The organism is Pseudoalteromonas sp. MMG007, from assembly GCF_018100985.1.
Taxonomy (GTDB): Bacteria; Pseudomonadota; Gammaproteobacteria; order Enterobacterales; family Alteromonadaceae; genus Pseudoalteromonas.
Genome location: NZ_JAGJEI010000002.1, coordinates 1 through 57,671 on the forward strand (window position 1 = coordinate 1; position 57,671 = coordinate 57,671).

A 57,671-nucleotide genomic window follows, 5' to 3' on the forward strand; every position below is an offset into this window, starting at 1 on the left:
TGTTTCGAGGAGGAATCAATAAACTCTTATGTTGTATATACTTGGCGGTCTGCCCGCGACAGGCAAAACTGAACTTTCAAAGTATTTATCTTCCTCATTGGGTGCAGTCCATATCCGCATCGACACTATCGAACAAGAATTGAAAAACTGTGGATTTAACAAGTTATATGACGAGGGTTATAAGATTGCTTTTGCTCTCGCGCTAGAGAACCTAAAAAACGGCCTTTCTGTAGTGGCAGACTCAACCAATCCAGTTTTAGAATCTCGTGAAGCGTGGATAAGCGTTGCAAATAAAGCCTCATCGCCCTTCACAGAAATCGAAGTTATCTGCTCTAATGAAAATGAACACAGAGAGCGCGTCGAAAAAAGGCAAACGGATATTCCTAACCTTTTACTTCCGTCGTGGGAAAGTGTGACTTCAAGGGATTATCATTTGTGGAAAACAGTACGTATTGTCATCGATACAGCGGGAAAAACGCCGGAACAAAGTAAAAAAGAGCTGAGTGAGTTTCTTCGTAGAAGCAATGAAACATAACAACTCAATAAACTCACTTACTTCGTTCGCTGGGACACATACACGCAGGGCGGCTTTGCCATTATGCCCTACGTGCCTGCGCCCGTTATTGAAAAGTTATGCGTACAAGGAGTGTTATGAAGCGTTCAGTTGAAATTACGGACAATAGTTTTTTTTCAATATTTTCCGATGCTGTTTTACTTTATGATCTTGCTTCATCGGAAAGTAATGAGCATGTTCGTAGAACTTTATCTACATCTTCCATTTTGTCTGTAAATTATGGGAAGTCCACTGCTGCAAATTCTTTTCTAAAATCTATTGATATAAACTCCAAAATTAGTGCTCAAGTGGATAGATTTTCAACACTAGATAAATTTGATTTTATTCTTCAGTGGCACAAAGGTATTTCTTTGCCGCGAGGTGATAGTGAAACACAAATAGTAAAAAAGTTAATTGAGCAACGTAATCAATTAGTACACCCAAAAGTAAAAGTAATAAAACAAGATGTAGTAACCTCGCCAGGTGATGATGCTGTCGCTTATTACCATAAAGCAGATGACTCTGATTCTACTGAAAAGTGTAAGATTACAAAAATGTCGCTGAACTCATCGAATTACTGCCCAGAAGATTCTCTAATTGCATTAAAGTCTCTTGTTAATTTTTTAAATAAACTCGTAGAGAATTGGTGGGGAATAGATGTTCCAACTTCGGAAATTTTGTTAATGAGATCTTGGACTGGCTCTATTCAAGCAAATCCTATTATGTATGATCAAAATGAACTCAAAGTCGTATTAAAACACAACGATACTTTGAATATTAGGTTTGCAGGTTTATATGGCATACTCGAAGAGTACGCATAACAAGAGAATTAAGCAGGATTAAATACAGCGGGCTGTCCGCTTCGCTCCATTTTAGCCCACTATATTTAGCCTCTTATTTAGGCGTTGGTATGACTCCCACTATCAAGTTAAGCACACTGATCCTTGCTTCACTTTTTAAGCCATAATTACTTTGGCTCGAATTAGAGCGAGTTAATACATAGGATGAAGCAAGTAATGTCGTCGGTTATCTTACTGATATGACTACAGGCGTCCTGCCTTTCGTGAATCAGCTACGCTGTTCAAAATTGTTCCTGACAATTTTGTCGTTGGTTATTACTATTTCTAGTAACAGAGCAGACCTTACTTAGTTCGCCCCGTGGCGGTCACCCATGGCACCTGTCTTCAGTCTATGTTCGTGGTTCAATGAAGCGTTAGCTGCATTGCCATCCTAACGCCGTCGGTGGTTGTGCCACTCCCGATGCTTGATCCTATGCATTAACTCTAATTCGTTTGTCATGCAGGTACTCTTGCCAATCTAAGTTTTGTATTTACTGGCGTTAGTACCACTTCTTTTGCAATTGCCCATATGTATGCAATCATTTCTCGGGCAATGGCGGTGACAACCAGGTTGTAATGTTTCCCTTTGGCTATCATTTTTTTATAGCGCTTGCAGAGCCTAAGTTGTGCTTTCCACGCAATATCAATAATGTCCTTTGGTAAACCTTCTTGTCGTTTTTGCATATCTGTCGATATATTTGCTGCATAGTGATAAGTGTGTGTGTCTTCAACTAGAAGGCGCCTCGCTAGGCCGTTTCCGAATTTTGTGATGGCGCCAATATGGCGTTTGCCACCACTCGAGTGCTTACTAGGTACAAGTCCAAGATAACTCATTAATTTGCGGGGGGGTCGAAGCGCGATAAATCGCCAAGCTCAGCAACAACGCCGGTGGCGACCAACAAACGAACGCCACGCATAGCTTGTATTGCTTTTACTACAGGATAATAACGCCACTGGTGAACATGGTGTGTTAGTTCATTGTCTAGCCGTTCAAGTCGGCTTATTCGTTCATTAATTGAGTGTAAAAACTCTTGTAAGACGATGTGCTGCGCGGGATGTGGCAACATAAGCTCAGTGAGCCAACGTAAATGTTTTGTGACCAATTTGCAGTGCCTCTGTAATTAATATTATTGCGAAGCAGCAGTGCCCTTTAATTGATATTTAGCATCTTTTAAATCCTTCATTGCCACTTCGCGTGCGCGAGATAAATCACGTACGGCTTCATCTTCAGGCTCGGGAACATAAATAGGTGTTAAATCTTCAGATTTAAGTAATTTAGCGAGCTTAAGTGCATCACGTTTATCGGTTTTAATCTTCTTACCTGGCTTTTTGGGAATCAGAGAGGGTGCAACCACATAACAGCAATGGCCGAGACTGGTAATTAATCTGTAAATCCAATAACCACATGGGCCAGCTTCATGAACAAAATGAAGTGTTGCGCCAGGGTATTTGGATTCACACTGAGGAACAAGCTTTTAAACGGCCACTTTGGAAGACGATACTCGGCCAAGATGAACGGGTTTCGCACCTCTATGTTCTTCAATATAGGCGACTTCATTGAATTCTTATGTGTATCAAGACCGATAAAAAGTATGCTATGTTTATTCATTTTAGCCTCTGCTGTTTAGCTAATTGACAAACTAAGTATGGCTCTGGCTTAGAATTAAGCTAACCCACGAAAAGCGGAGGCTAACACCGTGTGGGAGTCATTATGTCTAAATGGCCTCAATCAGTCCCAATTTGAGCTGAATACGTGTCGAAAATATTCAATACTAGGCTTAAGACATAAGCTATCTTTGCTCCAATAACTATTGAGGAGATAAGATATGACTTTACGTGCAAACTACTTGGATCTCGCATCCAAAGCAATGCAGATTCTCATGAATCAGGAAAGCTATTTACGTGAGCAATTTAGCGTTTCAGAAACAGTGACAACTCAGGTTTGGGAATTGGTTAAAGTGAGAGTGTCCCAGATCAACCAGTGTGCTTTCTGTATCGATATGCACAGCAAAGATGCGCTGAGTCAGGGTGAAACTCTGGAACGTATACTTGGCTTAAGCGCATGGCGTGATATGCCCCTGTACTCAGAGATAGAACTCGTAGCACTAGATTGGGCAGAGTATTTGACCGCAGGTAAACCTGCGGACGATGAAAACTATAAGAAAGTGGTACAGGTATTAGGTGAACAAACCGTTGTTGATTTAACCATTGCAATTAATGCAATCAACAGCTGGAACCGAATTGCCAAAACATTTAAACCAGAGGTGGGCAGCTATAAATCACAATAAATCACTTAAACAAGCATTCAACTTTCTGCTGTCTCAACCATCGGGACAACTGTCTGCGTTTGTACAAGGAATATGGTCAGCATCTGTACTTAAATCGGATTCGGTAATGAGGCCACTGTATTCTGATGCGGGCAGTGGCATTATTTTTAATCTTGTTGGTGACGTGAAGATTGGGAATGAAGTGCTGCCGGAAGGTGTCATCATGCTTCCGATAAATAAACAGACGGAAAACATTGTTCTGGCTTCTGGGGCGCAACTTGCAGGCATCCGCTTCCATCCGGCAATGGGTTATGGTGTATTGGGGCAGCACTATGATAAGCCAACGTTATTAATTCCAGAACAAGATCAACTGTATAGCCTCTACCAGATTTATTCTGACCTTCGGATGCAAAAAAACAAGGAAGGGCAGGTTGAAGCTCTGTATATGTGGGCAGAAACTAATCTGGGTTTTACCAATGTGATCCCAGACTCTCTGGAAAAAGCATTGGATTGTATAGCGCAAGACGAAGCACCGGGGCAACTCAGCGAAAGTATTGAGTTGAGCCAGCGACAAATCGAGCGAATTTTTAAACATTGGCTGGGAATGACACCCAAACATTATCAGCGCATTTTAAGGGTTAAAAATGCAATCCGTTTTTTAAGGTTGCATACAAACGTAAATCTGGCGGATGTTTCTCAACAATTCGGATTCAGTGATCAAGCTCATATGACACGAGAGTTTCGTACTATTGCATGTATAACACCAGGGGAAGTATAAGAATCACTGGCTTTCGGATATTAGTTCAATCGATAAACGTTCTGTAGTTAGCCTAATAAACTTAAGCCCGAGCCAAGGCTCATTTAACAAGTCAAAGCACTCTGACGCAGAAAAGCTGCGCCGGTGTTTGAGGCGTTGAGGCTGTAGAGTTACTTTTTAGGTACTTATCCAACTATTTTTTAGTTGATTGCTTTTTAACCTTGAACCCATTCGTTCGCTCGGTAAACTGTCGTAGTACTTTCTTTGGGTGAGAAGTCAAGCCTGACTTATCCGGTCAAAATAAATTAATTCCTATTAATTTCGCTGAGCAAATTTTGCCGGGAACATTTGAGTACGCCCTTTGTTATATCGGCGAAAATAAACTCGATTTATCGGGATTTGACGCGTGGTATAATAACGACAAAACGGGCGCTGCTGCGTATCCGCCCTCGGTAATGTTAAAGATTATTTTACTGGGTTATGCGCATGGGTTTATCAGTAGCCGTCGGATTGCAAAAGCTTGCGAGCATAATATTTTATTTATGAGTGTGTCGGGTAATATCCAGCCGCATTACACATCAATAGCGGGCTTCGTGGCTAAATTGCATGAACAGATTGAGCCGCTTTTTACGCAAGTGCTGATGATATGTGATGAAGAAGGCTTGATAGGCCGCAATATGTTTGCCATTGATGGGTGTAAATTAAAATCCAATGCGAGTAAAGAGTGGAGCGGCACATTCGATGAGTTAGGCCGTAAAAAAGCAAAACTAGAACGTGCAAGTAAACGCATTATTGCACGCCACCAATCACACGATAGCCTGAGCAAAGAGCTTATAACACAGGATTTAAGACAAAAAGAAAAGCTGGGAAGTCCAAGCTCGATAAAAGGCAGATAAAATCACCGTATTCTTAGCAACGCCGTGATGGTAATCACACCCATTCAGTGCTGTACATAGATGATAAAATAGTAAACAGGCTTAATGATATAGTGATAGTTATTATCTGGCACATACTCTGTACAAGGTGAGAAGTTAAGGAAAGTTGAAATCATCTTCCTCAATCAATACCGTGAAAGCTTGTTCGATTTCAATTCGTTTAATATTTTAATAAAGTGTTAGTTGTAGCTTAAAACAGCTTCGCCTCAATACCGATGAAGTATCGCTATTGAGGCAAGAAATCCCTATGCTATATTTTACAGTGCATCACGCCATGTTAAAACGGCTTTTTGAGATTTAACATCCACCCACACATCAACATATTCATAGGAACGAGTAAATATATAATTGTTTTTTACGGGCGCTCCTAAAGGCTCTCCAAGAGGTCGGTTAAATTCAGGAATGTAACTTGTGTCCCATATATTTTGCGCTGCAGGAGTGGCATTAACACCAAGCTGATAACTAAAGAAGGCATTTTCTTCTGCAATAATCAAGAAGATAGCTAATGGGAAATCTACATGTTTTGCCATATATTTTTGCTTTTCTTCATAAGTGTCAGGTACTGGTTCATCGGTATCTGGGTTGGTTTGGAAATTAATAATCTTTCCTTGTGCCAATGCTTCACGCATTAGTTGCATGGATAAACTAATAGCGTCTGCGGTGGTTTGCGACGGGAAGTCATAGTCTAGTGTATAGTCCCAGCGCTCTAAATACGAGCCATCGAGAATTTCCATAAAAGCTCGGCTTGCATTATGACGTTCACCACGCAAGTTATTGCCAATTAATATTTTGTCTTCAGGCAAACTTTCCCAAAGTTGACTGATCATACGCACATAATCACTTACTGGCTCTTTGTTTACAAACAGTGTATCCACAGCTGCTTTTGGCATTTTATCAATAAAAACACCATCAATGTTGTCATCTGAAGCAACTTCAACAGGAAAATTAACCCACCAATCTCTTAGCTCTTTATTGTTTTCGTCATACCAATAATAGAGATCTTTAAATAGGTAAAGCTCACTATTTTCTAATAATTTACTCCAAGATAGTTTATTTTCTTCATAGTTATTATCACTACTATAACCAGTGTAATGAATTTGAGTGTTCCAATAAAATAAGGTTTTGATATTAGGATTAAGTTGCTTTAAGCGTGCGGCTGTATCTTTTATGCCTTCGTCAACACTATTAAATCCTGCCTTATTTGCTTTTTCTAACATGACTAGTTGGTAATGATCGGCAATCGATGCAATTTGTTCATCGGTATAAGGCGCATGATTACGTACAGCTAACCAACGCGGTACGGTGTCCCACGAGAAATTAGGGAATAATGCTTGTCGGGATTTTTTTTCAGCGGGATAAACTTCACTGTATGTAGGCCCAGTCCCATGCAAAGATAAATCTGACGCTTCCCATACCGGAGTACTTGTAGGGTTATTGATAGAAAGTGAAAATTGCATTTCTGCAACACCCCAGGAGCGGCTATCGAATGCATCGCCTGCACCGGTGATAACAAACTCGTCAACGGTATCAAAATGAATATCTGATGTAGGCGTATTAAAAGATTGCGGATTGAGCCCAGTGCCTTTTCCTAGAATATATTGGTGGGCGTAACCACCATTTGTTTCTAAAAGCTGTACAAAGTTAAAACCATTAAAATGTGCTTGGTAGTCATCTACCTTTACTTCGAGATTACTAATTGTAACTCGCAAACTTTGGCCTTCACCTTGTCCTTCGCTGCTATCATTGGCGATATCCCATACGCTTTGCTCTGTATTATCAGGATTAATCCAAACATTAACTTCATCGGAAGTACCTAAACGCGTCATCGACGCTTCACCATTAGTACTACTGTTAGTAAAGGTACTGTCACTAAACCCTTCAACATTCACATTAAACGATAACGTGTCATTTATGCCGTCATGGTCGAAGTCATCGCCTGTCCATTGAATGCTATAGACGAGTGTGTGATCAATGCGAGTAATAGAGCAACTAAGCTCACTCATACTTTGATTAGCTATAATACTGCCGTTATTAATCTTTAATGCTTGGTGATTACCACCATGACAAGCTTGTGCACTAAAAGAAAACCATGCTTCACTTTGATAGCTGTTGTTATTTTCTTTGTTTGGCGTTATGGCATGACTATTCCAAGTTGTGATGGCGCTCAGCAGCATTAATAACCTGCAAAAGCGTGTTTGTAGCTTCATTGTATTATCCTTTTTGAAATTTTAACTCTTACTTTTCTTATCTTGTAAAAATGTTTACATTCGCAGCTTTAATACATAAAAATAATATTTAAAGTGTTCTCAACCCTAATTTTCACAGTGAAATAATCTAAGCCTTTCATTTGAATAGCCGATAGCGGGGAGGAGTAAATAACTATTTTTATATTTGCTTAGTACTATTTTTTTAACGTAGAGATGGTTTTTATTCCTTACTTTGGACCTGATTAAGGTAATGAAAAGGTATAGCGAAGTAGACTACTTGTATTCACTTGTTAGAGTGAAGACTTAAACAAAAAGCCACTTTTCTATAATAAATTTGCTCTTAAATAATGGTGTTTACTGTAAGGTTTGGCATAGACAGTAATTCAAAATTTATAGATATAAGTCAACTTTCTAGCGTAGTGATGGCTATACACATACTTTTGACCAAACCACAATTGAACGGGATCTACTACTATCAAATATCAAATATCAAATATCAAGTGTAAGCAACTTCACAATCACTCACACTTGTTAATTTTTATTATCAATTAATACGATAATTTAAACTTTAATCTAGTTCTTTAAATACCCATTGTTGGTTTTGATTTGTATCTCTCGCTTTCCATAAATAAATGTTTTGGCCATCATTGCCAGAATTGTTTCCGTCAATAGCATAAAGAGGGGCGTTTCGCTTAGTTAGGTGGTATGTATTTGCTTTTACATATACTTTTTTCCAATGCTGATTCTGGTTGTTGTCTTCGCACTGCCATAAATAGATGTTTTGTCCATTGTCTGCTCCATTACCTCCATCTAGGCAATAGCCAGTTTCATATTTTTGGTATGAATAGTAGCCATTACCGCGATCAATTTCGTACCATTTTTGGTTGTTATTGGTAGATCGGCTAGACCAAAGGTATACATTTTGACCATTTTCAGAGTCGTTGTTTCCGTCAATAGCAAATTCAGAGGCATTAAACTTTGTAATATGGAACAATTTAGAAGGGGAAGGATCAACTACCGAATAACCGTCAGTGCCGTTGTACCAGGTCATGTTGTCATAATAGATGATCCGTTCTTCATTATTTCTATATTCGTCAACAGCGTAGTTATATTGACCAAACTTTAACTCAACATATGTGTCGTCATATTGACTATCATTATGATTGAAGTTACCAAAGCCAAAATTGATATTGTAATGTCCGTACTTTAGTACGTTATCAACCCATATCTCAATCTTACCGGTATTATTAGCAGACAAAATGTAATGAATAATGATTTGGTGATCTTCCCCTTTTGTAAAATTCGCTTCAACAACTCTTTGGACTTGTGAACTTGTGTTATTGGCACTACGGCGAACAAAAGTCAGGTCTCCTTGTTCATATTTAAGCATACCTGCCCATGTAAATATGTCTGAATTGTCCACAAACTGAAAAATTTGAGCGATACCTGATTCAGTATCAGTAGTATGATTTTCTTCAATATTTATAGTGAATCCAAGCCATGTTTCTTTGGTGGATTTAAAGTCATCTAAGGGAGCACAAGCTTCAGTTCCTTTTGAGGTCCTTGTTCCATCATAGCCTTTTTCATACCAATGAGTAATTACACGGCCGCTCTCAACTCGAGTGAAATTAGGCGCTTTTGAGGTGCATTCAAAATAAGATCCTAGTGTTCCGTCGTTAAAATCGTGGCTGAGTGAATCATTTGCATACACATTGTTAAATACAAATAAACCTAAAATAATTATTTTTATTTTGAAGGTTAAAAATGACATTGCTTTTCCTTTTTTTATATTCAAATTCAATAGGTTATCGTTACATTTAATCTTTGCCGCAAAGCGTCAAGAATATGAATTAAAAGCCTTTTTATATTTAATGAGATTAAATTAATTTTAATCATAGCGTTATATAAACAAATTGAATTTTGACGACTTATTAAGTTGTGGTTACAAACCGCTTAGTGATGAGCTGTATAAATAGGTAGCTAATCACTAAGCGGTAACTTGTTTTTATTATCCATAGAGGGATTTAAATTTACTATCTATCAAACTGATAGTTAGAGTCTGGTGTGATTGTCTAATCAAAAGACAGAAACTAAAGACTAATAGCACTAAAACAAACTAAGGATTTGTTAATAGTTTGTGGTTATGGGTTTTATTTTGTAAATCAAATGGCGTTACTTAGTAAGATTAACAATTTACAAATCCCGATTACAGAAACTAAAAAGGATTTTGAACTGTTTTTAATATCTGTCAACTATTGAGATACCGAGTCGCAAATTTGATCTAGCCTTTAATAAATAAAAATGACGAACAAAGTATAAATTAGGATTTTTAATACTAATATTTTTCACTTTAATAAAGAGTATTAAGTTTTTTTACAATACTAATTGTTAATTAGTAGTAACTGGATGCATTATTTTTTATATTACTCACTAAAAACTAATACTATATAACTGCACAAATCTAATTGACTAGTAATAATTGACCTATTATAGGAACTCCGCTATCCTCTTTCGCTTAATAAATCTGCAGTTGTTTAAGATTTGTTAAAAGCTAAATGTTTTAACTAGGTAAGAGCATAAATGTTGCTCTATAAGTTAATTGAAAACCAACTCAGCGGTTAGCTAATAGAATGATTAATGTTCTTAGTTTGAGTCTTTGTGTTGATGTTTGCTTATATGGTAGAGCGCTTAGCCTCTTTTAAATTTAATTACTATGAGAGTGATATAGAAAATATGAACGTATATAAGCGTAAAATGAAACTGAAGTTTAAAAAGACGTTAATTGCAACAGTAATGTCGACATTAAGCACACTTAGTGTTGCTGGCACTCCTTTAAATAACGATGACTGGTTACACGTTGAAGGTAATCAAATAGTTGATACTAATGGGAATTCAGTATGGTTAACCGGCGCTAATTGGTTTGGTTTTAATGCTACAGAGCGTGTTTTTCATGGTTTATGGTCTGTTAATTTAGAGTCAACACTTGATAGCATTGCAGCTCGCGGTATTAATATTCTGCGTGTTCCTATTTCAACAGAGCTACTTAAAGAATGGCAAAATGGTATTTACAAACGTGTTAGTGTAAATACTGCTGCCAACCCAGATTTAGTGGGGGCTACTTCGCTTGAAGTGTTTGATGCCTTTTTAGCGCACTCAAAAAAAATAGGTATTAAAGTATTACTTGACGTACACAGTGCTGAGGCTGATAACTCAGGTCATATCGAAAAAATGTGGTACAAAGGTGATATAACTTCAGAAGACTTTTATTCTGCCTGGGAGTGGGTTGCAGCTCGTTATGCAAATGACGATACGATTATTGCATTTGACTTAGAAAACGAACCACATGGTAAGCCATGGGCAGACAACGATTTTGCAAAGTGGGATAATTCTACAGACGAAAATAACTGGAAATATGCATGTGAAACAGCTGCTAACCGAGTTTTAGATGCAAACCCTAATATGCTAATTATGTGTGAAGGTATCGAGTCCTTCCCTGTTGATGGTATTACTTGGACAAGCAAAGATAAAAACGATTACCACAATAACTGGTGGGGCGGTAACTTACGTGGTGTTAAAGATTTTCCTATTGATTTAGGTGAGCGCCAATCACAGTTTATGTATTCACCACATGATTACGGTCCTTTAGTATTTGCCCAGGGTTGGTTTTATGAAGGGTTCGATAAAGAAACACTTTATAAAGATGTTTGGAAAGACAATTGGATGTTCATTCATGAAGAAAATATTTCACCTTTACTTATTGGCGAGTGGGGTGGATTTATGGATGGTGGTGATAATGAAGCATGGATGTATGCAATACGAGACCTGATCACTGAAAATAAATTACACCACACTTTTTGGTGCATAAACCCTAACTCAGGTGATACCGGTGGTTTGTTAAATAACGATTGGGTTACGTGGGATGAAGAAAAATACGACTTATTCAAACCTTCACTTTGGACAAATAATGAAGGTAAGTTCGTTAGTTTAGATCACCAAGTAGCCTTAGGTAGTGACGAAACCGGTGTTAGCCTTAACGAATACTTTGCTGATGTAACGCCCTCGGTTAACATAACGTCACCAGTTGAAGGTGCAGTTGTACTTACAGGCAGTGATATAAACTTATTTTATTCATTAAGCCAAATAAACTCAGTAAACGTGTACGTTAATAATGTACTTGTTGAGCAACAAGCTAAAACGTCGGGTACTGCTGTTTTTAAAGCGCCAATAGAAGAAGGTGACTTTGTAGTTAACCTTGTTGGTGTTGATGAAACAGGTAATGAACTGGCTATCACGGACGAAATTACACTAACGGCAGTTAATGAAATCGTACTTGAACCAAAAATTTCGGTATCAGCGCCATTAAGCGATTCCAGTGTTGAAACTAACAGTGAAATTAATGTAAGTGTTGATTTAACTGATGCCACCGGATTTGAAGTGACCTTTAATGGTTTAACGAGTTTATTCTCTGGTAGCACAGGTGTTATTACCGCGCCAACTGAGCCTGGTGTATATACTCTTACTGTTACTGCTCTTGATAAGAGTAACAAACCACTTAATGCCAGCGACTCTATTGACTTAATTGTAACGGCACCTGTTATCGAGCCTAGTGAATTAACATGTTCTGTTGGTGAAATTAACGCGTGGGACTCTGGCTTTACTATTAGCAATATTGCTGTAAAAAATAACGGTAGTGAATCAGTAAATACATGGTCTGTTGAATTGAAATTTAACAGTGCTGTAGATTTCGTTTCTGGCTGGAGTGGTCACTTTGAAGGTGCGAATAGCACGTTTATAGTTACAAACTTAGATTACAACGGTATGTTGGCTGCAGGTCAAACAACTATATTTGGTATGCAAGCAAGTTACAGTGGTGAATTGTTAGCACCAACCTGTACAGTAAACTAAAATACTTCGTTTGTATGATATGTATAAAAGAGCTGCTCATAATGAGCAGCTTTTTTTTAATACAAAGCCGTCTTCTGCTTTTAAAAACAGGTTAGAGCTTTTCAATAAAAATTAAATATCCAATCTAAACTTTGTTCTTTAGAAGGTTTTAATTGATGCAGCATTTTTATGGTTTTTACCATGGCATGGTGCCACAGCAGTTATTGTTTATAATTTGTATTTCAAGCTAGTTTTTTAATAGCTCTTTTCTTACTATTTCTGCGCCTTTACTTAGGGCATTGAGTTTAGCATCAGCAATTTCGCGTGATAGTGGAGCCATGCCGCAGTTTGTACACGGATAGAGCTTGTCGGCATCTACAAATTTTAGGGCTTTTCGTAAAGTGGCGGCTACTTCTTCAGGTGTTTCTATTTCATTGGTGGCTACGTCAATAGCACCTACCATTACTTTTTTACCTCTGATCAGTTCGAGTAAATCCATAGGGACGTGTGAGTTGTGGCACTCTAGTGAAATAATATCAATATTCGATTGCTGTAATTTAGGAAAGGCTTCTTCGTATTGGCGCCATTCATTGCCCAATGTTTTTTTCCAATCCGTGTTGGCCTTAATGCCGTAGCCGTAACAAATATGTACAGCGGTTTCGCATTTTAATCCTTCAATTGCGCGCTCTAAACACGCAATGCCCCAATCGTTTACTTCATCGAAAAATACATTAAACGCGGGCTCATCAAATTGAATAATATCAACGCCTGCCGCTTCAAGCTCTTTGGCTTCTTGGTTGAGTATTTTAGCAAATTGCCACGCTAGTTTTTCGCGGCTTTTGTAATGGTCGTCATACAGTGTGTCTATCATGGTCATTGGGCCAGGGAGTGCCCATTTAATAGGTTGGTTAGTTTGCGAACGTAAAAACTTAGCGTCTTCTACAAATACAGGTTTTTGGCGGCTAACAGGGCCCACTACGCTTGGTACACTTGCATCGTATCGATCGCGTATTTTTACGGTTTTACGTTTTTCAAAATCAACACCGTTAAGGTGTTCTATAAATGTAGTTACAAAATGCTGACGTGTTTGTTCACCATCGCTAACTATGTCAATGCCTGCTAATTGTTGTGCATGAAGCGCAATACGCAGCGCGTCTTTTTTGCCTTGGGTTAGTTCATCGTTTTGTAGCTTCCATGGCGACCAAAGGGTTTCTGGCTCAGCAAGCCATAAAGGTTTAGGTAAACTGCCTGCTGTAGAGGTAGGTAATAAAGTTTTCATAATAAGTGATACCGTATAATTTAATTAAATTTAGATGTTTACCGTTGTAAATTGCTCAAGCACTGATTGGTATGGCTTTATAAAGTGCTCTTCGGCAAATTTACCTTGCTCTGCGGCTAATTTACTGCGCTCGTCTCTGTCGTAAATAATTTGCGTGAGTGAATGGTCGGCATTTTTTAAGTTAGGTTTGTAAGCTTTACCTGCCGTTGCATTTGCGTTGTAAATTTCTGGGCGATAAATTTTTTGAAACGTTTCCATGGTGCTAATAGTGCTTATTAGCTCAAGGTTGGTGTAGTCGTTAAGTAAATCCCCAAAGAAAAACAAGGCAAACGGCGCTGCGCTATTTGCAGGCATAAAGTAACGAACCTGTAAGCCCATTTTTTTAAAGTATTGCTCTGTTAGCGAAGATTCGTTTGGATGGTACTCAATACCTAAAATAGGATGCTCGTTTGCTGTGCGGTGATAAGTTTTGTTATCTGACACGCTTAGGCATATTACCGGTGGCTTTTTAAAGTTTTGCTTGTATGTGGTTGAGCTCACGAACGATTGAAACAACTTACCATGCAGCTCGCCAAAGTTTTTAGGAATACTAAACTGTGGCTTATCCTTATTATATTGCTGTAGTAGCACGCTAAAGTCGTAATCACGAACGTAAGACGAAAAGTTGTTCCCAACAATGCCTTCAATGCATTTGTTTGTTTTGTTATCTACTATGTTGGTTTTGAGTATTTCTATTGATGGAAAGCTTTGGCTGTTTTCATCTAAGCCAATATCTACAGAAATAATTTCGAGTTCGATTGAATAACGATCTGCCGTTGGGTTATCCCAATTAGCAAGCGTATTAAAGCGGTTATTGATCATGTTAAGTGCTTTGCGTAAATTTGATTGGCGATGTTCGCCACGTGCTAAGTTTGCAAAGTTAGTGGTAATACGAGTATTTGTTGATGGCGTGTAGTGCTCATCTAGGCGCTGACTTTTAATATTAAAGGTTAAGTTTTTACTCATGGTGTTGGGTATCCAATTTTTATTTAAAGGCAAAGCCAATGTTTAAATGCGGCTGCTTAGCTATAAAAGCAGGTATTAGCTAAGCGCTGTTTGATGAGTAATTTATACGTAAATTATGCCTTAAATAAAAACGGTATAATTTCACATAAAACATGAGTTTGATTCATTTATAAAATATGACTAAGCGTTGGCACTTAAGATAGGTTGAAATTAGACGCATAGGTAAGCGGTTAAGAGTAGTATTTATAGCGGTTTAGATGTCTAGATGGTTTTGTTGCGTTAAATTCATGTTGTGTATGAGTAATATTCAGGGCTCTACTTTATTAATAACGTAATGTGTAAAAAGTCAGGTTATCTATCTGTCGTTCATTTAAACCTGGTTACACTTGCTAACTAACTTCTTAATAATAAAGTACATTGTGTACGCATAAGTAAATAGATGAACAAATTAAAAAACCTGATCACGCAATTTATACAAGCCATGCAAAAGCGGCCAGGATTATTAGCTGTACTCGCATTTTGTTCAGGTGTAGCAAGCTATGTCATGGTTGATAGGCAAGAGTCGTTTTCTCAGGTTATTGCGATTGTGTTATTGATAAGCTGGTTTTGGTTGATTATTGATAACTGGCTGCGTGAAAAGGTAGAAGAGCGGTTTGGAGTTGAGGTATCGCCTAATGTAATGCGCTTTGCGCTGCAAATGGTTCAGCAAGAGAGTTTGTTTTTTGCATTGCCCTTTTTTTTAGCGGTTACGCAGTGGGATCATCCACAAGCTATTTTTACATCGCTTATTGTTTTATGTGCGGTAGTGTCGGTTATAGACCCGCTTTATTATAAAAAATTAGCCAGAAACCGCACTCTATTTACGGTATTTCACAACTTTGCATTATTTGTTGTATTACTGGTAACACTTCCTATTTTATTAAATTTAACTACAAGTCAAAGTTTAGCCATTGCTTTAGTTACTTCTGTACTGATCACTTTGCCGAGTTTGAATAATTTAATGCCTAATGTACGTTGGTGGCGTTTTCCTATTTTAGTGTTGATGTTATGTGCAGTAAGCGCGAGCGTTTGGCAATTGCGCAGCTATGTACCACCAGCAGCTCTACGCCTAACAGATATTACATTGGCCCATAAAGTCGATCTAGAACATAAAAAGCCGATAGGGAGTATTAATAAGCTTGATTTATATACACTACATCACGAAGGTTTATATTCGTGGACTGCTGTTAAAGCACCTCGGGGTTTAAATGAAAAAATATTTCATGTGTGGATACACAATAAAAAAGAAGTCGACAGAATCACCTTAAATATTAATGGGGGGCGCAAGCAAGGCTACAGAGCATGGACACATAAAGTAAATTTCCCTAAAAACTCTCAAGGAAAATGGCAAATAAAAGTAGTCACTGAATCGGGTCAATTAATTGGGTTAACAAAATTTGTTGTTACATCTTAGTTGAGTGATTGGCTGGTAAATGTAGTTTTTTTTGGTACGCTATTATTAACGTTGTTAAATGGATGAACAGTATGAGTATTGCGTTTGATATTTTTATTTGGTTAATGATAGAAACCATTTTAGGCTTTTTAATTTACTCAACAGGTTGTGCTATTTTGAAAGTAGCCACCTTAGGTAAATTTAAAAGTGATGTTAGCGACTATCTATCGTTTAAGGCTAATAAATCTAAAAGTACATTTTTAATTTGTTTACTTGGTTTTAGCTTTTACGTGCTATTGATTGGCTTTGTTGCCTACATGAGCCATTAAAATATAACTATATGAATAACAAAACGCTATATACAGCAGGCATTTTAAGTTTTATTGCATCATTTTTACATGTAGCCTGTATTTTTGGCGGCCCTGACTGGTATCGCTTTTTGGGTGCCGGTGAGCAAATGGCTCAACTGGCAGAGCAGGGAAGTACGTATCCTACTTATGTAACTTTAGCTATTTCAGTTATTATTGCTATTTGGGGCTTATATGCGCTCTCAGGTGCAGGCGTTATCTTAAAACTGCCACTACTAAAAACAGCCTTGGTATTAATCACCGCAATTTATTTAGTGCGCGGTATTGCGGGTTTAATCATTCCTTTTTTAACTACAAGCCAAATAATTCACCACAACTCTATTCAATTTTGGATTATAAGCTCGATAATTTGCTGTATTTATGGGTTATTTTACTTATTTGGTAGCGTAAAAATGTGGCATATAAAAAACAGTTAATACGTTTTATAAACAATATCGATAATTAGCAGCTGCAGATATATAAATCATTATGGCTGCCTTCGTATTTACACGATTGAGATGTAACTTTATTAATGCAGGCCTTTACTGCAGAGCATTTAACGGTCCTGAATGCGCATTTAAAAATTTAGGCGCTGGAAGTAAAGCTATACCAAACAAGCTTAAACAATATTTTTTATAAACATAACAACCTCTTTTAATGTTTGTCAGAGTGTTTACCTGGTGGCGGCCCTTGGTGATCTCTTGGTGGTCCAGCAGCCGGTCTTACATATCTAAAATTTTATTACTTTTTTCGTTTTATTTTGAAAGCCAATAAATAGTAGGTAACTTAAAACCATCTAATAAAAGATGTTAGGCTAATACTGTTGTATATAAATACAAATGGAGAAGTTATATGAAATTTTTAGTTTTTTTAGGCACCGTGAGAGATAGCACACCTCCGAGACCCGCGCGCCTAGGTGAGCGTGTAGCTAAAGCCTGTATTGAATGTTTAAATGAGCAGTATCCAGAGCACGACTTTGAATTAATAGATGCGCTTGATTACCCAAATGAGCAAGTTTTTAAGCCTCACTTTGCTTATGCACAAGGTAAGGCGCCTTCTATGCTCAGCACCTTAGCCGACAAGATTAAAGCGGCTGATGGCTATGTAATGGTTAGCCCTGAGTATAACCATAGTATGAGCCCAGCCCTAAGCGATTTACTTAATCACTTTGGTAGTTCACTCTTTTCGTACAAACCCAGTGCCATTGTTACTTATTCTGCTGGGCAGTGGGGCGGGTTAAGAGCTGCAATAAGCATGCGCACATTTTTATCTGAGCTGGGCTGCTTACCTGTATCTGCAATGATCCACGTACCAAAAGCACAAGAAGTTTTTAATGATGACGGCAGTGTTGTACAAACTGGACAAGAACAATCTTCGTGGTTTAATTATTTTCATCGTACTTTTTCACAGATGGTTTGGTGGGCAAAAGCTGCAAAAGAGCACAGTGAAAATGAAGACCCGCATAAACTGTTAAAAAGCTTTAAAACAGATCCTTCTCAGCGAAATGCGCCTTAACGAATACTTTTAAAATATAATTAATTTAGCCCCGAACTGGGCTAAACTTGTTTCTTTTATAGAAACTTAAAGTTTATAAATGATAATATTAACATCTACTTATAAAAATGGATGTTATATCTTGAAATACCTTACTCTTTTAAGTGTACTAACACTTAGTGCTTGTAGCTCTGTACAGCAATTACCAGCACTTGGCGAAGGCACTACTGCAAATATGAACTTAATAGCGCTTTCGGAGCAGAGCGCGCCACAAGGTATTAGTGGTACATTTAAGTTTTATATTAAAACTGCGGGCTCGCAGTACGGTGACGTTTTTTTAAATACCGAAAATGACTACCGTGATCGACGCGCTATTACCATTGTAATTGATTCAAAAGTAGCTGATAAACTCACAGAAAAATACGGACAACCAGCCGACACATTTTTTATTGATAAAACAATTGAAGTGACAGGTGAAGCGAAGCGAGTAACTATCGACTTTTTAAGTAAGGGCAGGAGAACCAATAAATATTATTATCAAACACACGTTGATGTAAATTCAGTTGATCAAATTCGTATTGTTAACTAAAAAATGAGTGTTTATATCTATTTACCGGTACTTACTGGTTTTGTACAAAATTTAGCAGGTAAGGACTAGTTTATAGTAGTACTGTTTTTATATACAGCACCAATGTATTCTTAAGAATATTAAAACAATAAACTGAGTGTTAATCGCGCTGTTCTAGGCTCTATTGGGTGAAAGTGATTATCTTCAACGCCTTGTGCTGGCTCACCCGGTAACCGCGAAGCATAATAGTAGTCTATATCGTGGTCGGTACTGTTAAATAAGTTGAGTAATTCAAAGTCTACTTTCCAGTGGGTTTGCTTATAACTAACTGAGCTATTAACAACCGTTAAGGGCTCTGAGCGATTATCGCCGTCGTCTGTTAATGTACGTTTTCCAATATGGCGTACTCTAAATGATGATTGCCATTGCTCACTCAAGTGCCAATTTAAACCTGTACTTGCTACAGCAGGTACAGCGCCTTCAATGTAATTATTATCCTCGTTGATATCTAAGCGTGAATGGGTAAATGAGGCTTCTAAATCGATACTAAATTTGTCGTTAATCCAGTAATAAGCACTTATTTCTAAGCCATAACGTTTAGACGCATCACTGGGCTCTGTATTACCAGCATCACCTACAAACAATAGTTCTGAGTCGAGCGTTAACCACCAAAGTGCAGCCGATAAATTAAACTTTTGCTCATCAGCAAATCGTAATCCAATTTCAGCGCCTTCACTTTTTACTAATAAGTCTACTTGCTTTGCTTGATCACCTGTAACTGGGTCTATATTAATTGTAGAGCCACGCGCATCATTTGAATGAAAAGATTGACCCCAATTAGCATATGCGGCTAGTAAATCAGTAAAGCGGTAATTTAAACTTCCTTTAAAACTGACTAAATCATCGTTTGCTTTACCTGAGTTTGCACCAGTATTACTGGTAACGTTAGTATCAAAGTAGTCGTACCTCACACCAGCAGTGGCCTCTAATTTTGGGGTAAGTAAAAATTTAGACTCCCAAAAGCTTGAGTAGCTGGTTTGCTTTAGTTCATCTTGCCTTATAGTGCTAAGTTGCTCTCTTGCTTGCGTGTTATAAAGTCCTACGTTATCTATGTCATCGTGTCGAAGCTCAATTCCTGCTGTGTGTAGCATGTTTATATCTGATGTTCTAGTTTCAAACTGATAGCTTATATTGGAGCCATAAATATTGCGGCTATCTTGCTGATTAAACTGATCACCATTAATTGGATCGTTTAAAAAATAACTAAAATTAGAATATAGATTTAAGTCATAATTAATTACATAAGCACTGGCTTTTATATGATCTCCTTGCCAGTTACTCGATAAGCTATAACGGCTAGAGCTACCGCCAAGTGTGGTATCAAGTGAGCCTAATTGAGATATTAAATTTTGCGAGACAGCACGCTGTGGAATTTGATCTGCGGAGTTCCAAGTATTGTCGTAAGCCATAGCAGTTATTAATAAGTCACCATTATAAGCTTTACCTACATAGCGTAGTAGGGCATTTTTTTTATTTACGTCTTCGTTTATATCATCCCAAGGGCCGTCGTAGCCTTGCCATTCTGCTGCTGCAATAATTTTGCCTTTTGTTAAGTTAGTAGATCCAAGTACAACAGCACGTTTATAGTTGTCCTCTCCTATGCTTAGTTCTATTTGTTGATGCTTTAGGTTATCAGCCAATTTAAACTGTGCGCTACCTGCGGCTGAAAAATCGCCTTGGCTTGCGCTATATGAGCCTTTTTGATAGTTAATTGTTGAAATAGACTCAGGGATTATAAAATTTAGGTCGGTATAGCCTTGGCCGTGTCCGTGGCTTCGCATATTAATGGGCATGCCATCTATGCTGGTGGCAAAGTCGGTACCGTGATCTAAATTAAAGCCTCTAATAAAATACTGATTAGCCTTACCTGTGCCACTGTGTTGAGTAACCGCCATACCCGGTATTAGCTCTAACATTTCGGCGCTTCTTAACATAGGGCGCTGCTCTATTTCTCCTTGGCCAATAATGCCGCTAGATGCGCTGATTGACTCACCAATTAACCCATCTCGGTGGCCATATACAGTGAGCTTTTCTATATTGGCATGAACATAACCGCTATATAAAGTGCCCATAGTTAAAATTGCTAATGTTTTCATGCTTAAAATCCCTATTTAATATGCTTACTATTCAGTGCTGTTAAATTAAATACGGCTAAGTAAATTTTTTGGATGCAACATTTGTTGTTTAATTGTAATTATTTAAACACAAACTCTGTTTTGTAATTTAAAAACTACGTTGCAAGCTATTGTAATATCTTTATATAAAACTAATAATCAGCGTGTTAAAAAATTCTACACAAATCACTCAATTAGAGAGTCTGTATTGAAAGCCAAAGAAATTCGCAATTTTTACATTAACGAAGAGCAATCTGTTTATTTGCTTTCGCACCGCGATGCTAAAAAGCATCGTCAGTGGCTTAACATTTGTATTAAACAATTAACGTTACTTGGTTACAAAAATGTAGAAATGATAGGCTCTGGTGCCTTTGGCTTTGTGTTTGCCGGTGATGACGATAACGGCTTACCTTGGGTTTTTAAGTTCTCGCGTATTACGCTTGCCCAAAGTGTACGCGATCGCCTTGAAGACGAAGCGTATATGCTCTCACAAATTAACAATCCGTTAGTGCCCAGCTTTTACGCCTTTGAGCGCATTAAAAAGCAAGGCATTTTAATGATGGCACGAGCGATTGGCGAAGACCTTGAAAAAGTATCTTTAAAAAAAGGGCGCTTTAGTGCGGCGCAAATAATGGCGCTTGCCTTGAGACTTCGTAATGTTTTAGTTGATTTACGTAGCCATAAAAATGGTATTAGCCCGCAGCCTATTGTGCATGGCGATATTAAGCCTTCTAACCTTGTGTGGGATGAAAAAACCGATGCGCTTTCACTTGTTGATTGGGGAAGCTCTGTTTATGCACAGGTTGATAGTAACGGTGAGCCTATTGCCAGTAACTTTATGGATTTAATGTCGGGAGATTTAAGTACAACTAATGCGCGTATGGGGGATGTGTACTTTATTGGCGAAGCACAAATGTCGGGGGAACAGTCATCTCCGCGTTTTGATGAGCAAGGTGTAGCAGCAACTTTATATGCGCTCGCCTCGGCGCAATCATGTCGTTTTGGCGCGCAAGCTATTCCTGCGAGTAGTTTAGGGCTACCTAAAGAGCTGGCTAAAGTGATTGATGGCATGCTTTCGAAAAATAAAGAAGAGCGTGATGGTGCAGGCGATTACTTTATGCGTAATATTACCACTATGGCCAAAGCCTATTTACCAGAAATAAAACCCCAACAGTCACGACCTGCTATCCCATATTGGTTTGGTGATGGCGATAAGCCTGACACGGTAGTTTATAGCTCACGTAAACAGTTTTTACGCCAAGCAGATCATAAACAACAGCTATTAGATGTAAACGATGCACAGCTTGACCGTTATTATAAAGAATTTTTGTTCGATACCGGCGATACCGAAAAGGCCTTTTTAGCGTCTATTAGCCGTTTAGCTAAATACCCTGTAGTAGGGGGGTTGAGTTTTCATTGGAAAGATGACTCTTTATTTGTTGAGTCGTCACTTATTATGCACGACGAAACACTCACAAATGCATTTACAGATGCAATAAACAACACGGTAATGCTTGCACAAGGTATTAGCCAAAAGGGGCTTTTTAAATGTTGTTTGTTTGATGCACGTAAAACAATTCAATTAGAGCGGGACGGTACCGGGGCATTTAAATTTGATAGCTTACCAGAGCTTGATTACGAAATAGTAAGCATGAAAGCAAATGAAATAACTCGACCACATTCCTACTTTGAAGATGGTAAAGACCCAGACGAGCAACTGCAGTTGCCTAAAAAAGTGATTAAATGCGTATTTGAGCTAAATCAGATTCATCATACAGGGTGTATTATTTTTGAAGCTTTGCCCGATAGAATGAAGATTCACCATTACTACCGACTATTAGACTCTACTAAAGAGGTAGAATTTAAGCGCCTACTTAATAAGTTGATGCAATACGCCGTTAATATTACTGATGTGGGGGTTGCTGGGTTTATGAAACTACCTTATAAAAATACCCGCGAGTTTGAGCTATGTGCTAAACAAGGCGATCACTTTTTTCCTAAGAATCCAAAGCTTTTGCAAAGTTGAATCTATAACAAAACAGAGCATTATTAATTTTAAACTCAATACTTTTTATTATTTACAACTCATCATTAAATATCGAGTTAAAAGGTGAGCTTTGAGAAATCGTAAATTGATGTAACAATTTTTGGTTGCTTTTTGTAGTGATTAAGTAGCTGCTATAAGGCTTATTTTGACTAAATAATTTCATATTTAATTTTAAGCTTTTTGTAATAATAGACATCGTAAATTTACCGCTTAGGGCTAGAGTGTTAATGCCAGCATTTTTAACTTTTACTACGTTAGGGGTGATTTTAAGGTCTTTAACAGTAAATTTATAAAGTTGATTACTTAAATATAAGTGCGTGTGTATTTTTCGTTTTATCCTTCTTTTATGTGTATTAAATTCATCAATAGAAATTATGCCATTCTGGTTATTATCTACGTTGTAAAACACTGATACAGGAAGGGTAGCGCTAATAAAAATAGTGTCATCTTCGATGTTAAGTACTGCGTTATATTTATTCTCATTCGCAATGCTTGTATCTATAAATAGTAAGCAAAGCATAACAACGAATAGCATTTTCACATATTTAGACTTTGAGCTTAGGTAAAGGGCAGTTTTGTTCATTATCAAAAGTTATTAGTTTTAGATAAGTCACTTTTAAATAATATTGTGCAAGTAATGTGTAAAAATAAGTCAACATTAAACAGATTAGTAATGAGTCGGATTTTACTATTGACTTAACTGTTATAAAATCAGCTTATTAGCACTCTACGGTAATTAATATAAGTTATGGCAAAGTCTAAACCTGAGGTTTCTATTCAAAGTTATGGGATTTATTCAACGTGGGATAGCAAAAGCAAAGCGTTACCGCAAATTGAGCAATTTACAACTAATGTTACTGCCAAACTTGATGTGGAGTTTGGCTTAATAGTTAATATTAAAAAAGCCAAAGGCGAAAAGCTCCATTTTTGTATTTATCATCCTGATATACCCAATGAAGAGGGCGAGGTAATGGCTCCGTTTGATGGAGTTGTATACGTTAAAGACAACGACTGGCACTTTTATTTAGGTGATACATTGTGGGAGCCTATTGAAAATAAACTCGGTGATTGGCGATTAACGCTTACATTAAATAATAAAGTTATTGCAGATAAAACGTTTAATATAGCGCTTGAACAACAAGGCTCTGAAAATGATTTTTGGAGAAAAAGAGGCTATTAATATAGAAGCCACTCGCTTTATACAATTTACTACTTAAGCAAAATTTACCCATAAAAAAAGCCAATATAAATTGGCTTTTTAGTTTAAAGTTTTAACTAAAGCTTAGTTACCCCAAGGGTTGCTTGCATTTGAGCGTTGTTTACGAGCGCGGGCACGTTGTTTAGTTGCCTTTTTTTCCATGATACGTTTTGCATCACTAAAGCTAAGCTCACACGGTTCACCTGGTTTGTGATCCTCAGGGATCACTCTATCGCGTGGTGGCAACTCATACTGAACATCGTCCGGTTTAGGTAAGTTTTTAAGGCGGTAAAGGTAAAAATTGTCTACCTTTTCTTGTGCCCATTGGGTTTTACGCAAAAATTTTACAGCAGACTTAATGTCTGGGTTGTTTTTAAAACAATTAAGTTGCAAATAAGCGTGAAGAAGTTCCCACCCATATTGTTCAACCAGCTCTTCAACCACTTGTTCTAATTTTACGCCTTGCAGTGGATTATTACTGAAAAGTTCTTGGTTGCTCATAGGTGTTGCCTCGTTATTAAAAATACAAAGCGTATTATAAATTTAATACCGAGGCTTTAACAGGATAATTAGCCTAACTTTGACAATTAACTACTACACGGCCACGAATTTTGCCTTGCATAAGTAACTCAGCGTTATCAATTACTTGATCTAGCGTGATTTCACTAGAGATTTTATCAAGGTAATCTGCTTTAACTAATGTGGCTAATTTATTCCACGCTTCTACTCGATCAGCTTTAGGGCGCATTACGCTATCAATACCAATTAACGATACACCACGTAAAATAAAAGGCGCAACTGATGCGGGTAAATCCATGCCTTGGGCGAGTCCACATGCTGTAACAACGCCACCATATTTTAATGAGGCACATATGTTGGCGAGTGTATGGCTTCCTACAGAGTCTATTGCGCCAGCAAAGCGCTCTTTTTGTAATGGTTTGCCTGGGTTTGAAAGCTCGTTTCTATGTATTACTTGCGAAGCCCCTAACGCTTTTAAATAATCGCTTTGATCTAATCTGCCTGTTGCAGCCGTTACGCTAAAGCCAAGTTGATTTAATAAATAAATAGCAAAGCTACCCACACCACCATTAGCACCGGTTACGAGTACTTCGCCTGAGCTTGGAGTAATACCTTGTTTTTCAAGCGCGATAACACTGAGCATTGCAGTGTATCCTGCGGTGCCTATTTGCATAGCTTGCTTTGGTGAAATTGTAGCGGGAAGAGGAATTAACCAATCACTATTTAGTGCTGCTTTTTGAGCAAGTCCACCCCAATGTTTTTCGCCAACACCAAAGCCATTTAAAATAACATTATCGCCACTTTTAAATTCATCGCTGGTGGACTCAGTAACACTCCCTACTAAGTCAATGCCAGGCACCATTGGGAAGGTTCGCACAACAGGGCCTTTGCCAGTAATAGCTAATCCATCTTTATAGTTAAGCGTACTGTAAAGCACATCTATCGATACATTTTCGTTTGGTAAATCACTGTTTTCGATAGTTGTTAAAGTAGCGCTATAGTTATTTTCGTCTTTGTTAATAACAACGGCTTTAATTGGGTTGCTCATGAGGTATCCTTTTAGACCGATCGTCTTTTAATGTGTGAATAAAAAAGCACATTAAGTTAGTAATGCGCGTAAAAACATTTCTGTATACAAAGTCAGTGGGGTACTTGTTTTGGTAAGTTTAGCGCGCATAACCGCACCTTCCCAACCAATCCAAAAGTACTCGCTCATCAAGGAGGTGTTAACGTTATTAGCAATAGTGCCTTGTTGTTTTGCTTGGTTTAAACATAGCTCAAGGTGTTTTTGCCACGTAACATAGCTTTGCATTAAGCGTATTTTAAAATCGTCACTTAAGTGGTTAAGCTCTTGATTTAAATTGCCAACTAAACAACCACGTTTAAATTCGTATTTTTGCATGCCTTTTATAGCACTTTGCGTAAAATTAACAATGCGCTCTAAAGGGGGCGTGGCCTCATCTTTTAAATAACGATTTAGTTTTGTTATAAAGTAATTGTCGTAGGCATCTACTAAAGCTATACCGTACGCTTCCTTGCTTTTAAAGTAGTGATAAAAAGAGCCTTTGGGGACCGCTGCTTTTTTTAAAATTGTATCTAAGCCTGTAGCACTAAAGCCAAACTCGGTAAGTGTTTCAAGCCCTGTTCTTATTAAAAGTGCTTTTGTGTCTGCGTTTTCACGTGGTACTTTAGGTGGGCGGCCACGCCTTACACGCGTTTGATCATTACTTTGCATAGATAATTAAACTGGTTGTTTTTTGTTAAATACAATATAGACCGATCGACTTTAAATAATCAAGTATAAATTTAAATTGTACAAAATTAATTCAAAATAGAATTCTTACTAGCTAGAAATAAAAATGTCATAGTTACAATTTTGTTTGGAACTAAGTGAAAATAGGCGAGTCGTAATTTGTGTACTTAAGTACATTTTAGCGATTATTAAGTCGCATTATATTTAGCATAAAACCGGTCAAATTAAATGTTGTATGACCACTTACTTTTTTAAATGTTAATTCATTTTTGCATCAGCAGCTTAGTTAATGTCAAACAATTTAATTGCTTTTGCTATTTGAATTTTACATTTTTATTAACTATTCATTAATTGTAGATTTCACTAATGCTACAAAAAATATACAAATAAAAAGGTGAGGATATTACCGATGAAGAGACAGAAAAGAGATCGTTTAGAAAGAGCTCATTCTCAAGGTTTTAAAGCAGGTTTAGCTGGTCGCTCTAAAGAGCTGTGCCCTTATCAACAAATCGATCCTAAGTCAGAATGGTTAGGAGGTTGGCGTGAAGCGATTGAAAACCGCAACATGTACAAAACCTAATTAGTTACAACCGAATTAAAGCAAAAAGGCCTCCAAATAGAGGCCTTTTTGTTTAGCAATTAAATGAATTAAAACGCACTAGTGTCTTGAAATAAGCCCACTTTTAAATCTTTTGCTTCGTAGATCACTCGGCCATCTACTTCAACAGTACCATCTGCTACGCCCATAAACAGTTTACGTTTAATTACGCGTTTCATTTCAAGGCGGTAAGTTACTTTTTTATTGGTTGGTAATATTTGGCCTGTAAATTTAACTTCGCCCACACCTAGTGCACGACCAAGACCAGGGCCACCAGACCAACCTAAGTAAAAGCCAACTAGCTGCCACATTGCATCTAGGCCTAAACAACCAGGCATTACAGGGTCACCTTTAAAGTGACAATCGAAAAACCAAAGGCTCGGGTCAATATCAAGCTCAGCAATAATTTCGCCTTTACCATGGCTTCCGCCATCAGCAGTAATAGAAGTAATGCGGTCCATCATTAACATGTTGTCGCTTGGTAAGCGGCAGTTGCCTTCACCAAACATTTCACCTTGACCACAAAGGATCAACTCTTCTTTTGTATAGCTATTTTTAGGTTCCATAACACTTATCTTCGCTTAGAAATTGCCAAGTACTTTAGCGTACACTTGTACGCTAAACAACTCGGAGCAGTTAAAAAATCAAATTATTGGGTGTTTTATCACCAATCAATCAGCGCGATTGGTTTTTGCACTATAAAACCGCGCAATTACAATCAGAAATCATTATAATTACCCCTGACTTATAACCAGTTTAAAGGAAGTTTATGATCCTTTTTGTTAACTCACTAACAGTGATTGATTTTTCTTACTTATGTAACAAACGCGGCGCCGTTGGCGAGAGCTGGATTGTTGATCTAACTTTGCACGGTAAGCTAAACGACGAGTCTATGGTATTAGACTTTGGCTTAGTTAAAAAGCAAATCAAAGGCATTATTGATGACTGTATTGATCATCGTTTAGCTATTCCATCAGGCCTTACAGGCTCAGTTAATGAATTTGAAAATCACAAAACACTTGATTGCACGTTTGGTGATAACAAGCATTTAGCAATGAGTGCTCCTCATCAAGCTTATTGCATGATAGATGCAGAGCAAGTAAATGTTGAATCGGTAACAGAATTTTTAATTGCGACTATTTTACCTAAATTACCAGATAACATTGAAAAAATTGAGCTTGAACTCAAACCAGAGCATAGCCAAAGTTTTTATTATCATTACAGTCATGGGCTTAAAAAGCACGATGGTAATTGTCAGCGTATTATTCATGGCCATCGTTCTCAAATTGGTATTAGCCTTGATGGTATTTCTATGCCTCGCCTGCAAAAAGAATGGTCTCAAAAGTGGGAAGATATTTACCTAGCCACCAGTGAAGATCAAATTGACGCTAAAGATTTAAAACACGTATCAGCTAAATCTGATGACGTATGTTTTGCCTATACATCTGCTCAAGGCTATTTTGAAATGGCTATTAGTGAATCTCGCTGCGACATTTTACCTGTTGATACTACGGTTGAATGTATTGCTGAGCACGTAGCTGGCCAAGTAAAAGCTCAATACCCTGATAAAGACGTAAAAATAACGGCTTATGAAGGCGTTGGTAAAGGATCGATTAGTTATGCTTAAAACACTTTTGGCTACTGTACTTATTTCCTCTTCAAGTTTTAACGCAATGGCGCTTGAACTAAAAGGACACCTTACGCAAGGTGGTTTAGTTACCGGTAAATTAGATAATGCAAAATCGGTAAATTTTGATGGCACCGAGTTAAAGCTTTCTAAAAACGGTGACTTTGTATTTGGCTTTGGCCGTGATGCAGATACAACTCATACGTTAACGTGGATAGACAGCTCTGGAAAAAAGCATACTCAACAGATAGCAATAACAAAGCGCGATTATAAAATTGACAAAATTACGGGTGTGGCAAAAAAGTATGTGTCGCCACCAAAAGAAGTAAGCGCTCGAATTAGCCGCGAAGCTTTAGCCGTGCGTAAAGCGCGCGAAGTAAATTCAGACTTAGAATACTTTTTAGACCCTGTTTTAAAGCCTGCTGAAGGGCGTATTTCGGGTGTTTACGGTAGCCAGCGTTATTTTAATGGCGAACCACGCAGACCTCACTTTGGGTTAGATATAGCTAATAAAACAGGTTCCCCTGTGTATGCGCCAATAAGTGGTACTGTAGTATATGCTGAGCCTGATTTATATTATTCAGGCGGTACTTTAATTATTGATCATGGACACGGTGTTACCTCTACATATATTCATTTAAGTAAGTTAGATGTAAAAGTAGGTGATAAAATTGTTCAAGGTAATAAAGTCGCTGAAATTGGTGCAACAGGCCGTGTTACTGGCCCACATTTAGATTGGCGTTTTAACTGGAAGGGTGAGCGCCTAGATCCAGCATTACTAATGCAAGATACTCTTGCGAATAAAAAGTAGAGACTATGACTAACATTGAGCGTGATGGTGTAATTGCACAACGAATAGAAGATTCAACTACATCGGTTACTAAAACCGTGTTTCCGGGTCGTACTAATCACCATAATACACTTTTTGGTGGTGATGCTTTAGCTTGGATGGACGAGGTGGCTTTTATTGCAGCTACTCGTTTTTGTAGAAAGCCGTTAGTGACTATTTCTTCTGACCGTGTTGATTTTAAAGAAGCAATACCGGCGGGTACATTTGCAGAGTTAATAGCAAAAGTAGTGCATGTTGGTAATACGAGCTTAAAGGTAGATGTAGATATTTTATTAGAGACAATGCATAAAGATGATAAGCACTCAGCTATAAGCGGTAGCTTTACATTTGTAGCAGTTGATGACGATCACAGGCCAACACCAGTAGTTTGCGATAAAATGCTCAATGGATTTAAAGAATAACTTGGCTATATAGTTACAGTTATTGAGTTAAATATAAGTACCTTTATGGTACTTATATTTAACTCAAAAAGAACACATCATACTAATTTTATATATGAGATAATCTTAACAATTGAGCTGCATAAAAAATTCTATCAATGAGATAGTGAAAGAAGGTAGGTGAGGTATGGCCGACCCATACCTCATTTAAAGCTTACTTAAAGTACCATGGCGGCTATCCAACCAAATATAATCAGTGGGATGTTAAAGTGGATGAAGGTTGGAATAACAGAATCTCTAATATGATCGTGTTGGCCGTCAGCATTTAGACCTGATGTTGGTCCAAGTGTTGAATCTGATGCGGGAGAGCCTGCATCACCCAGCGCGCCAGCTGTACCAACAAGGGCTGTAGTAGCCATAACTGAAAAACCCAAATCTAAACACAAAGGTACAAATAGGGTGGCGATAATTGGCACTGTTGAAAAAGAACTACCAATTCCCATTGTTATTAATAAGCCTACTAGCAAAATAACACCTGCAGCTAATGGTTTATTGCCATCAAAAAGAGCGGCACCGCTGTGAACTAAACTTGCAACGTCGCCGGTTGCTTGCATAACAGACGCAAAGCCTTGTGCAGAAATCATAATAAAGCCTATCATGGCCATCATCGCAACGCCTTTGCTAAATACGTCGCCATTTTCTTCCCATTTAACTACACCAAATACACTAAATATCATTACACCGACCAAGCCACCTAATATCATTGAGCCACTTAAATTTTGTGCAACTAGTGAAGAAAGCACTGCAAATAAGCCAACTATCACTACTTTTTTAGGGTTTTCAATGTCTGAATTTTTGGTTTGCGTAGTTAAAGGCATTGCATTGTATTCGCGGCGTTTTCTATATGTAATAAATACCGCGATGAGTAAGCCTATAAACATACCAATTGCAGGAATAATCATAGCCATTGGTACTTGTGTATTTACTATATTAAGTCCGTTATCAACCAAGTTTTTATGCAGTATTGAGTACAAGTAAATACCACCAAAACCATAAGGTAGTACCATGTAAGAGGTGGCTAATCCAAACGTTAAAATACATGCTATTGCGCGTCTATCTAATTTTAATTGATTAAAAACAACAAGTAAGGGAGGTATTAAAATAGGGATAAACGCAATATGTACTGGTACTAAGTTTTGTGAAGAAATAGCACACCCTAAAATAATTAATAAAATAAAGTAGCTCAAAAACGTTTGGTTAGTGCTACCTTTTGCATTTACTTTATCTAATAATTTGTCGGCAAGGATTCGTGTTAGTCCAGACTTAGAAATAGCGACTGCAAACGCGCCGAGCATGGCATAACTTAGTGCAATTTCAGCCCCGGCTGAAAGGCCTGAATTAAATGCATCAACACTTTCTTTTATGCCCAAGCCTGCAGTTAAGCCTGCAACTAAGGCACTAATTGTCATTGCAACAATTACATTTACACGGGCCAATGATAGCCCCAGCATTAAAATAACGCCTATAACAACAGCATTCATAGTTTTCTCTATTTGGATGTTTTAATTAATTTTATCAGATCTTTAGCCTGAGTTTTACGTTCATTAGTAAACGATTTTTTACCATAACGCACTTGGTTAAATAACTGGCTAAATGCGCTTATTGATTGCGCAGATTGTGGGGATTGTTCCATATATACTTGTAACTGTTGGCTTGGTGTTAAGTGATCTGGCGTTTTAATATTGTGTTTTTGAGCCCATTTTTGTATTTCGTAAAACTCTTTAACCATAGGCGCTAATTTAGTAGCACGTTTAGGTAAGTTTAAATAAACAAAATAAGCTAAAAAACATATTCCACTAGTAAGTAAAACTATTAGCGGTACCAACCAAATATTACGGCTGCCAAATAACGATTTTAAAAAATCATTTTGCTTTTGTTTATCAAAACCTAATACCCAACTAGACCATTGGTAGTCAAGGTTTTCAAGTTCTAAGCGCAGCCAATTAATACCAGGGGAGTTACTTAAGCTAACTAAGCCAAAATCTAAATTACTTTTAAACTCTGTATTTAGCGCTTCATTTTGCGAAAGCGATCCGTTTAAACGTTCAGGTGCTACTACTGCTGTTGCATCAAAAATAACCCAACCTTCATTGTGTATATATACTTCTACCCAAGCGTGTGCATCGTATTGGCGAACGGATAGGGTGCTGTTATCTAAATTTAATTCTCCGCCTAAATACCCACTTGCTAAACGTGCTGGAATACCCGCACTTCTGAAAATATACGCAGCGGCACTTGCATAATGGCCGCAAAAGCCTCGTTTATTATCAAATAAAAACTGATCAATTGTGTTATCGCCACTCATAGGCGTTGGCGTTAAAGTATAAGTAAACTTGTTATCTACAAAATACTGTAATAGCTGATTATAAAACTGGCGATCTGTTTGTGTATTTTGTTTTAAATTTTTAGCGAGTGAAGCCGCTTTAACATTTTTTTTATGAGTGAGGTAAGTGTAACGCTTGTTTTCGAAGTCAGTAAGAGGCGTGCTAGTGAAGCGTGAACTAGTTACATCGTACTGTAAACTTTTTGCCTGGTAGTTTTTTTTACGCAATAACCCCAAGGTATTTGTTTCAACATTTTGCGAATCGCTACGTGAATAAGAGAGTCCATAAAGCCATTTTTGAGAAGCAGGCTCGGCTATAACAGAGTAGCTTGCAATAAATTGCTCATCGAAATCATTTTTAGAGTTTGATTTTAAATTATTGTATTTTAAAAAGTCAGACGTAAGCCATGCGTTGCCGTTAAATTCATCATGAACTATTGCACGCCAATAATACGGAGCACTCGGCGCTGAGTTATTAAACGTTGCTCTAAAGACGAGCTCATCAGAGTTAGAAAGTTTTGCAATATCAAAGGGGTCTACCTGCTCAGAAAGCCCCGTTTTAGCTAATTTTGGCCCTGGTAATTGCCAAAATGCTGGCATTTTAGGTAAAAACAGTAATAAGAATATTGCCAAGGGCAGTGCTAATAATAGCAATTTACCACTTTGCTTAGAGGCTATTTTTAAATTATGTTTTGATTCTAATAAACCAAGTACCGCAAAATTTAAAATGTATAAACCACTCACCGTTAGTGTGGTTAAAATACTTTGGTTAAATAAATAAACGGACGAAAGCGAGAAAAACGTAAGTGTTGTAATTACGTGGTAATGTTTTTTAGTTTTAGCTTGCAGTAATTTAAACAAGCTCGAAAGCATCAGCATGGCTACAAACAAAATAACAGTATCGGACATTCCAACACTAAATAACATTAATACCAATGCAGCGCCTGCAAGTATGTTTGCGAAAATAGAATTAGGCTTAGGTTTATTGTTATAGGTTAAGTAAAAGTTCCACGCACAAATAACAGCCAAAACACTTATAAAAACAACAGGTAGATGAGCAATAAAAAATATGACTAAACATGCATAAATAAAGCACATGGAGTAATTAATAACTTTTTCGTTTTTAATTTCGTGCACTACACACCACCTTTAAATGTGCTTAATAATGCTAAGCAATGTTGCTTATGCTCAAGTCCGGTATTGGTATTAGCTATTTTACCTGGGAGTTTTAACATAAAAGGCGTGTTTTGCTCACTTGCTTCGCAAACTAAAAAACATAACTGACTCAAACGCTGCTCTGTGTCGCCATTCATAAAAGTAAAATCAAATAGGGCATTCGCTTTTTTATAATCAACGAATTCTTTTACTAAAAGTTGCTGCGTTTTAGCATAATGTTTCCACGATACTCTATGTAACCCCATTTCTGGTAAGTGAGGCAAGAGAGATTCAAATTCGTCACTGCCAACTTCTTTAGCTATACCATTATCACTTTGCTCATCTAACGCATTAACGTGAGCATCACTTAACACCTTTTCAAGTGATGGATATACAAATACGTACGTTTGTAATTGAATGTAGCTCCATACACTTACTAAACCAAAAGGGTAGTTACTTGAAATTTTAATTCGTTGTACGTCGTATTTACCCCGTAAAAAATAAGGTAAAGGCAGTGATAGTAGCTGAGTATTACTAGTTACCTCATCAACGTGTTGACTAGTTTGTACTGTACCTTGGTAGGTTAAGCTTACTGATTGGCACACAGTAGGGCTTTGTAATTCAAATTTTATTTGAGGTTTTTGAGGTGAGAAACTATTAAACGTGTCTTTAAATTTAACCGTTAAACCTTTTGCGTTGCTATAACCCATAAGTACAGCAATTATAATTACAACAAACATTAAGTAGGCCATTATCAAAATTAAATTGTTTTGATAATTAATACCCATCACAAAATTTAATACAGCTACAACTATAAAATACCAACCAAGTGATGAAGGTAAAACGTAAATTGTTTTATGTTCTAATGTAATAGTATTTTTTAGATGCTTATTTTTTAATAATTTATTAAATACACGAGTTTTAAATGACTTAAATAAAGAAGGGCCTTTAGCTACTTTTTTTGGCATAAAGCTTATACCGGTACCATAACAGCTTTTAATATACTATTTACTTGCTCATCCCCAGATTCATTATGTAAACCTAAGCGGTGCTGACACACACTTGCAAAAATAGCTTGTACATCTTCAGGCATTACAAAGTCACGTCCGTCAATATAAGCCCAGGCTTTTGCTGCTTTAGCTAGCGCCATGCTAGCTCGAGGAGATAAAGACGCTGCAAATGCGTTACTTTTTCGAGTGTAATTGACCAGTTCAATTATGTAGTCAACCACTGGGCTACTGAGTGTTAAGTCGCTTATTTGCGCTTGAATTTGAGCTAATTCCTGCTGATTAATACGCTGGGGCAGCTGGCTATAGTCTCGTTTTTGCATATCTAAAATGAGGCGCTTTTCAGCTTCTTTTGGAGGAAAGCCTAAACTAATACGCATTAAAAAACGGTCAAGTTGAGACTCTGGTAAAGGGTAAGTTCCTGACTGATAAAGTGGGTTTTGAGTGGCAATCACAAAAAAAGGATCGGGTAGGGAGTATTTTTTGCCATCAACGGTTACTTGCTGCTCTTCCATTGCCTCAAGTAAAGCGCTCTGTGTTTTAGGGCCTGCGCGGTTAATTTCGTCGGCTAAAACGACTTGGCTAAAAATTGGCCCTTTATGAAACGTAAAACTATGTTCGCTTGAGTTAAATACATTAGTGCCTATAATATCGGCAGGTAATAGATCACTTGTAAATTGAACACGTTGATAGGTTAACCCTAATACAGCGGAAAGTGCATGCGAAAGCGTTGTTTTTCCCATCCCAGGCAGATCTTCGATTAGTAAATGCCCTTGACTAAACAAGCAGGTTAAAGCCAGTTTTATTTGCTCTTTTTTTCCAAAAATAACACTCGACAGATCTTCAATTATGCTTGTTACAGTACTTTGCATGCTAACCTTATTACTATTCTATTAATTCAAGACGCTTCATTACCGTATCTACTTTTTTTGCATTAAAAGGTTTTGCTATAAAGCCTTTAGCGCCCAGTTCCCAGGTGTTTTGTACATTCTCTAAATTATTATGGCCAGAACACATAACAACGTGAGTGTGTGGGTAGGTAGTATTAATGTAATCTAAAATATCAGTGCCATCAGAGTCAGGTAGGTCGACATCGACAAATATAACGCTTGGAGATTTTTTATTCATTACAGGCTTAGCAGAGCTAAAATCCGCACTTTCTAAAATATCTTCAAAGCCTAATTCGGTTAATATTTGATTTAAATAATCACGGATTTCCTTAACATCATCAATAATGAGGATAGGCTCTAACGGGCGAACAAATTCCATATGTTGTTACTTCTAATTTAAATACATCTTAAGTTACTCAATACTAAGCTAAGCCTCCCATAAGCTCAAGAACACAGCAAAAAATATTAAGATATTAACATTTATAGTTATGTAGTTGTTAATGACCTCATTAAGTTATTTTTATAGGAGTTCAAGTATAAGAGGTTTGTTTAGTGGCTGGCTAACAGTGATTTAGACCCTTTGGTACTTTATTTAAAATTTAGCAATAGCAATTGTCACTACATTAAAACGCAGCTGTTTATTCATAATAATGTAAGACCTTAGTCACATATATAAATTTATTTGCTCACTTAAATTAAGCTATCTTACTGATATAAATATATTAAATAATATTTTCACACGTGTTGTAAATTCTTTGTAATAAATATTCGTTGACGTAATAAAATCTATTTGTGATTATGCCCATCAGTTGAGCCAATGCCCATTAATCTGTAATTGCCTACACAGCAATGCATTGTACAGATACATAGACTCAACTCCCTGAACAGACACAACACACTTTATAGAGAGTTTAATATGTTAAATAATAAAAAAACTAAATTTGCAGTTAGTTTAATTGCAGCTGCTATGGCAGCATCTACTCCTGCCCAAGCAGAAGTTTCAGATTACTTAGATCGACTTGAAGTTAACTTTCTTGCTATGCAAAACTTTCAGTCGATTCAAGCTAAAGATGGTGCTTTTCGTCCTGAAGACGAAGAACAATCGTCTGGTTTTGGTCGCATCCGTGCCAACTTAATGCTGAAATTTCATATCAACGAATTTATTACTGCAGATATAGACATTGCTGAAGAGCCAAATGACTTTGGTGGCGAGGATCGTGACTTTTCGTTTCATAATGACTTCGCGGGTGTTGAGTTTGATTTATTTGGCTTGACCGATAACATACGTGAAAACGAAAACCTTACGCTTCGTTTAGGTAACATTGGTGGCTCACCATTTCAGTTTAAAGGCTTTCAAGACGGTGCAGATAACCAAGGTAATGCCCTTATTGGTAACGGCATGACCGATTATGCAACTGCTGAAAACGGCGCGCAATTAAGCTACACAAAAAACTATGATAGTGGCTTGATCCGCTCTTACAATGTAACTGGCCATATTACTACTTCTAGTTTTGGCGAAGCATTTCAAGAAGACAGAGGTTATAATTACCGCCTTCAAGGTACATTAGAATTTGAAGGTGGTTTTAAAGCAGGCCTTAACTATCTTCAAGCAAATCAAGGTGACCAATTACGCTTTGAAAATGGTGTAGCAAGCCTTGATGGTGTAACTACTACGAACTACCGTTTTGGTGATGGTGAAAACTACAACTTCTCAGCTTCACCTTCAAATGAACGTGATACCCACGTAGGTGTTATGCCTGGTCTTGATCAAACAACCATTCAGTTAAACCTAGCGTACCAACCATCTCCTCAAACAAGTGTTATTTTAATGCTTGGTAAATCATCAGACGATTTTACTTTTGCAGATGCTGCAGGTAATGCAGTCGCAGGCATTACTTACTTTGGTAACGCAAGTGGTGTTGCAGATGCAAACGGAACAACGTATGACTCTAATAGCGTAATTGAGGGCGAAAGCTCAGTTCAATATTATGTTGTTGAAGCTCAGCAATACATTATTCCAGAAAAACTTTACGTAGCAGCACGTTACGCAGAAGCTGAAAACACTTCAGATCTTATTTCTCAAAACGATAACACCGTTGAGCGTTTACAAGTTGCCGCAGGTTACTGGTTTAACGACAGCACTCTTCTAAAAGTTGAATATGTAAACCAAGAAGAAGGTGCAAACTCCGGTGGCCAAATTGGTACTGGTTTTGATGGATTCACCTCAGAAATCTCAGTTAAATTTTAAATAAGGAGCAAGTGTTAGCTTGCTTTTAATGGCAATAATCATCCTTTAAAGATGATGGTTATTGCTTATCGCTTTATTTAGTAGGGCGTTTAGCACTTAATTTATTTAAGCGTCTTATTTAACATATTCTTGAGGGTTCCCCCATGAAAACTAAACTATTAATGCTAGCATGCGGTGTTATGGCAATGAGTAATGCCGCCGCAAAAGAAACCATTACCATCGCAACTGTAAATAATGGTGACATGATCACCATGAAAGAGTTAAGTAATAACTTTGAAAAAAAATACCCAGACATCTCATTAAAATGGGTAACACTTGAAGAAAACATTTTACGCCAACGTGTAACTACCGATGTAGCGACAAAAGGTGGCCAGTACGACGTAATGACTATTGGTACTTATGAAGTGCCAATTTGGGGAAAACAAAACTGGCTAACTGAGCTTGATGATTTAGGCGAAAACTACGATGTTGATGATTTACTGCCTGCCATTCGTAGTGGTTTAACGATAGATAACAAATTATATGCAGCACCATTTTACGGTGAAAGCTCTATGGTTATGTATCGTACTGATCTGATGGAAAAAGCAGGCCTTGAAATGCCAAAAGCACCGACCTGGAGCTTTATTCAAAAAGCAGCAAAAGCAATGACCAATAAAGAAGACGGTATATACGGTCTTTGTTTACGTGGTAAAGCAGGTTGGGGCGAAAATGTTGCATTAATTACCTCAATGGCTAATTCATTTGGCGCACGCTGGTTTGATGAAAACTGGAAACCCCAATTTAATACACCACAGTGGAAAGAAACACTTCAATACTACGTAGATGTAATGAAAGAGTCAGGCCCTGCGGGTTCATCAGCAAATGGCTTTAACGAAAACTTAGCATTATTTCAAACCGGTAAATGTGGTATTTGGATTGATGCAACCGTAGCCGGCGCATTTGTTACTAACAAAAAAGACTCTGAGGTCGCAGATAAAGTGGGCTTTGCACTCGCTCCTGATAACGGCTTAGGCAAACGCGGAAACTGGCTATGGTCATGGACACTTGCTATTCCATCGAGTAGTAAAAAATCCGACGCAGCTATGAAATTTATTAGCTGGGCTACGTCTAAAGAATACAGCCAGTTAGTTGCTGATAATAAAGGGTGGGCAAAAGTACCGCCAGGTACACGCGCATCTCTTTATGAAAACGAGCAATATATGAGTGCAGCACCATTTGCACAAATTACGCTTGATTCAATCAACTCAGCAGACCCTAAAAACCCTACTGTAAAACCTGTGCCCTATGTTGGTATTCAGTTTGTAGCCATTCCTGAGTTTCAGGGAATTGGAACCGCAGTTGGGCAGCAATTTTCAGCTGCACTCACTGGGCAGATGACCGTTGAGCAAGCGCTCAATGCATCACAACGCTTAGTTGAACGCACAATGCGAAAAGCTCGCTACCCAAAATAAATCAGTAGGCAGGTAAGTTCTCAACTTACCTCGTATTTAATGTCAGCATTAGCTAAGAATTATAGTGAAGCCCACACTGGGCTTTACTAGGGATAATGCTGACTTTTGAAAGGTCACCACACTATGGCAACGACACAATCACGTACGCTTGCACGCATGATGCTATTCCCTAGCGTAATTTTATTACTCGGTTGGATGATAGTACCTCTGTGCATGACATTGTATTTCTCATTTGTAGATTACAACTTACTTATACCTGGAGAGCGTGAATTTGTAGGCTTTTTAAACTATGAATTCTTTTTAACTGATCCAGCATTTTTTGAATCATTTTTTAACACCCTTTACCTAGTAACGGGTGTATTAGCCATCACTATTTGTGGTGGTATAGGGTTAGCCATTCTTCTCGACCAAGCAATATGGGGACGGAACTATGTACGTATTATGGTTTTAGCGCCATTTTTTGTTATGCCGACAGTATCGGCATTAGTATGGAAAAACATGCTAATGAACCCTGTAAATGGTTTATTTGCTCACTTTGCAATATGGCTTGGCTTAGACCCCATTGATTTTTTTGCACAAATGCCTTTGTTTTCAATCATTATTATTGTGTCTTGGCAGTGGCTTCCATTTGCAGCGCTGATTTTACTTACTGCTATTCAGTCGTTGGATCGTGAACAGTTAGAAGCTGCAGATTTAGATGGTGCAGGGCCTTTTAGCAAGTTTTTTTACATTGTTTTACCGCACTTATCACGTGCAGTTACCGCTGTAATATTAATTGAAACTATTTTTTTACTGTCTATATTTGCTGAAATTTTAGTTACTACCAGTGGCGGGCCAGGTTATGCCTCTACCAATATCACTTACTTAATCTATACCCAATCGCTATTACAGTTTGATGTGGGCGGCGGATCAGCAGGGGGCATAGTGGCAGTTATCATTGCCAACATAGTAGCCATATTTTTAATGCGCCTTATTGGCAAAAACTTGGAGGGTTAATTCATGGCTATTGCATCAACCAAACAATCAAAAATAATTTATACCCTTGCTGCGTGGACGATCAGTGGGATGATTTTCTTCCCAATTTTATGGACACTAATCACAAGCTTTAAAACAGAAGCGGAAGCTATTTCAGCAACTCCTGCGTTATTTGCATTCGATTGGACGCTTGAAAACTATCAAGATGTATTAGCACGTTCGCCTTATTTTGATCACTTTTGGAACTCAGTTGTTATTTCACTTGGTTCAAGTTTATTAGGACTAATGATTGCCGTACCTGCAGCATGGTCAATGGCATTTGTGCAAACTAAAAAAACTAAAAACCTATTAATGTGGATGCTTTCTACAAAAATGTTACCACCAGTTGGTGTGTTAATTCCGATTTACTTATTGTTCAGAGACTTTGCACTACTTGATACCAAGCTTGGCTTAGTCATAGTAATGACATTAATTAACTTACCAATAATGGTGTGGATGTTATACACCTATTTTAGAGAGATCCCAGGGGAGATTTTAGAAGCATCACGTATGGATGGCGCAACAATTGGCGAAGAAATATTTCATGTTTTACTCCCAATTGCCTTACCAGGTATTGCCTCAACATTACTATTAAACGTAATTTTGGCTTGGAATGAAGCATTTTGGACACTTATATTAACTGCTGCAAATGCCGCACCGTTAACGGCATTTATTGCCAGTTACTCAAGCCCTGAAGGGTTATTTTACGCCAAATTATCGGCAGCTTCTGCCATGGCCATTGTGCCAATATTAATTCTGGGTTGGTTTAGTCAAAAACAATTAGTGCGCGGCTTAAGCTTTGGCGCAGTAAAGTAGGAGAACACACATGGGCAGCATCACACTAAAAAAAGTAACTAAAAACTTTGATGAAGTAAACGTAATAAAACCGCTCGATTTAGAGATTAAAGACGGTGAATTCATTGTATTTGTTGGGCCATCAGGCTGCGGTAAATCAACACTTTTACGTATGATTGCAGGGCTTGAAGACACAACAAGTGGCAATATTGAAATAGACGGACAAGACGCAACACACACACCACCTGCTAAACGTGGTTTGGCAATGGTATTTCAGTCTTACGCTTTATACCCGCATATGAGTGTGCGAAATAATATTGCTTTTCCACTAAAACGTGCAAAAGTAAGCCCAGCTGAAATAGAGTCTAAAATTGCAAACGCCGCTAAAATATTAAATTTAACAGACTACTTAGACCGTAAACCAGGTCAATTATCTGGTGGTCAGCGTCAACGTGTAGCAATAGGGCGTGCAATTGTAAGACAGCCATCGGCATTTTTATTCGATGAGCCACTGTCAAATTTAGATGCATCGCTTCGTGTAAATATGCGTTTAGAAATATCTGAGTTACATAAAAGCTTAGCTACAACAATGATTTATGTTACTCACGACCAAGTTGAAGCCATGACAATGGCTGACAGAATCGCAGTATTTAATGGTGGAATTATAGAGCAAGTAGGAACACCACTTGAGCTATACCAACACCCGGTAAATAAATTTGTAGCGGGCTTTATTGGCTCTCCAAAAATGAACTTTATTGATGTAACTAACGATAGCAATGCGCAAACACAAAGTTTAGGTGTACGCCCAGAGCACTTTGAAATTTCCACTGACTCTGGTACTTGGCAAGGTACTGTAGGTGTTATAGAGCACTTAGGTTCTGAAAGCTTTTTACATGTAACCATTGAAGATGGCAGTACAGTAACGGTAAAAGCTGATGGCGATTGCCCTTTAAAATACGGTGATACTATTTACTTAAGTGCGCCTGAGCATAAAGTACATCGCTTTGATAAAAACGGCTTAACTATTAAAAATGCTGCACCTTAAAGCGTAAAAATACACCAATACTTTATACTCTCACGTTTACGTATAAAGTATTGGTTATTAAGTTAATGTGACACTTCGGCATTTTATAAATCAATGATATATTTACGAATATTATAAAATGATTAATTGCGGTGTATTTTAGTAATTTATCTAAAATTATCGAACCCAAGGACACAATCCTTTGATATTAAGAGGTTTAAGTGGCAAAGCTATCAAATACAGAAATACGTAAGCTTGATGATGCAGCAAGAGCAGGGTGGTTATATTACGTTGCGGGTAAAACCCAAGACGAAATAGCTAAAAAGCTAAATGTATCTCGCCAATCTGCACAGCGAATGGTCGCTTTATCGGTAAGCCAAGGGCTAATTAAAGTCAGGCTTGAACACCCAATTGCTAAATGTATGGATTTAGCTGAAAAAATAAAAAATCGTTTTGGGTTAGAGTCATGTGAAGTGGTACCAAGTGACGGATCAGATCCAAATTCTACTGTTGGTTTGGCACAGGCTGGCGCGGCAGAAATTCAGCGCCATTTAAAATCAGAAACACCAAAAATATTAGCTATGGGAACTGGGCGTGTGTTACGTGCCTGTGTTGATGAATTACCAACACTTGATTGTAGCCAACATAAAGTAGTGGCCATGCTTGGTAATATGGCACTTGATGGTTCGGCGTCACCATACGATGTTGTGGTAAGAATGGCTGAGCATATCAATGCAAAGCATTATCCAATGCCATTGCCTGTATTACCAAGAAGTGTTGAAGAAAAACAACAACTTCATGCACAGCATAATATTACCAGCAACTTAAAACTGGCTACTAAAGCTGATGTTACATTTGTAGGTGTAGGTAGCTTAGGTGAAAAATCGCCACTGCATATTGATGGATTTATTGATGAGCAAGAACTTAAAGAGCTACAAAATTTGGGTGCCGTTGGCGAAATGATTAGCTGGGTTTACGATAAAAGTGGCCAACTAATTGATTGCACGGTAAACCAACGTGTTGCCAGTACGCCTTTAAAAATTGAAGAAAATAAACAAGTATACGCAATTGCTGCTGGCGAAGATAAAGTTTTAGCAATACTTGGCGCTGTTAGGTCTAATATGATCAGCGGATTAATTACTAACGAATACACAGCAGAAAGGTTGTTAAGTATTGAATAGTAATCAGCTAAATTTTAAAACTCGTATAGCAGCGTATTTAAATAATTAGGAATATATAAATTTAATTAAGTTTTTCAGCTATTTAGAAATTACGAATTCAAGACAGTTGTTATAGCTGTTGTAAGTAGTTACATGAAGCACTAATTTTAAATTAATAAAACACATGTATAAAGCTAGCTTATGTCCGATACCGTCTAGTATTGGACATTGAAGGAGTGTTATTAACACTCCTTTTTAAATACTCATTAACTGCCTATAATTTATATTATGTTAAATAAGGTGGTTTATTATAATAGTAAGATAAAGTGCTTCATTATTTTATGTATATAACCCCTATTTTCATCTGTTTTTATCTAGATCTGGCTTATATTTGTAATCACTCTTTAATTATCATTATTGCCAGTTTTAAATTATGGGTAATATTATTTCATCTAAGTTGGCTACACCTACAAATGTAATATCCATTAATAACTAAATTATAAATTTTATCAACTCTCTAGTTAACTAATACTTAAGTTAACAAATGGCTAAGGATAAAATTAAACATTATCACTTAATGGTTTTTGCGTTCTTAGTTTTCCTATTTAAAAAGCTCTATTTTAATTAAGGTCTGTAACTATGAGTTTTAAAAGCCTCAAATAAATACACTTCAATTTGAGGCTTATGTTTTTATAATTTAAGTTTCTAGTTACAGCCCAACTCAGTTCTTAAACCAAACACTGATGATTCAATTGTTTGCGCGTTGTTGTAGGATAAATTTGGCATGACGTTAATACCAGCACGTAATTCAACTTCATCAATACTTACTTGCGTATTACAAAAATTATCACTGCGGCTTGCTGATTGTTCCATAATAAACGCCGATGCTTTAATTGTGCTACCAGACTGCTCCATCACAATTTTAAAATAACCACTTGGTATTGTATGTGCTTCATTAGCTTGCGGTAATACTGCAAAGTAATATTCGTACAACGGCCCGGTTACTACGTATAAATCATTGCCATTACTAACATGATTTCGCACTGCGGTTTCAAGCGTAACCCATGGGCCCTGATTTAATGCAGATGATTGCGGCGTAATATTAGAAAGCAAGTTTGTTAGTTTCCAATCAGCCGTATTACTAAAAGATGCTAATGGGACTTGATGGCCTCTATCTGTATCTATTGTTGCGTACGCATCGGTATAATCACTAGGTTCTAACGTGTAGTGGGAATATAAATCTGGATCAGCTTTCCAACTTCTATTTCTAGAGGGTCCACTCATAGTTTTGGTAGTTACATGGTATGCAACCCAATCAGCAAACTTTGTATATCTATTATTTTTTAATGTATAAATACTTCGCTCAATTGTGTTGCCATTATTTAAGCCCGTTGGGCAACCTTGTAAACAATTAGCTGCGTTTGCACCATGAGTGAAACATAAACCTGTAAGTACTATTGATGCCTTTATTATTGTCTTGATTGTTATATCCTCAATTTAAAGAGGATGAAAATTAACAGCTCATTATTACAATAATATTTAATTAACTACATGTTTTTAAACATAAAAGTAAAATAATAATATTAGCCTAGGTTATTGGTGTTAATTAAGCACAAGTTAAAAACATACAAGCGCCCTACCTATCAATTGAGTTTTAATCACCTTGAGCAGCGCTAATAACCAAAGGTCTAATGGCGAGCTGTCTCTGAATACAAAGGTTAAATTACACAGATTTTCATTATGTTAAATTGACCGCTAATCGATTTCACTAAGGTGTATAACTACAATAGCTCACCAAAAACACACATTTTCTGGCTTAATATTGAGCAAATTTTGATGTCAGATACATTTTAGGTAGGATTTTTACTTTAAATATCGTGTTTTTAACTCAGTTAAGTATAGAACGCCCATAAATCTAACAAGGCATAACTGCCTCGTTAGATTGCTAATATACAACTTTAAGATTTAAAACGTTTTACCTTTTAAAAAGTCGCCTATTAATAGAGCTATTTTTTCAGGCTGTTCATCTAAACACCAATGCCCTGTTTTTTCTAACCATACAAGTGAAGAGTTAGGAATGGTTTGCTCTAACATGGGGGCGTATTTAGGTTTTTGAAAGTTATCTTCTTCCCCCCATAAAATGAGGGTCTCATGCGGTAAGCTTTTAAGTTCACCTGCAATTGCTTGCGTGTACTCTTTATTTAAACGGCGCATATTAGCAAACAATGCAGCTTTACCTTGCTCGTTACTCCATTGTGCTAAATAAACTTTTTTTAGTTCATCAGTCATTATACTTTTATCGTATACGCCTTTAGGCATAAAATCTTGTAGTGTATTTACAAATTCATCAACCGTTGTTTTTTCCTCAATACCAGGCTCAAGTAATGGTTCAAATTCTGGAATTGGCCAAGAGTCAAAACATATACTGTCGATTAAAATTAGTCCGTTCACTTTTCCAGGGTGATTTAATGCAATCAACTGTGCAATCCCACCACCAATATCGTGTGCTGCTATATGAGCTTTAGTGATGCCAAGGGAGTCCATAAACTTGGTAATTATTCTGCACTGCGCATTAATAGAAACATCTGTATCTTCAGGCATATCTGATTCACCATAATTTAGTAAATCAGGCGCAATCACTTTGTGTGATTTAGCAAGCTCAGGAATAATATTTCGCCATAAATATTTATTGGTAGGTATACCATGCAACAATAGTAATGGTGTGCCTTCCCCTACTTCTTGATATGCAATGTGATGACCTTCAACGCTAACGAACTGTGTCTTACTCATACTAATTTTTCCTTATCAATACTGATTATAAAATTTGATTATGTATCTATAAGCAAGAGCAATTTTCATCCCACATTACGTTTTATTTTTATCTGCCAATACTATTTTTATTAATGTACGTGTATACATTGCTCTGTAGGAGGATGTTGTAATGGCAAAAAGTGTCAATTTAAATAAAACGAGCATGTAATACATAGCTTTATTTAAACTTAACTTTATAAAGTGTGAAATAAAGAGTTAGCAGTATGAAATAATTACCGTTTAGTTTTTTAAAGTTAACGATTTTTGAGAATAATAATGAGATTAAGTTATCTTAATCCCATTATTATTTGCTCAACATTAAGAAATTATCTTTTTAATTTTATTAATTAAAATGTCCTGTTTAACCGGCTTTTCAAGCATGTCATCAAAACCTAACTCTACATATTTAGCGCTGCTATTATTTTGTGCATCAGAAGTATGGGCTATAATTTTGGTAACTTTATCACTGCTATGTTTTTTGATTTTTAACATAGCATCAGTACCCGAAAGTTCTGGCATCACAATGTCCATCAAAATAATGTCATAATCATTTTGTGAAACCATTAACATTGCTTCAATCGCACTACTTGCATAATCAACTGTTAAGTTTTCGTTTTTAAGCATGGCCTTAATTACCGTCTCAACAAGCGGTTCATCATCAACAAGTAGCAACGATTTAGACTTGAGTTTGTTAGGTACAATAGGTGTAATATTATTTTTAGGGATTTCGTCAGTAACCTCATCAATATGCGTTACGTTTACCAATAACGATAAAGAAATAGTGGTTGTTTTACCTCTTTCGTTAATGTTGATAGCTTTTCCTCCTAGCATTTTAAATATTGATATAAAAAACTTAATCTCAAGTGTTGCATCTATTTCGTCATTAAAATTAATCGCTGTTTGATTTGATATTAACTTTAATTGAGATAAAAAATCATTGTTAGTAGTTAAGTTATTTATAGAAAAAATTAGATTTAAGTAGTCTCTTTTATCTTCATTTTCAATATTACTTTGAATAGTAAGCTGTGATTTATAGCTGCTTTCTAATAACTCCGTCGACAGCTGAATAACCAATTGAGATATTAGTTTTTCATCACTTACTACTGCTACTTTATTGTCTTTGTTATCTGTAATAACATTTTTTGTTTCTGAGTTTTTATTTAAAATCGATGCGCTATTACTTAGCATCTTGTTTAAGTTAATCTTATTAGCTTTTAATTTCAACTTTCCTGTTTGAGATTTATTAACATTAACAAGCTGTTGAATAACGCATTCGAGTTGTTCGCTCGCAGTATTTATATTGCCAATATGACCTTTAAAATCTGAGGCACTCATTGGTTTTTGTGCTATCTCTATAATAGATTTCAATGAGCTTAGTGGTGCTTTTAACTGCTGACTTAATCGTGTAACAAATTTTTCTTTTAATTGGTTAGATTGTTTTGACTTTTCAAGTACTTCTGCAAGCAATAGTTCTTTTTGATGCGCTTGTGTCTCATCCCTAAAGTAACACACAAAGCCACCAAAATCGGTATGCCTTTGCACTACCGTGATCCAGCGACCATCGGTAAAACCAATATCAATAAGTTGGTTGTGTTCATTTGCTAACTTGCTGTGCTCTTTATAGTGATTAATCAAATTATTTTGCTGAGCAATACTAATGATTTGGCTGTAACTTAATTGAGTATTAGGTTTAATTATTTGTGCAAAAAGCTTATTAAATGCTTCGTTAGTAATGACCGGTAACTCATTATTATTAAAGATTGCAAAACCATGTGGCAGTGCGTCAAGTGAGCTTGAAAACAATGACTCTCTATTTAAAATTAGCTTATTCTTTTGTTTAATTTCATCATGTAAGCGCTTTGGTAAACGTAAAAAGTAATATACAAAAGCAAACACTGCAAAGCCAATTAGCGCTAATCTAAATAAATCGAAGCTAGTTACTTTAGGCGTTAAAATTGGTTGATTAGGTTGTACATGTATTCTCCAGGTTGCAGGGAACCGGCTACTAGCTGCACTGATACTATTTGGTATAACGGATGCATTAATTTCACCTCTGCTACCTAACGTAAATTGCGGTGTAGTTATAAATAAATTGTAATTTTGAGTGTTTAATTTGCCTATAATAGCTTTTAAAAACTTACTAAGATCAAATGCTGTAAGTGTATATACAGAACCACTAGAAAGCTTAATTTCTGAAATTAGAAACGCAGTATCTGCAACAGTAAACACCTCCACGGATTGTTTATTAGCTCTATTGGAAAATCTATTTAACCAATTTTTAAAGCCATAGGCGGCTAAATCAAAATTGTTTTTTGACCACAATGCTAACTGATTATACTCACCATCAAACACAACAAAACCTTTGTAGTTTAGATTTTCAGAGACTTGAGTTTTTACTAAATCACTTAATTGCTTTTGTGTATAACGTGTTTGGCTTTGTAAAAAGCCAGCAACTATTTTATCTTTTTGAGTAATGTATATTGCTTGATTATCAAAGCGCTCTAAAGCATCAAAAAGGGTTTTTCTTAGCTGTTGGGTTTTAGCTGCATATTCACTTTGTTGCTCTTTTTTATCCAGTGTATAAAGCAATAAAACCGAAAAAGAACAAATCACAAGTGCTATTAAAAAAGCTACTGGGGCTAAACTAAATAAGTGCACGAACCGGTTTAGCGATGGCGCTTTTTTAGCTTCTATGGGCTGGCTTTGTGATACGTTCTTATTAATTTGGGTTTGCAAAAGTTGTGCAAACGACACAAATTGATCTTTTTGCGAACCAATTAGTGTTTTTGGAGCTAAGTCAGCAATTATTAAAATGCCTTGCACATTGTTATTAGCGCCATAAATTGGATACTGTGCATAAAACCTTACCAAGCTACTGTTTTTATTAGTAAGGTTGTCGAATAACGTATCATCAATAATGTACATTTTTTCCTGATCACACTGAAGCTGGTATGCGTTAAGCTCAAGATCAATATTGTAATGATCGTCGCTATTTATAATTTGTTGCGTATAAACAGAGCTAAAATCGACATATTTAACAATGGCCGTGTCGTAAAACTGCCTCATCAAAGCCAAAGTTTCGTTTATGTCTTGTTTAATTTCATCATTTTCTAAATTAGAAATATCATTCACGTGAAAATTATTTGGTATATTCATGGACGCTCTCCTTCACCTTTTGCAGGTGTAGAAATCCAACGAGTACTATTAGCACTTGTATGTGATGGAAGTTTTACTTTGAACGGCGCTACTAAGTTACTTAATGCAGGCTCACCTGTTACGCTATTTAATACCGGTTCAGCTGAAATAAGATTTAGCGGGGTTTCGCAATAGGTTACGCCAGGTTCAATACCTATTAGCGCAAGTGTTTGAATGATGATGTCGTTGTTTAATAAGTCTATCCCAAGTAATTCAAAAGTAGTTTCTAAAATAGTAAACACTAAGGTTTCAACAATATTCTCATCTTCTTCTAAGCGTGTACCTTCTGGGCAACAAATAGTGCCCAACTCTACATTTACGTTTGCAGCAACACCTACTAATGCTAGTGCATCTAAAGCTGTGTTTAACAAAGGCTCTACTTGCGGTAAGTAAATATCGAGTATGTCACCCTGTGATTCATAACCGGTTTGACAGCTATCACACGATTGAGACACTTGCTGACTATCTATCCCTAATAACGGATTCCCTAATGCCGTTACACCTACTAAGCAACTACTATCAGCTTGTTGTTTATCAATAGAAAAACTCTCACATGGGTTGCCTGTAACTACTTTTTGCGATACATAGCGCGATACAATTTCATCTCCTGTTGCAGGGCAAGCTAATGCAGTGCTTTTCAAAAGTAGACCTATAACACTTGAATCTAATTGCCCTATTGCGTAATTGGGCCCTTGTTGAAGTGCATTTATATAACTTACGTTGCCACTATTGACTGTTTTACTTAATCCTAAACTGTCAGATAATTCATCGCTTAACCCTTTTAAACACGGATTGCCTTGGCAATTTGGGGCGTCGTAATATACGGCTTCACGAGATGTGAAACGGTCATCACGTATGCCAATTAATGCTCGGTAGGTACTATTTGCTTGGCGGTCTGTATAAAAAATTAAAGGGGCTTGGTGTTCATCAAATCCAATGGCAATGCCCAACGGTTTATTGTTAGCATCAACCACCGTTATTTGGTTATCTACTTTAGTATGGTAGCGTTTTATTAACGCATCTCGTACTAAAATTACTCCACCAATAGACCCTATGATTAAAATGGTGATAATTAAAATTAGCTCTATGGTAAGTATATAACCGCGTTGATATTGTTTATTCATACCGCGCTCCTATAACACTTCAACTAACATTTTTAGTACGTTCATAACCTGCAAGGCCGCAGGAAAAAACACCAATACTAGAAACATAGGGAAACAAATTAATATAATCGGAAATGTTGTGTGTAACGCTTTTTTGTTTACTTTTTTGGCAAGTAATATATTTTTTTTAAGAGCAAAGCTTTCAAGTTGAGATTCAACTGCTTGAATAAGCGGTGTGCCTAACTTTGACCCAATCAACATTAGATTAGCTAGTTTTTTTATACCCGTCACACCTGTTCTTTCATATAACGAGGTAAACGCTATTTCACGATCTTTACCTGCACTTAGCTCAAATAAAAAAAGCTTTAGTTCTTTATAAAGAGGATGTTTTTTACTCAGGCCATGATCAACAGCTAATGCAAACGCACGCTCAAGTGAAAATCCAGCGCGCATGTATACTAATAAAACACTTAGAAAAAACTCTAAACTACTGTTTATTTGTTGTTTACGTTGACCTTTTCTAAATAAAAACCAAAAATCAGGGGCAAAAAAACATCCTACACATATTAGTACTGTCGCTATTTGTTTTAACTCATATCCAGTGATCTCAATTGCTGTAAAAGCGCAAAATGCTGCGGCCATTTTAAAACAATACATACTCAATAATATTTTGTTTATTTGAAAACCAGCTTGTCTAAATTGCTTTTTAGAAATAACAATCAGTGGGTACCAGTTAATATCTCTTTTAACGGGTTGTTGAACTTCAGCTTTCAAAGATTGCTTTTGAATATGGATAAAAGAACCCATACTCATTAGTAGCCCTACTAATAAAAATATATCTATCATAGCGTTACCCTCAAGCTTAAACGTAACCATAAAAAGCCGAACAACTGACATAATACGGCTACAGTTATAAATGCCATTCCGTTAGGGTTATTTAAAAGTGGGTCAAACCACGTTGGGTCGGTGTAGTTAAAAAGTGGTACTAACGCGTATGGTAAAATACCGCTAAACACAGCAGCATACTTGGTGCCCGACAGTTTTGCTTTAAGCTGTTGGCGGTCTAGCGTTCTCAAAGCCATCATTTTACATACGCTTTTTAACATATCAGTTAAGTCGCATTGGCTTTGTGTGTGCGTAATAATACTGTGAGCAAAAAGCCTAACTGTTTCGCAGTTGTAGCGCTGTATTAATGGGTAAAACGAGCTTTGTGCATCGCTTCCCATAGTCATACGTTGAACAAGTAAGTGGCTTTGTGCTTTTATATAGCTATCGGCATGTTCATCAGCAAATTGCATGGCTTGTTGAAGTGACATGCCTGTGCTTAAGCAAGATTGAACAGTTTCTATGTATTCTAAAAATAAATGCTCAAATTTCGCTAGTTTGTAATGGGCTAAATCAATTACAGTTATAAAGCAGCTAATAAATACCACAATAGATAATATTAATGCGCTGGTAGATGCCTCAGGGTAATACTGCTTTGCTATAAACCAGGTACTGCTTGCTGCAGAGCAAGCAACACTTATAAACAGTGCATTGCTTATATTGAGACCTAGCACTCTTAGTGAAAGTGTTAAAATGTCTTTTTCTTCAAGTACATCAATTTCATTAGATACACTTGTAGTGGCTCTTTTAACGTTTAGAGTTATAAAAATACTTAACGCTAAAGTCAGCGATATGATACTGGCTATGGCAAGCAGGTAGTCAAGTTTACTCATAATGACTCCCCTTCATTGTGAACTAACAACGCTTTTAATTGTTTTTCGTTAGCGCCTTGGTTTTTCATAAATTCAATAACACTTGAATTTTCAATATTGCTTTTATTTGCTTGCTCTGTACTGGTTGCACTAAATAAAGAGCTAAATTGGGCGTGGCCATTAACGCTTTTTATTTCCCCAATACTTTTTAAAGAACGTACTCCGTTGGTAGTTCTTGATACATGTACAATCAACTGAATACTCGAAGCGATTAATGCACTCGTATGATTATCACTAAGCTGTGCGTTGTGTAACTGCACCAATGTAGATAAACGAGTTACAGCATCGCTTGCACTGTTTGCGTGTATTGTTGTCATTGAGCCCTGGTGGCCACAGTTCATTGCTTGTAGCATGTCTATTACTTCACCAGATCGCACTTCACCTACTAATATTCTGTCAGCGCGCATTCTTAGTGCTGCTTTAACTAAATCTCGTAAGCTAACAGCGCCCTTACCATCGCTGTTTGTATCATGCGCTTCAAGTTGAACAACATGGTTGTGATGCAAGTTAAGCTCAGCACTTTCTTCTATTGTTACAACACGTTCGTTAGGATTGATTGAGTTTGCAAGTACGTTAAGTAGCGTGGTTTTACCCGCGCCTGCATTACCACACACTAAAATGTTTACACCTAACTTAACGGCGGTTTTTAAAAAAGTAAGGGTGTTTTTAGATAAAACATTATTAGATATTAAAAAATCATCGTTAATTTTTTTATGATTAAACTTTCTTATAGAAACGATTGCAGCACTTGTGCAAGCAGGAGGTACAACAATATGCACCCTGCTACCATCTTTAAGTTTGCCATCGACTATTGGCATTAACGCATTTACCTGACGACCGCAGCTATCAAGTAAGCGGTCAACAAAGCGGCGAAGGTGGCGCTCATCATCAAACTTACTCGCGGTACATAGCAATTTGCCTTGCTTATCTACCCAAATATTTTGTGTGTCGTTAATTAAAATGTCGCTCACTTGATCATCGAGCATAAACTGGGCAATAGGCCCTAAACCTTGAATTTCATCATAAACGGCTTGCACTACTTGTGATTGTTGGTGGGAATTAAAAGAAGATTGCTCAAATTCATCTATATCAGCACAAAGCGCTGCTATTTTTTCAAGTACGCCTTGCGATAAAAGTGCAGTAGGATCTTGTTCGTATTCTTCTATTACTGCATCGTGTAAAAGCTTTTTAAGCTCTTCAAATGTGCTTAAACTCGTTACAACTTCTTGAGACTTACTTGATAAGTTAAACATATATACTCACTTAGCCACATACACAGCTTCGTTTTTCACACCTTTAACAACTTCAATAGTGCGACTGGTTTGTAATCTTGAAAAGTTTTGTAATCTGCCTTGCTCGATGTCGTAAGCACTATGAACAATAATAGATACTTTATCGTCTAAATCGATACCTGCGAGTGAGTAAACATCTTTTGGTAATACAGCTAAAACCAACGATACACCAGCAGAATCAGAAGGTTGCTTACTTGATAAGTTATCCATCATGCCTGGTTTTTGTCCATTACTTTTAGGCCCTTTTGACACACCAATAAGCTGCACGTCTCGTGCTACTGTTCTAACTAGGCGATTTGTCTTAGCTACAATATCTAAGCGGTCTCCTTTGTGTACTCTTGATAATGGAATATCTAAAGTATTTAACTTTAGTGTGTAAAGTACTCGGCCTGCTGGAATTGCTTCGGATAAGTTTTGACTTTTAGCTTGAACAAAATCTGTTTCAAAAAGAGGCTGTTCAACCATTTTGTTTGTAGCTAGTTGTTTGCCTATAAGTGCACGAGGGTTTTGAATGCTTAGCGCCATATTTGTATAGTTGCTTGGATCAATTTCTTTTTGAGCTACATCATTAACACTAATTGTTTGCCCTGCAGCCATGTTTTTATTAACCACCCATGCGCTGACTAAATCTTGCTCGTTTACCTGTCTTATACCTAATGCTGAAGCCAACATGCCAGAGGTGATAAGTAAGGTCAGTGCTGCTGTAGTAGCACCTTTGTTATTTTTACTTTTCATAATAATCCTCCTGACAAAACTTCACTGCCACACATTTGTGGCAGTGTGCTTAAACCTTTTATACAAACTAATTACCTTGCGATCCGCCTGCTGCTGTACGAGTAGCTGCATCACCGCTTGGTGTCGCATTAATAAGCGCTGCGCTTTCGCTAAAGTCTGAAGCAACAAAAGTAAATGAACTGCCATCACCAGCGTATACATCAACCGCATCTACATAACCTGAGCCAGAAACTTCAGCTGTGCCTTCTGCGTTGATCATTCCATCAAAAACATAACTTTGATCTAATGAGCCAATTGCTTCAGCTACATCTTCAAGTTCGCTTGTTACTGAATCACGTAACGTCGATAAGCCAATTACAAGTGCAGCAACCATAGAAGTTGAAAGAATGATTAGTTCTGAAGTAAGTACAAAACCTTTTTGCTTTTTGCTGATTGAGTTAATTTTCATAGATTTCATAATGTTCACCTTAAATATGTAAGAGCTTATGCTCACTTTATATATAGCGAAGACCGTGCCAAATATAAAATCACATAATTTCAATAGGTTAAAACCAAATTGTTACTAGTAAGTTAAATCTCTTCGATATGATTCGCATTTTGCAAATCAATATTAAATTAAGTAATTTATTAGCGATTAAAAATTGTATTAAAAACGAACAGCTAAATTGAAATTTAAAACCGAATTGCGAACAAAGGATCATATTTTTAAGGCGTGTATATTATTTAAGTATAACCATGCATTAAGATTTAGCTCTTACTTAAAAGCTTTTATAAAAGTATTGTGCTGCATAACGTTAAGGCTTGTTTAGAGGCTTAGTTGATGATTATGCAAAAATCGTCTTGCGAAGATAACCAGGTAAAGTGTATAGATATTTAATGTTGAGCATCAGTGGGAAGAGCCAAGCTCAAAATAGTGATTAAATGATAAATGAGCAGGTTTCAACCCTAATAAAAAAGGCCTTTCGGCCTTTAAGTAAATAATACTAAGCTAAAAATATATTAGCTTGTGCAGTTACCTAGCACCGATAGCTTGGCATAACGTGCTACAGCGTACTTATGGGTAGCATCGTGATTAATTGCTTGATCGTAGTAATTGCACGCTAACGAGTTATTTTTTGTCGCTTCTTCAATTAAGCCTTTGTGGTAAAAGTAACTACTTTTAGTCACCCCAAATTTGTAAGCTAATTCAAGATAGTTTGCTGAAATAACGTAGCCTCCTTGTGCATAATGTATTGACGCCATTTGTAGATAAGGCGAAGCCTCAGTGCCAAAAACGTCAATGGCATATTGAGCAACTTTTTTTGCCTTAGTAAAGTTGCCTTGATCTATTGCTAATGAAATACCAAGCGTTAATGTATTTAAAGGCGGATTAGGTAAATTCAGCAGCTGATTAACAATCTGTTGGGCTTGCGTGTTCCTACCCGTTTTATAATAGCTATAGGCACTAACTGATAAGATAGCCGTATTATTAGGGTGCTCAAGTAGTAACTGGTTTAACTCATGAACTAACGCAAGGCAATTAACAGCTTCAGCGCCTTCACATTTAAGCGGTGCTGATTTTAATTGGTATTTTGTTACAATATCGTTTAAAGCATCATATGGGTTTACACTTGGTGCGTAATCAATGTGCGCACAGCCTGATAAGCTCAACATAAAGAATAAAATGAACGTTCTCATAATCCTTGCTCCTGTAAATAGCTTATTAGTTGGGTATCAACATCAGCTTGTTGCCAAGCACGTAAACTGTTTACGGGCTCTCGTACTAAATTTGGTGTGACAACAATAATTAATTCTCTGTTGTTTTCGCTTTTACTCGTGGTTTCAGTAATTTTACCTAGCATGCTATTGCCGTTAGCATCCGGAACAAAATCATGGCTAGAGTTATTGTCGGTGCTGATCAGCCCACCAATAATCAAAGGTTGGCCATCTTGTAAGCGTGTAGAAGTCTGCATACTGCGCGTGTTAAACGCACTACTATTAAGGCTGCTGCCTGTGCTGTCGGCAATTTCAGCCGTAAGTGTAGTATCAGGTAATGAAATCACTGGGTTTAGATCAAGCGTAATACGGTCTTTATCATCGACTAAGGCACGAACACTAAGCTCTACTCCAAACGATTTAAACTCAGTACCACTAAACACCGACCCACTATTACCTTGTTGACCGCTAGTAACACCTGAAGGGCTGTAACTTGTGGGCACTGGCACTTCGCCGCCAACTTTAAACACTGCACTTTCACCGGCTAGCACAGTTAATGTTGGACGTGAAAGTGTGCGTGATATGCCCTCTTGCTCCAACAATGAAAACAGCATATCAATAGCAAATTGCGACGTTGAAAGTTGTAGGTTGTTAGTTAATTGCCCACCAATTAATTGTAATGCGTTTTCTATACTGGCAGATCCTGATTCGCGATTAGCCATCCCCTCAAGCCCAAATAAACCTTCCTGTTTTTCGTAGCCGTTAGAAAGTACGCTAATATCAGGACGCCATTGTTTTAAACGACGTTGATTAACTTCATAAAGCTGCACAGAAACGCGTACTTGTGGTAAGTCTTCAACTTCAATACTTGAGAGTACTTTACCGCCAGCTACAGATAATAAAGTAGCTCGCGCTACGTTTGAGCTAACGTTACTTAAATTTAAACCTGAGTCTTCACTTAATAACCCACCAGATTCGTTAGCTAATACTTCAATAGCGCTGGTTTCATTTTGAGTCGCACTGCTCATCAACCCATTGGGGTCAAGTGGTGAGCCTTGGGTTTGCTGTGCTTGCTCTGGTTCAAACAATTTATTAACCGTATTTAATAAGCGTACTAGCTCTATTTGATTTTTTACTGTTCCTGAGAGCATAAATACATCATTTTCATCGTTTGAAAGCTCATCAACAGATATACGTTTAATTAGAACCTTATCGGCGCCCATAGATTTTAAAACTTGCGCTATGCGTTCTTCTTTCGGTTTAGGAGCCTGCGTTACTTTAATAAGATTTATGATTGCTACTTTGCTAGAGCTTTGCGCTGCACCACCATTTAAATTACCCATTCCCTGAAGGCGTTGAGCAAGTGAGTTAAACATGCCTTGATTAGGGTTTGAGGTAATAACAGGCTGCGAGGACTGAGCGCTACTTGCGTACAAATAATTTTTAGCGGCTTCATGCGCTGCATGGCGATAATTTAGCGTAGGCACTTCACCTCTTAAAACAACTGCGTGTCTGTCTGGTGCGATAGTTAATTGTACATTTGGGTGTATATCATTTAGTGCATTTTCAAGAACGCTGTAGTCTTCGGTTACACCAAGTAAAAATGTTTCAGAGCTGTTATCGTCATACCACACCATCATAGATGTACGGCCAAGCTTTTTGGCTAATATTAATAACTCTCTGCCATCAACAACATTTACATCAAGCGTCGTTTCATGACCGAGCGCAACACGAGAAATATCTCGGTTAAACACAAAGCGAGTATGTGTCCACTTAACGAGATGGGATACTTTTTTTACACGTTCACCATTTGCATTTTCTATGTAATTTAAATTACTTTGTTGTGCTTGTGCCCAACCTGGCAAAAACAGCAATATAACGATAATAGCTCTAAACATACACACGTCCTCATTTATGCTTTGTTTAAACATTGCAATTATAGAGCCAGTGGTTATTTTACTTATGTATCAGTTATTTGCGGGGTTTTAAAGAGGGTTTTAGAAGACTTTTATTAATTTGGTTTGCAAAATGCAAATAATGTTAGGAGTAATTGCACAGTGCAAAACACTGTGCAATAAAAATTAGTGTAGCGCTGCAGTAAATGGAATGCTTGCGCAAATTTCGGCTTCTGCAATGAGTAGTTCTTCAAGTCGTACATCTACTTCTTCTTTTTCAAAGTATTCATACGCAAGCTCTACAAATAAGTTTTTATGTTTTTCTTCTGATTTAGCAATCGCAGCATA

General features: G+C 37.2%; 50 protein-coding genes and 1 pseudogene (1 of these 51 running past the window's edge). 23 read left to right on the forward strand and 28 right to left on the reverse strand.

Going from position 1 to position 57,671, the window contains the following annotated elements; genetic code table 11:
• Nucleotides 1–28: 28 nt before the first annotated feature.
• A complete protein-coding gene (locus J8L71_RS03860) occupies nucleotides 29–535 on the forward strand; it encodes an AAA family ATPase (RefSeq protein ID WP_210999356.1) in 507 nt (168 codons plus the stop codon).
• A 116-nt stretch (nucleotides 536–651) separates the two neighbouring features.
• A complete protein-coding gene (locus tag J8L71_RS03865; RefSeq protein ID WP_210999357.1) occupies nucleotides 652–1,374 on the forward strand; it encodes a hypothetical protein in 723 nt (240 codons plus the stop codon).
• A gap of 474 nt (nucleotides 1,375–1,848) precedes the next feature.
• On the opposite strand, the pseudogene J8L71_RS03870 reads toward J8L71_RS03865, so the two are convergent.
• A pseudogene (locus tag J8L71_RS03870) lies at nucleotides 1,849–3,001 on the reverse strand (IS110 family transposase).
• Between the two features lie 217 nt (nucleotides 3,002–3,218).
• On the opposite strand from J8L71_RS03870, the gene J8L71_RS03875 reads away from it, so the two are divergent.
• The 3 genes from J8L71_RS03875 (at nucleotide 3,219) to J8L71_RS03885 (ending at nucleotide 5,312) form a co-directional block, all read left to right on the forward strand.
• Nucleotides 3,219–3,680: a carboxymuconolactone decarboxylase family protein gene (locus J8L71_RS03875; protein WP_210999358.1), complete on the forward strand. Its 462-nt coding sequence runs from the start codon at nucleotides 3,219–3,221 to the stop codon at nucleotides 3,678–3,680.
• Nucleotides 3,610–4,437: a helix-turn-helix domain-containing protein gene (locus tag J8L71_RS03880; RefSeq protein WP_247655192.1), complete on the forward strand. Its 828-nt coding sequence runs from the start codon at nucleotides 3,610–3,612 to the stop codon at nucleotides 4,435–4,437. The genes J8L71_RS03875 and J8L71_RS03880 overlap by 71 nt, the downstream gene beginning before the upstream one ends.
• A gap of 314 nt (nucleotides 4,438–4,751) precedes the next feature.
• Nucleotides 4,752–5,312, forward strand: a complete 561-nt coding sequence (locus tag J8L71_RS03885; protein WP_247655193.1) for a transposase — start codon at nucleotides 4,752–4,754, stop codon at nucleotides 5,310–5,312.
• Between the two features lie 296 nt (nucleotides 5,313–5,608).
• On the opposite strand, the gene J8L71_RS03890 is transcribed toward J8L71_RS03885, so the two are convergent.
• Nucleotides 5,609–7,558 (reverse strand): putative glycoside hydrolase, encoded by a 1,950-nt coding sequence (locus J8L71_RS03890; RefSeq protein WP_210999359.1) that lies wholly within the window; start codon nucleotides 7,556–7,558, stop codon nucleotides 5,609–5,611.
• Between the two features lie 568 nt (nucleotides 7,559–8,126).
• Nucleotides 8,127–9,329, reverse strand: coding sequence for an RICIN domain-containing protein (locus J8L71_RS03895; protein ID WP_210999360.1), 1,203 nt, complete (start codon nucleotides 9,327–9,329; stop codon nucleotides 8,127–8,129).
• 983 nt (nucleotides 9,330–10,312) lie between these two features.
• Here J8L71_RS03895 and J8L71_RS03900 point away from each other — a divergent pair.
• Nucleotides 10,313–12,463, forward strand: a complete 2,151-nt coding sequence (locus J8L71_RS03900) for a cellulase family glycosylhydrolase (protein WP_247655194.1) — start codon at nucleotides 10,313–10,315, stop codon at nucleotides 12,461–12,463.
• A 226-nt stretch (nucleotides 12,464–12,689) separates the two neighbouring features.
• Here J8L71_RS03900 and J8L71_RS03905 read toward each other — a convergent pair whose 3' ends face one another.
• On the reverse strand, nucleotides 12,690–13,721 hold the full coding sequence (locus J8L71_RS03905; RefSeq protein ID WP_210999361.1) for a methionine synthase: 1,032 nt from the start codon (nucleotides 13,719–13,721) through the stop codon (nucleotides 12,690–12,692).
• Between the two features lie 30 nt (nucleotides 13,722–13,751).
• A complete protein-coding gene (locus J8L71_RS03910) occupies nucleotides 13,752–14,726 on the reverse strand; it encodes a DUF1852 domain-containing protein (protein ID WP_210999362.1) in 975 nt (324 codons plus the stop codon).
• A gap of 439 nt (nucleotides 14,727–15,165) precedes the next feature.
• Here J8L71_RS03910 and J8L71_RS03915 point away from each other — a divergent pair, with 439 nt between their 5' ends.
• From J8L71_RS03915 to J8L71_RS03935, 5 genes are all read left to right on the forward strand, one after another.
• A complete protein-coding gene (locus J8L71_RS03915; protein WP_210999363.1) occupies nucleotides 15,166–16,179 on the forward strand; it encodes a DUF5924 family protein in 1,014 nt (337 codons plus the stop codon).
• A 71-nt stretch (nucleotides 16,180–16,250) separates the two neighbouring features.
• On the forward strand, nucleotides 16,251–16,487 hold the full coding sequence (locus J8L71_RS03920; protein WP_210999364.1) for a hypothetical protein: 237 nt from the start codon (nucleotides 16,251–16,253) through the stop codon (nucleotides 16,485–16,487).
• An 11-nt stretch (nucleotides 16,488–16,498) separates the two neighbouring features.
• Nucleotides 16,499–16,942, forward strand: a complete 444-nt coding sequence (locus J8L71_RS03925) for a hypothetical protein (RefSeq protein ID WP_210999365.1) — start codon at nucleotides 16,499–16,501, stop codon at nucleotides 16,940–16,942.
• Between the two features lie 415 nt (nucleotides 16,943–17,357).
• Nucleotides 17,358–18,020, forward strand: coding sequence for an NAD(P)H-dependent oxidoreductase (locus J8L71_RS03930; protein WP_210999366.1), 663 nt, complete (start codon nucleotides 17,358–17,360; stop codon nucleotides 18,018–18,020).
• 79 nt (nucleotides 18,021–18,099) lie between these two features.
• Nucleotides 18,100–18,588 (forward strand): hypothetical protein, encoded by a 489-nt coding sequence (locus J8L71_RS03935; RefSeq protein WP_247655195.1) that lies wholly within the window; start codon nucleotides 18,100–18,102, stop codon nucleotides 18,586–18,588.
• Between the two features lie 119 nt (nucleotides 18,589–18,707).
• Here the strand turns inward: J8L71_RS03935 and J8L71_RS03940 are convergent, their stop codons facing one another.
• Nucleotides 18,708–20,723, reverse strand: a complete 2,016-nt coding sequence (locus J8L71_RS03940) for a TonB-dependent receptor (protein ID WP_210999367.1) — start codon at nucleotides 20,721–20,723, stop codon at nucleotides 18,708–18,710.
• Nucleotides 20,724–20,949: 226 nt separating this feature from the next.
• Between J8L71_RS03940 and J8L71_RS03945 the strand changes: the two genes are divergently transcribed.
• On the forward strand, nucleotides 20,950–22,767 hold the full coding sequence (locus J8L71_RS03945; protein WP_210999368.1) for a serine/threonine protein kinase: 1,818 nt from the start codon (nucleotides 20,950–20,952) through the stop codon (nucleotides 22,765–22,767).
• A 52-nt stretch (nucleotides 22,768–22,819) separates the two neighbouring features.
• On the opposite strand, the gene J8L71_RS03950 is transcribed toward J8L71_RS03945, so the two are convergent.
• Entirely contained in the window at nucleotides 22,820–23,371 is a 552-nt protein-coding gene (locus tag J8L71_RS03950) for a hypothetical protein (RefSeq protein WP_210999369.1), read from the reverse strand.
• A 165-nt stretch (nucleotides 23,372–23,536) separates the two neighbouring features.
• On the opposite strand from J8L71_RS03950, the gene J8L71_RS03955 reads away from it, so the two are divergent.
• Nucleotides 23,537–23,968, forward strand: a complete 432-nt coding sequence (locus J8L71_RS03955; protein WP_210999370.1) for a DUF3859 domain-containing protein — start codon at nucleotides 23,537–23,539, stop codon at nucleotides 23,966–23,968.
• 102 nt (nucleotides 23,969–24,070) lie between these two features.
• Here the strand turns inward: J8L71_RS03955 and J8L71_RS03960 are convergent, their stop codons facing one another.
• The 3 genes from J8L71_RS03960 to J8L71_RS03970 form a co-directional block, all read right to left on the reverse strand.
• Nucleotides 24,071–24,487 carry a VF530 family protein gene (locus J8L71_RS03960; RefSeq protein WP_210999371.1) on the reverse strand — a complete coding sequence of 139 codons (417 nt, stop codon included), beginning with the start codon at nucleotides 24,485–24,487 and terminating at the stop codon, nucleotides 24,071–24,073.
• 73 nt (nucleotides 24,488–24,560) lie between these two features.
• Entirely contained in the window at nucleotides 24,561–25,553 is a 993-nt protein-coding gene (locus J8L71_RS03965; protein ID WP_210999372.1) for an MDR family oxidoreductase, read from the reverse strand.
• Between the two features lie 51 nt (nucleotides 25,554–25,604).
• Nucleotides 25,605–26,240 (reverse strand): TetR/AcrR family transcriptional regulator, encoded by a 636-nt coding sequence (locus J8L71_RS03970; RefSeq protein WP_210999373.1) that lies wholly within the window; start codon nucleotides 26,238–26,240, stop codon nucleotides 25,605–25,607.
• Between the two features lie 427 nt (nucleotides 26,241–26,667).
• Between J8L71_RS03970 and rmf the strand changes: the two genes are divergently transcribed.
• A complete protein-coding gene (gene rmf / locus J8L71_RS03975) occupies nucleotides 26,668–26,838 on the forward strand; it encodes a ribosome modulation factor (protein ID WP_004586522.1) in 171 nt (56 codons plus the stop codon).
• 68 nt (nucleotides 26,839–26,906) lie between these two features.
• Here rmf and fabA read toward each other — a convergent pair whose 3' ends face one another.
• A complete protein-coding gene (gene fabA, locus J8L71_RS03980) occupies nucleotides 26,907–27,422 on the reverse strand; it encodes a bifunctional 3-hydroxydecanoyl-ACP dehydratase/trans-2-decenoyl-ACP isomerase (RefSeq protein WP_058550023.1) in 516 nt (171 codons plus the stop codon).
• A gap of 203 nt (nucleotides 27,423–27,625) precedes the next feature.
• Between fabA and J8L71_RS03985 the strand changes: the two genes are divergently transcribed.
• Genes J8L71_RS03985 through J8L71_RS03995 form a run of 3 tightly spaced genes read left to right on the forward strand, consistent with a single transcriptional unit; the run spans nucleotide 27,626 to nucleotide 29,734 of the window.
• A complete protein-coding gene (locus J8L71_RS03985; protein ID WP_210999374.1) occupies nucleotides 27,626–28,483 on the forward strand; it encodes a 6-carboxytetrahydropterin synthase in 858 nt (285 codons plus the stop codon).
• On the forward strand, nucleotides 28,476–29,294 hold the full coding sequence (locus tag J8L71_RS03990; protein ID WP_210999375.1) for a M23 family metallopeptidase: 819 nt from the start codon (nucleotides 28,476–28,478) through the stop codon (nucleotides 29,292–29,294). The genes J8L71_RS03985 and J8L71_RS03990 overlap by 8 nt, the downstream gene beginning before the upstream one ends.
• Nucleotides 29,295–29,299: 5 nt before the next feature.
• Nucleotides 29,300–29,734, forward strand: coding sequence for an acyl-CoA thioesterase (locus J8L71_RS03995; RefSeq protein WP_210999376.1), 435 nt, complete (start codon nucleotides 29,300–29,302; stop codon nucleotides 29,732–29,734).
• A 197-nt stretch (nucleotides 29,735–29,931) separates the two neighbouring features.
• Here J8L71_RS03995 and J8L71_RS04000 read toward each other — a convergent pair whose 3' ends face one another.
• From J8L71_RS04000 to J8L71_RS04020, 5 genes are read right to left on the reverse strand one after another with little or no spacing between them, the layout of a single operon-like run.
• Nucleotides 29,932–31,254 carry a Na+/H+ antiporter family protein gene (locus J8L71_RS04000; RefSeq protein ID WP_210999377.1) on the reverse strand — a complete coding sequence of 441 codons (1,323 nt, stop codon included), beginning with the start codon at nucleotides 31,252–31,254 and terminating at the stop codon, nucleotides 29,932–29,934.
• An 8-nt stretch (nucleotides 31,255–31,262) separates the two neighbouring features.
• Nucleotides 31,263–33,233, reverse strand: a complete 1,971-nt coding sequence (locus J8L71_RS04005) for a DUF3488 and transglutaminase-like domain-containing protein (protein ID WP_210999378.1) — start codon at nucleotides 33,231–33,233, stop codon at nucleotides 31,263–31,265.
• Complete coding sequence (locus tag J8L71_RS04010) at nucleotides 33,233–34,219, reverse strand: DUF58 domain-containing protein (RefSeq protein WP_210999379.1); 987 nt, start codon at nucleotides 34,217–34,219, stop codon at nucleotides 33,233–33,235. Before J8L71_RS04010 ends, J8L71_RS04005 begins: the two co-directional genes overlap by 1 nt.
• 5 nt (nucleotides 34,220–34,224) lie before the next feature.
• Entirely contained in the window at nucleotides 34,225–35,130 is a 906-nt protein-coding gene (locus tag J8L71_RS04015) for a MoxR family ATPase (protein ID WP_210999380.1), read from the reverse strand.
• 13 nt (nucleotides 35,131–35,143) lie between these two features.
• Nucleotides 35,144–35,527 carry a response regulator gene (locus J8L71_RS04020; protein WP_210999381.1) on the reverse strand — a complete coding sequence of 128 codons (384 nt, stop codon included), beginning with the start codon at nucleotides 35,525–35,527 and terminating at the stop codon, nucleotides 35,144–35,146.
• A gap of 537 nt (nucleotides 35,528–36,064) precedes the next feature.
• Between J8L71_RS04020 and J8L71_RS04025 the strand changes: the two genes are divergently transcribed.
• The 6 genes from J8L71_RS04025 (at nucleotide 36,065) to J8L71_RS04050 (ending at nucleotide 42,861) form a co-directional block, all read left to right on the forward strand.
• Nucleotides 36,065–37,396, forward strand: a complete 1,332-nt coding sequence (locus J8L71_RS04025; protein ID WP_210999382.1) for a hypothetical protein — start codon at nucleotides 36,065–36,067, stop codon at nucleotides 37,394–37,396.
• A gap of 143 nt (nucleotides 37,397–37,539) precedes the next feature.
• Nucleotides 37,540–38,847, forward strand: a complete 1,308-nt coding sequence (locus J8L71_RS04030; RefSeq protein ID WP_210999383.1) for a sugar ABC transporter substrate-binding protein — start codon at nucleotides 37,540–37,542, stop codon at nucleotides 38,845–38,847.
• A 123-nt stretch (nucleotides 38,848–38,970) separates the two neighbouring features.
• Nucleotides 38,971–39,843 (forward strand): sugar ABC transporter permease, encoded by an 873-nt coding sequence (locus J8L71_RS04035; RefSeq protein WP_210999384.1) that lies wholly within the window; start codon nucleotides 38,971–38,973, stop codon nucleotides 39,841–39,843.
• 3 nt (nucleotides 39,844–39,846) lie between these two features.
• Entirely contained in the window at nucleotides 39,847–40,677 is an 831-nt protein-coding gene (locus J8L71_RS04040) for a carbohydrate ABC transporter permease (protein ID WP_138682298.1), read from the forward strand.
• Between the two features lie 10 nt (nucleotides 40,678–40,687).
• Nucleotides 40,688–41,701 carry an ATP-binding cassette domain-containing protein gene (locus tag J8L71_RS04045; RefSeq protein ID WP_210999385.1) on the forward strand — a complete coding sequence of 338 codons (1,014 nt, stop codon included), beginning with the start codon at nucleotides 40,688–40,690 and terminating at the stop codon, nucleotides 41,699–41,701.
• 200 nt (nucleotides 41,702–41,901) lie between these two features.
• The gene (locus tag J8L71_RS04050; protein ID WP_210999386.1) at nucleotides 41,902–42,861 is read left to right on the forward strand and encodes a sugar-binding transcriptional regulator; all 960 of its coding nucleotides are present in this window, start codon (nucleotides 41,902–41,904) and stop codon (nucleotides 42,859–42,861) included.
• Nucleotides 42,862–43,545: 684 nt separating this feature from the next.
• Here the strand turns inward: J8L71_RS04050 and J8L71_RS04055 are convergent.
• The 12 genes from J8L71_RS04055 to J8L71_RS04110 all read right to left on the reverse strand — a co-directional run.
• The gene (locus tag J8L71_RS04055; RefSeq protein ID WP_210999654.1) at nucleotides 43,546–44,322 is read right to left on the reverse strand and encodes a DNA/RNA non-specific endonuclease; all 777 of its coding nucleotides are present in this window, start codon (nucleotides 44,320–44,322) and stop codon (nucleotides 43,546–43,548) included.
• 483 nt (nucleotides 44,323–44,805) lie between these two features.
• Nucleotides 44,806–45,630: an alpha/beta hydrolase gene (locus J8L71_RS04060; RefSeq protein WP_210999387.1), complete on the reverse strand. Its 825-nt coding sequence runs from the start codon at nucleotides 45,628–45,630 to the stop codon at nucleotides 44,806–44,808.
• A 339-nt stretch (nucleotides 45,631–45,969) separates the two neighbouring features.
• Nucleotides 45,970–48,807: a response regulator gene (locus J8L71_RS04065; protein WP_210999388.1), complete on the reverse strand. Its 2,838-nt coding sequence runs from the start codon at nucleotides 48,805–48,807 to the stop codon at nucleotides 45,970–45,972.
• Entirely contained in the window at nucleotides 48,804–49,970 is a 1,167-nt protein-coding gene (locus tag J8L71_RS04070; RefSeq protein ID WP_210999389.1) for a hypothetical protein, read from the reverse strand. The genes J8L71_RS04065 and J8L71_RS04070 overlap by 4 nt, the downstream gene beginning before the upstream one ends.
• Before the next feature lie 9 nt (nucleotides 49,971–49,979).
• Complete coding sequence (locus tag J8L71_RS04075) at nucleotides 49,980–50,795, reverse strand: type II secretion system F family protein (RefSeq protein WP_210999390.1); 816 nt, start codon at nucleotides 50,793–50,795, stop codon at nucleotides 49,980–49,982.
• The gene (locus J8L71_RS04080) at nucleotides 50,792–51,667 is read right to left on the reverse strand and encodes a type II secretion system F family protein (RefSeq protein ID WP_210999391.1); all 876 of its coding nucleotides are present in this window, start codon (nucleotides 51,665–51,667) and stop codon (nucleotides 50,792–50,794) included. The genes J8L71_RS04075 and J8L71_RS04080 overlap by 4 nt, the downstream gene beginning before the upstream one ends.
• Nucleotides 51,664–52,959, reverse strand: a complete 1,296-nt coding sequence (locus tag J8L71_RS04085; RefSeq protein WP_210999392.1) for an ATPase, T2SS/T4P/T4SS family — start codon at nucleotides 52,957–52,959, stop codon at nucleotides 51,664–51,666. The genes J8L71_RS04080 and J8L71_RS04085 overlap by 4 nt, the downstream gene beginning before the upstream one ends.
• 6 nt (nucleotides 52,960–52,965) lie before the next feature.
• A complete protein-coding gene (locus J8L71_RS04090; RefSeq protein WP_210999393.1) occupies nucleotides 52,966–53,733 on the reverse strand; it encodes a hypothetical protein in 768 nt (255 codons plus the stop codon).
• 67 nt (nucleotides 53,734–53,800) lie between these two features.
• Complete coding sequence (locus tag J8L71_RS04095) at nucleotides 53,801–54,190, reverse strand: hypothetical protein (RefSeq protein ID WP_210999394.1); 390 nt, start codon at nucleotides 54,188–54,190, stop codon at nucleotides 53,801–53,803.
• Between the two features lie 542 nt (nucleotides 54,191–54,732).
• On the reverse strand, nucleotides 54,733–55,410 hold the full coding sequence (locus J8L71_RS04100) for a hypothetical protein (protein ID WP_210999395.1): 678 nt from the start codon (nucleotides 55,408–55,410) through the stop codon (nucleotides 54,733–54,735).
• Nucleotides 55,407–57,326, reverse strand: coding sequence for a pilus assembly protein N-terminal domain-containing protein (locus J8L71_RS04105; RefSeq protein ID WP_210999396.1), 1,920 nt, complete (start codon nucleotides 57,324–57,326; stop codon nucleotides 55,407–55,409). Before J8L71_RS04105 ends, J8L71_RS04100 begins: the two co-directional genes overlap by 4 nt.
• Before the next feature lie 183 nt (nucleotides 57,327–57,509).
• On the reverse strand, nucleotides 57,510–57,671 hold the end of the coding sequence (locus tag J8L71_RS04110) for a tRNA-(ms[2]io[6]A)-hydroxylase (protein WP_210999397.1). It continues 411 nt past the right edge of the window; 162 of the gene's 573 nt are visible here — the last part of the coding sequence; its start codon lies beyond the right edge, outside the window; it ends in the stop codon at nucleotides 57,510–57,512.

What these genes read in the sequence shown, in the direction of transcription:
- J8L71_RS03860 (WP_210999356.1), top strand. Translation starts at nt 29, where the DNA reads ATGTTGTATATACTTGGCGGTCTGCCCGCGACAGGCAAAACTGAACTT.
- J8L71_RS03865 (WP_210999357.1), top strand. Translation starts at nt 652, where the DNA reads ATGAAGCGTTCAGTTGAAATTACGGACAATAGTTTTTTTTCAATATTT.
- J8L71_RS03875 (WP_210999358.1), top strand. Translation starts at nt 3,219, where the DNA reads ATGACTTTACGTGCAAACTACTTGGATCTCGCATCCAAAGCAATGCAG.
- J8L71_RS03880 (WP_247655192.1), top strand. Translation starts at nt 3,610, where the DNA reads ATGCAATCAACAGCTGGAACCGAATTGCCAAAACATTTAAACCAGAGG.
- J8L71_RS03890 (WP_210999359.1), bottom strand. Translation starts at nt 7,558, where the DNA reads ATGAAGCTACAAACACGCTTTTGCAGGTTATTAATGCTGCTGAGCGCC.
- J8L71_RS03895 (WP_210999360.1), bottom strand. Translation starts at nt 9,329, where the DNA reads ATGTCATTTTTAACCTTCAAAATAAAAATAATTATTTTAGGTTTATTT.
- J8L71_RS03900 (WP_247655194.1), top strand. Translation starts at nt 10,313, where the DNA reads ATGAAACTGAAGTTTAAAAAGACGTTAATTGCAACAGTAATGTCGACA.
- J8L71_RS03905 (WP_210999361.1), bottom strand. Translation starts at nt 13,721, where the DNA reads ATGAAAACTTTATTACCTACCTCTACAGCAGGCAGTTTACCTAAACCT.
- J8L71_RS03910 (WP_210999362.1), bottom strand. Translation starts at nt 14,726, where the DNA reads ATGAGTAAAAACTTAACCTTTAATATTAAAAGTCAGCGCCTAGATGAG.
- J8L71_RS03915 (WP_210999363.1), top strand. Translation starts at nt 15,166, where the DNA reads ATGAACAAATTAAAAAACCTGATCACGCAATTTATACAAGCCATGCAA.
- J8L71_RS03920 (WP_210999364.1), top strand. Translation starts at nt 16,251, where the DNA reads ATGAGTATTGCGTTTGATATTTTTATTTGGTTAATGATAGAAACCATT.
- J8L71_RS03925 (WP_210999365.1), top strand. Translation starts at nt 16,499, where the DNA reads ATGAATAACAAAACGCTATATACAGCAGGCATTTTAAGTTTTATTGCA.
- J8L71_RS03930 (WP_210999366.1), top strand. Translation starts at nt 17,358, where the DNA reads ATGAAATTTTTAGTTTTTTTAGGCACCGTGAGAGATAGCACACCTCCG.
- J8L71_RS03935 (WP_247655195.1), top strand. Translation starts at nt 18,100, where the DNA reads ATGATAATATTAACATCTACTTATAAAAATGGATGTTATATCTTGAAA.
- J8L71_RS03940 (WP_210999367.1), bottom strand. Translation starts at nt 20,723, where the DNA reads ATGAAAACATTAGCAATTTTAACTATGGGCACTTTATATAGCGGTTAT.
- J8L71_RS03950 (WP_210999369.1), bottom strand. Translation starts at nt 23,371, where the DNA reads ATGAACAAAACTGCCCTTTACCTAAGCTCAAAGTCTAAATATGTGAAA.
- J8L71_RS03955 (WP_210999370.1), top strand. Translation starts at nt 23,537, where the DNA reads ATGGCAAAGTCTAAACCTGAGGTTTCTATTCAAAGTTATGGGATTTAT.
- J8L71_RS03960 (WP_210999371.1), bottom strand. Translation starts at nt 24,487, where the DNA reads ATGAGCAACCAAGAACTTTTCAGTAATAATCCACTGCAAGGCGTAAAA.
- J8L71_RS03965 (WP_210999372.1), bottom strand. Translation starts at nt 25,553, where the DNA reads ATGAGCAACCCAATTAAAGCCGTTGTTATTAACAAAGACGAAAATAAC.
- J8L71_RS03970 (WP_210999373.1), bottom strand. Translation starts at nt 26,240, where the DNA reads ATGCAAAGTAATGATCAAACGCGTGTAAGGCGTGGCCGCCCACCTAAA.
- rmf (WP_004586522.1), top strand. Translation starts at nt 26,668, where the DNA reads ATGAAGAGACAGAAAAGAGATCGTTTAGAAAGAGCTCATTCTCAAGGT.
- fabA (WP_058550023.1), bottom strand. Translation starts at nt 27,422, where the DNA reads ATGGAACCTAAAAATAGCTATACAAAAGAAGAGTTGATCCTTTGTGGT.
- J8L71_RS03985 (WP_210999374.1), top strand. Translation starts at nt 27,626, where the DNA reads ATGATCCTTTTTGTTAACTCACTAACAGTGATTGATTTTTCTTACTTA.
- J8L71_RS03990 (WP_210999375.1), top strand. Translation starts at nt 28,476, where the DNA reads ATGCTTAAAACACTTTTGGCTACTGTACTTATTTCCTCTTCAAGTTTT.
- J8L71_RS03995 (WP_210999376.1), top strand. Translation starts at nt 29,300, where the DNA reads ATGACTAACATTGAGCGTGATGGTGTAATTGCACAACGAATAGAAGAT.
- J8L71_RS04000 (WP_210999377.1), bottom strand. Translation starts at nt 31,254, where the DNA reads ATGAATGCTGTTGTTATAGGCGTTATTTTAATGCTGGGGCTATCATTG.
- J8L71_RS04010 (WP_210999379.1), bottom strand. Translation starts at nt 34,219, where the DNA reads ATGCCAAAAAAAGTAGCTAAAGGCCCTTCTTTATTTAAGTCATTTAAA.
- J8L71_RS04015 (WP_210999380.1), bottom strand. Translation starts at nt 35,130, where the DNA reads ATGCAAAGTACTGTAACAAGCATAATTGAAGATCTGTCGAGTGTTATT.
- J8L71_RS04020 (WP_210999381.1), bottom strand. Translation starts at nt 35,527, where the DNA reads ATGGAATTTGTTCGCCCGTTAGAGCCTATCCTCATTATTGATGATGTT.
- J8L71_RS04025 (WP_210999382.1), top strand. Translation starts at nt 36,065, where the DNA reads ATGTTAAATAATAAAAAAACTAAATTTGCAGTTAGTTTAATTGCAGCT.
- J8L71_RS04030 (WP_210999383.1), top strand. Translation starts at nt 37,540, where the DNA reads ATGAAAACTAAACTATTAATGCTAGCATGCGGTGTTATGGCAATGAGT.
- J8L71_RS04035 (WP_210999384.1), top strand. Translation starts at nt 38,971, where the DNA reads ATGGCAACGACACAATCACGTACGCTTGCACGCATGATGCTATTCCCT.
- J8L71_RS04040 (WP_138682298.1), top strand. Translation starts at nt 39,847, where the DNA reads ATGGCTATTGCATCAACCAAACAATCAAAAATAATTTATACCCTTGCT.
- J8L71_RS04045 (WP_210999385.1), top strand. Translation starts at nt 40,688, where the DNA reads ATGGGCAGCATCACACTAAAAAAAGTAACTAAAAACTTTGATGAAGTA.
- J8L71_RS04060 (WP_210999387.1), bottom strand. Translation starts at nt 45,630, where the DNA reads ATGAGTAAGACACAGTTCGTTAGCGTTGAAGGTCATCACATTGCATAT.
- J8L71_RS04065 (WP_210999388.1), bottom strand. Translation starts at nt 48,807, where the DNA reads ATGAATATACCAAATAATTTTCACGTGAATGATATTTCTAATTTAGAA.
- J8L71_RS04070 (WP_210999389.1), bottom strand. Translation starts at nt 49,970, where the DNA reads ATGAATAAACAATATCAACGCGGTTATATACTTACCATAGAGCTAATT.
- J8L71_RS04075 (WP_210999390.1), bottom strand. Translation starts at nt 50,795, where the DNA reads ATGATAGATATATTTTTATTAGTAGGGCTACTAATGAGTATGGGTTCT.
- J8L71_RS04080 (WP_210999391.1), bottom strand. Translation starts at nt 51,667, where the DNA reads ATGAGTAAACTTGACTACCTGCTTGCCATAGCCAGTATCATATCGCTG.
- J8L71_RS04085 (WP_210999392.1), bottom strand. Translation starts at nt 52,959, where the DNA reads ATGTTTAACTTATCAAGTAAGTCTCAAGAAGTTGTAACGAGTTTAAGC.
- J8L71_RS04090 (WP_210999393.1), bottom strand. Translation starts at nt 53,733, where the DNA reads ATGAAAAGTAAAAATAACAAAGGTGCTACTACAGCAGCACTGACCTTA.
- J8L71_RS04095 (WP_210999394.1), bottom strand. Translation starts at nt 54,190, where the DNA reads ATGAAATCTATGAAAATTAACTCAATCAGCAAAAAGCAAAAAGGTTTT.
- J8L71_RS04100 (WP_210999395.1), bottom strand. Translation starts at nt 55,410, where the DNA reads ATGAGAACGTTCATTTTATTCTTTATGTTGAGCTTATCAGGCTGTGCG.
- J8L71_RS04105 (WP_210999396.1), bottom strand. Translation starts at nt 57,326, where the DNA reads ATGTTTAGAGCTATTATCGTTATATTGCTGTTTTTGCCAGGTTGGGCA.